The organism is Variovorax sp. AC103 (assembly GCF_979254005.1).
The window spans coordinates 1-54,703 of record NZ_CEEDFC010000001.1; the positions used below are offsets into that span (position 1 = coordinate 1).

58 protein-coding genes (1 of these 58 cut by a window edge) are annotated in these 54,703 nt (G+C 68.2%); 41 read left to right on the top strand and 17 right to left on the bottom strand.

The window, feature by feature from the left end:
• Positions 1-317: 317 nt before the first annotated feature.
• On the bottom strand, positions 318-1,217 hold the full coding sequence (locus tag AC0IYU_RS00005; RefSeq protein ID WP_435438214.1) for a transglutaminase family protein: 900 nt from the start codon (positions 1,215-1,217) through the stop codon (positions 318-320).
• Between the two features lie 120 nt (positions 1,218-1,337).
• On the opposite strand from AC0IYU_RS00005, the gene AC0IYU_RS00010 reads away from it, so the two are divergent.
• Entirely contained in the window at positions 1,338-1,667 is a 330-nt protein-coding gene (locus AC0IYU_RS00010; RefSeq protein WP_435483830.1) for an antibiotic biosynthesis monooxygenase family protein, read from the top strand.
• A gap of 14 nt (positions 1,668-1,681) precedes the next feature.
• Here the strand turns inward: AC0IYU_RS00010 and mnmC1 are convergent, their stop codons facing one another.
• A complete protein-coding gene (gene mnmC1, locus AC0IYU_RS00015; protein WP_472111572.1) occupies positions 1,682-3,430 on the bottom strand; it encodes an FAD-dependent 5-carboxymethylaminomethyl-2-thiouridine(34) oxidoreductase MnmC1 in 1,749 nt (582 codons plus the stop codon).
• Between the two features lie 14 nt (positions 3,431-3,444).
• Complete coding sequence (locus AC0IYU_RS00020) at positions 3,445-3,720, bottom strand: oxidative damage protection protein (protein ID WP_435483828.1); 276 nt, start codon at positions 3,718-3,720, stop codon at positions 3,445-3,447.
• A gap of 149 nt (positions 3,721-3,869) precedes the next feature.
• On the opposite strand from AC0IYU_RS00020, the gene AC0IYU_RS00025 reads away from it, so the two are divergent.
• From AC0IYU_RS00025 to AC0IYU_RS00100, 16 genes are all read left to right on the top strand, one after another.
• On the top strand, positions 3,870-4,919 hold the full coding sequence (locus AC0IYU_RS00025) for a sulfate ABC transporter substrate-binding protein (protein WP_472111573.1): 1,050 nt from the start codon (positions 3,870-3,872) through the stop codon (positions 4,917-4,919).
• Positions 4,920-4,926: 7 nt separating this feature from the next.
• A complete protein-coding gene (ssuE, locus tag AC0IYU_RS00030) occupies positions 4,927-5,511 on the top strand; it encodes an NADPH-dependent FMN reductase (RefSeq protein WP_472111575.1) in 585 nt (194 codons plus the stop codon).
• A gap of 182 nt (positions 5,512-5,693) precedes the next feature.
• Positions 5,694-5,831 (top strand): hypothetical protein, encoded by a 138-nt coding sequence (locus AC0IYU_RS00035; RefSeq protein ID WP_435438220.1) that lies wholly within the window; start codon positions 5,694-5,696, stop codon positions 5,829-5,831.
• Positions 5,832-5,857: 26 nt separating this feature from the next.
• Positions 5,858-6,814, top strand: a complete 957-nt coding sequence (locus tag AC0IYU_RS00040) for a sulfonate ABC transporter substrate-binding protein (protein WP_472111577.1) — start codon at positions 5,858-5,860, stop codon at positions 6,812-6,814.
• Positions 6,814-7,983 carry an FMNH2-dependent alkanesulfonate monooxygenase gene (gene ssuD, locus AC0IYU_RS00045; protein WP_472111579.1) on the top strand — a complete coding sequence of 390 codons (1,170 nt, stop codon included), beginning with the start codon at positions 6,814-6,816 and terminating at the stop codon, positions 7,981-7,983. The genes AC0IYU_RS00040 and ssuD overlap by 1 nt, the downstream gene beginning before the upstream one ends.
• Before the next feature lie 9 nt (positions 7,984-7,992).
• Entirely contained in the window at positions 7,993-8,847 is an 855-nt protein-coding gene (ssuC, locus tag AC0IYU_RS00050; protein ID WP_472111581.1) for an aliphatic sulfonate ABC transporter permease SsuC, read from the top strand.
• 10 nt (positions 8,848-8,857) lie between these two features.
• Positions 8,858-9,844 (top strand): aliphatic sulfonate ABC transporter substrate-binding protein, encoded by a 987-nt coding sequence (locus AC0IYU_RS00055; RefSeq protein WP_472111583.1) that lies wholly within the window; start codon positions 8,858-8,860, stop codon positions 9,842-9,844.
• Between the two features lie 4 nt (positions 9,845-9,848).
• Positions 9,849-10,679 (top strand): ATP-binding cassette domain-containing protein, encoded by an 831-nt coding sequence (locus tag AC0IYU_RS00060; protein ID WP_472111585.1) that lies wholly within the window; start codon positions 9,849-9,851, stop codon positions 10,677-10,679.
• A gap of 48 nt (positions 10,680-10,727) precedes the next feature.
• Positions 10,728-12,026 carry an O-acetylhomoserine aminocarboxypropyltransferase/cysteine synthase family protein gene (locus AC0IYU_RS00065; RefSeq protein WP_472111587.1) on the top strand — a complete coding sequence of 433 codons (1,299 nt, stop codon included), beginning with the start codon at positions 10,728-10,730 and terminating at the stop codon, positions 12,024-12,026.
• 16 nt (positions 12,027-12,042) lie between these two features.
• The gene (locus AC0IYU_RS00070; RefSeq protein ID WP_472111589.1) at positions 12,043-12,639 is read left to right on the top strand and encodes a malonic semialdehyde reductase; all 597 of its coding nucleotides are present in this window, start codon (positions 12,043-12,045) and stop codon (positions 12,637-12,639) included.
• A 69-nt stretch (positions 12,640-12,708) separates the two neighbouring features.
• Positions 12,709-12,924: a TOBE domain-containing protein gene (locus tag AC0IYU_RS00075; protein WP_007829250.1), complete on the top strand. Its 216-nt coding sequence runs from the start codon at positions 12,709-12,711 to the stop codon at positions 12,922-12,924.
• A gap of 201 nt (positions 12,925-13,125) precedes the next feature.
• Complete coding sequence (locus tag AC0IYU_RS00080; protein WP_435483819.1) at positions 13,126-13,608, top strand: rhodanese-like domain-containing protein; 483 nt, start codon at positions 13,126-13,128, stop codon at positions 13,606-13,608.
• Positions 13,609-13,640: 32 nt separating this feature from the next.
• Positions 13,641-14,555, top strand: coding sequence for a serine O-acetyltransferase EpsC (gene epsC / locus AC0IYU_RS00085; RefSeq protein WP_472111591.1), 915 nt, complete (start codon positions 13,641-13,643; stop codon positions 14,553-14,555).
• Positions 14,552-14,821 (top strand): helix-turn-helix domain-containing protein, encoded by a 270-nt coding sequence (locus AC0IYU_RS00090; RefSeq protein ID WP_435438230.1) that lies wholly within the window; start codon positions 14,552-14,554, stop codon positions 14,819-14,821. Before epsC ends, AC0IYU_RS00090 begins: the two co-directional genes overlap by 4 nt.
• Positions 14,822-14,881: 60 nt before the next feature.
• The gene (locus AC0IYU_RS00095) at positions 14,882-15,814 is read left to right on the top strand and encodes a family 2A encapsulin nanocompartment shell protein (protein WP_116907517.1); all 933 of its coding nucleotides are present in this window, start codon (positions 14,882-14,884) and stop codon (positions 15,812-15,814) included.
• Positions 15,815-15,880: 66 nt separating this feature from the next.
• The gene (locus tag AC0IYU_RS00100; protein WP_472112698.1) at positions 15,881-17,857 is read left to right on the top strand and encodes a family 2A encapsulin nanocompartment cargo protein cysteine desulfurase; all 1,977 of its coding nucleotides are present in this window, start codon (positions 15,881-15,883) and stop codon (positions 17,855-17,857) included.
• Here AC0IYU_RS00100 and AC0IYU_RS00105 read toward each other — a convergent pair.
• Both AC0IYU_RS00105 and AC0IYU_RS00110 read right to left on the bottom strand, forming a co-directional pair.
• Positions 17,854-18,837 (bottom strand): alpha/beta hydrolase family protein, encoded by a 984-nt coding sequence (locus tag AC0IYU_RS00105; RefSeq protein WP_472111593.1) that lies wholly within the window; start codon positions 18,835-18,837, stop codon positions 17,854-17,856. The genes AC0IYU_RS00100 and AC0IYU_RS00105 overlap by 4 nt on opposite strands.
• 30 nt (positions 18,838-18,867) lie before the next feature.
• Positions 18,868-19,704 carry an AraC family transcriptional regulator gene (locus tag AC0IYU_RS00110; protein ID WP_472111594.1) on the bottom strand — a complete coding sequence of 279 codons (837 nt, stop codon included), beginning with the start codon at positions 19,702-19,704 and terminating at the stop codon, positions 18,868-18,870.
• 111 nt (positions 19,705-19,815) lie between these two features.
• Here AC0IYU_RS00110 and AC0IYU_RS00115 point away from each other — a divergent pair, with 111 nt between their 5' ends.
• Positions 19,816-21,177 (top strand): NAD(P)/FAD-dependent oxidoreductase, encoded by a 1,362-nt coding sequence (locus AC0IYU_RS00115; RefSeq protein WP_472111596.1) that lies wholly within the window; start codon positions 19,816-19,818, stop codon positions 21,175-21,177.
• A gap of 28 nt (positions 21,178-21,205) precedes the next feature.
• On the opposite strand, the gene yjjJ is transcribed toward AC0IYU_RS00115, so the two are convergent.
• From yjjJ to AC0IYU_RS00140, 5 genes are all read right to left on the bottom strand, one after another.
• A complete protein-coding gene (gene yjjJ, locus AC0IYU_RS00120) occupies positions 21,206-22,528 on the bottom strand; it encodes a type II toxin-antitoxin system HipA family toxin YjjJ (RefSeq protein ID WP_472111598.1) in 1,323 nt (440 codons plus the stop codon).
• Positions 22,529-22,614: 86 nt separating this feature from the next.
• A complete protein-coding gene (locus AC0IYU_RS00125) occupies positions 22,615-23,289 on the bottom strand; it encodes an aspartate/glutamate racemase family protein (RefSeq protein WP_472111600.1) in 675 nt (224 codons plus the stop codon).
• Between the two features lie 5 nt (positions 23,290-23,294).
• Positions 23,295-24,227 (bottom strand): 2-dehydropantoate 2-reductase, encoded by a 933-nt coding sequence (gene panE / locus AC0IYU_RS00130; protein ID WP_472111602.1) that lies wholly within the window; start codon positions 24,225-24,227, stop codon positions 23,295-23,297.
• A gap of 66 nt (positions 24,228-24,293) precedes the next feature.
• The gene (gene solA, locus AC0IYU_RS00135; RefSeq protein ID WP_472111605.1) at positions 24,294-25,508 is read right to left on the bottom strand and encodes an N-methyl-L-tryptophan oxidase; all 1,215 of its coding nucleotides are present in this window, start codon (positions 25,506-25,508) and stop codon (positions 24,294-24,296) included.
• A gap of 13 nt (positions 25,509-25,521) precedes the next feature.
• Positions 25,522-26,490: an aliphatic sulfonate ABC transporter substrate-binding protein gene (locus AC0IYU_RS00140; RefSeq protein ID WP_472111606.1), complete on the bottom strand. Its 969-nt coding sequence runs from the start codon at positions 26,488-26,490 to the stop codon at positions 25,522-25,524.
• A gap of 223 nt (positions 26,491-26,713) precedes the next feature.
• Between AC0IYU_RS00140 and AC0IYU_RS00145 the strand changes: the two genes are divergently transcribed.
• Positions 26,714-27,268, top strand: a complete 555-nt coding sequence (locus tag AC0IYU_RS00145; protein ID WP_472111608.1) for an NADPH-dependent FMN reductase — start codon at positions 26,714-26,716, stop codon at positions 27,266-27,268.
• Between the two features lie 69 nt (positions 27,269-27,337).
• On the opposite strand, the gene AC0IYU_RS00150 is transcribed toward AC0IYU_RS00145, so the two are convergent.
• On the bottom strand, positions 27,338-27,985 hold the full coding sequence (locus tag AC0IYU_RS00150; RefSeq protein ID WP_435438245.1) for an FMN-dependent NADH-azoreductase: 648 nt from the start codon (positions 27,983-27,985) through the stop codon (positions 27,338-27,340).
• Between the two features lie 131 nt (positions 27,986-28,116).
• Here AC0IYU_RS00150 and AC0IYU_RS00155 point away from each other — a divergent pair, with 131 nt between their 5' ends.
• Positions 28,117-29,031, top strand: coding sequence for a LysR family transcriptional regulator (locus AC0IYU_RS00155; RefSeq protein WP_472111610.1), 915 nt, complete (start codon positions 28,117-28,119; stop codon positions 29,029-29,031).
• 10 nt (positions 29,032-29,041) lie between these two features.
• On the opposite strand, the gene AC0IYU_RS00160 is transcribed toward AC0IYU_RS00155, so the two are convergent.
• Positions 29,042-29,875 carry an SDR family oxidoreductase gene (locus tag AC0IYU_RS00160; protein ID WP_472111612.1) on the bottom strand — a complete coding sequence of 278 codons (834 nt, stop codon included), beginning with the start codon at positions 29,873-29,875 and terminating at the stop codon, positions 29,042-29,044.
• A 105-nt stretch (positions 29,876-29,980) separates the two neighbouring features.
• Here AC0IYU_RS00160 and AC0IYU_RS00165 point away from each other — a divergent pair, with 105 nt between their 5' ends.
• The 11 genes from AC0IYU_RS00165 (at position 29,981) to AC0IYU_RS00215 (ending at position 41,378) form a co-directional block, all read left to right on the top strand.
• The gene (locus AC0IYU_RS00165) at positions 29,981-30,886 is read left to right on the top strand and encodes a LysR family transcriptional regulator (protein ID WP_472111614.1); all 906 of its coding nucleotides are present in this window, start codon (positions 29,981-29,983) and stop codon (positions 30,884-30,886) included.
• Between the two features lie 117 nt (positions 30,887-31,003).
• Positions 31,004-31,645, top strand: a complete 642-nt coding sequence (locus AC0IYU_RS00170) for a peroxiredoxin (RefSeq protein WP_116907531.1) — start codon at positions 31,004-31,006, stop codon at positions 31,643-31,645.
• Between the two features lie 22 nt (positions 31,646-31,667).
• Entirely contained in the window at positions 31,668-32,243 is a 576-nt protein-coding gene (locus tag AC0IYU_RS00175) for an RBBP9/YdeN family alpha/beta hydrolase (protein ID WP_472111616.1), read from the top strand.
• Entirely contained in the window at positions 32,240-33,256 is a 1,017-nt protein-coding gene (locus AC0IYU_RS00180) for a sulfate ABC transporter substrate-binding protein (RefSeq protein WP_472111618.1), read from the top strand. Before AC0IYU_RS00175 ends, AC0IYU_RS00180 begins: the two co-directional genes overlap by 4 nt.
• Complete coding sequence (gene cysT, locus AC0IYU_RS00185; RefSeq protein ID WP_435483805.1) at positions 33,257-34,144, top strand: sulfate ABC transporter permease subunit CysT; 888 nt, start codon at positions 33,257-33,259, stop codon at positions 34,142-34,144.
• 1 nt (position 34,145) lies between these two features.
• Entirely contained in the window at positions 34,146-35,039 is an 894-nt protein-coding gene (gene cysW / locus AC0IYU_RS00190; RefSeq protein ID WP_435438252.1) for a sulfate ABC transporter permease subunit CysW, read from the top strand.
• 90 nt (positions 35,040-35,129) lie between these two features.
• Complete coding sequence (locus AC0IYU_RS00195; protein WP_472111621.1) at positions 35,130-36,227, top strand: sulfate/molybdate ABC transporter ATP-binding protein; 1,098 nt, start codon at positions 35,130-35,132, stop codon at positions 36,225-36,227.
• Positions 36,224-36,727 (top strand): disulfide bond formation protein B, encoded by a 504-nt coding sequence (locus AC0IYU_RS00200; protein ID WP_472111623.1) that lies wholly within the window; start codon positions 36,224-36,226, stop codon positions 36,725-36,727. The genes AC0IYU_RS00195 and AC0IYU_RS00200 overlap by 4 nt, the downstream gene beginning before the upstream one ends.
• 133 nt (positions 36,728-36,860) lie before the next feature.
• A complete protein-coding gene (gene macA / locus AC0IYU_RS00205; RefSeq protein ID WP_435483801.1) occupies positions 36,861-38,012 on the top strand; it encodes a macrolide transporter subunit MacA in 1,152 nt (383 codons plus the stop codon).
• On the top strand, positions 38,009-40,000 hold the full coding sequence (gene macB / locus AC0IYU_RS00210; RefSeq protein WP_472111625.1) for a macrolide ABC transporter ATP-binding protein/permease MacB: 1,992 nt from the start codon (positions 38,009-38,011) through the stop codon (positions 39,998-40,000). The genes macA and macB overlap by 4 nt, the downstream gene beginning before the upstream one ends.
• The gene (locus AC0IYU_RS00215) at positions 39,993-41,378 is read left to right on the top strand and encodes an efflux transporter outer membrane subunit (protein WP_472111627.1); all 1,386 of its coding nucleotides are present in this window, start codon (positions 39,993-39,995) and stop codon (positions 41,376-41,378) included. The genes macB and AC0IYU_RS00215 overlap by 8 nt, the downstream gene beginning before the upstream one ends.
• A gap of 28 nt (positions 41,379-41,406) precedes the next feature.
• Here the strand turns inward: AC0IYU_RS00215 and AC0IYU_RS00220 are convergent, their stop codons facing one another.
• From AC0IYU_RS00220 to AC0IYU_RS00235, 4 genes are read right to left on the bottom strand one after another with little or no spacing between them, the layout of a single operon-like run.
• Positions 41,407-42,183 carry a glycosyltransferase family 2 protein gene (locus tag AC0IYU_RS00220; RefSeq protein WP_435438258.1) on the bottom strand — a complete coding sequence of 259 codons (777 nt, stop codon included), beginning with the start codon at positions 42,181-42,183 and terminating at the stop codon, positions 41,407-41,409.
• A complete protein-coding gene (locus AC0IYU_RS00225) occupies positions 42,150-42,938 on the bottom strand; it encodes a lysophospholipid acyltransferase family protein (RefSeq protein WP_472111628.1) in 789 nt (262 codons plus the stop codon). The genes AC0IYU_RS00220 and AC0IYU_RS00225 overlap by 34 nt, the downstream gene beginning before the upstream one ends.
• 51 nt (positions 42,939-42,989) lie before the next feature.
• On the bottom strand, positions 42,990-44,021 hold the full coding sequence (locus tag AC0IYU_RS00230) for a chorismate transformation FkbO/Hyg5 family protein (protein WP_472112701.1): 1,032 nt from the start codon (positions 44,019-44,021) through the stop codon (positions 42,990-42,992).
• Between the two features lie 2 nt (positions 44,022-44,023).
• Positions 44,024-44,812 carry a class I SAM-dependent methyltransferase gene (locus AC0IYU_RS00235; RefSeq protein WP_435483797.1) on the bottom strand — a complete coding sequence of 263 codons (789 nt, stop codon included), beginning with the start codon at positions 44,810-44,812 and terminating at the stop codon, positions 44,024-44,026.
• A 116-nt stretch (positions 44,813-44,928) separates the two neighbouring features.
• Between AC0IYU_RS00235 and AC0IYU_RS00240 the strand changes: the two genes are divergently transcribed.
• From AC0IYU_RS00240 to rng, 9 genes are all read left to right on the top strand, one after another.
• A complete protein-coding gene (locus AC0IYU_RS00240; RefSeq protein ID WP_472111630.1) occupies positions 44,929-45,654 on the top strand; it encodes a YebC/PmpR family DNA-binding transcriptional regulator in 726 nt (241 codons plus the stop codon).
• Between the two features lie 63 nt (positions 45,655-45,717).
• Complete coding sequence (purD, locus tag AC0IYU_RS00245; RefSeq protein WP_472111632.1) at positions 45,718-47,016, top strand: phosphoribosylamine--glycine ligase; 1,299 nt, start codon at positions 45,718-45,720, stop codon at positions 47,014-47,016.
• Complete coding sequence (gene hemF / locus AC0IYU_RS00250) at positions 47,016-47,933, top strand: oxygen-dependent coproporphyrinogen oxidase (protein WP_472111634.1); 918 nt, start codon at positions 47,016-47,018, stop codon at positions 47,931-47,933. Before purD ends, hemF begins: the two co-directional genes overlap by 1 nt.
• Complete coding sequence (gene nadD, locus AC0IYU_RS00255; RefSeq protein ID WP_435483793.1) at positions 47,930-48,559, top strand: nicotinate (nicotinamide) nucleotide adenylyltransferase; 630 nt, start codon at positions 47,930-47,932, stop codon at positions 48,557-48,559. Before hemF ends, nadD begins: the two co-directional genes overlap by 4 nt.
• Positions 48,559-49,278 (top strand): ribosome silencing factor, encoded by a 720-nt coding sequence (gene rsfS / locus AC0IYU_RS00260; protein WP_472111637.1) that lies wholly within the window; start codon positions 48,559-48,561, stop codon positions 49,276-49,278. The genes nadD and rsfS overlap by 1 nt, the downstream gene beginning before the upstream one ends.
• Positions 49,275-49,742: a 23S rRNA (pseudouridine(1915)-N(3))-methyltransferase RlmH gene (gene rlmH / locus AC0IYU_RS00265; protein ID WP_435438267.1), complete on the top strand. Its 468-nt coding sequence runs from the start codon at positions 49,275-49,277 to the stop codon at positions 49,740-49,742. Before rsfS ends, rlmH begins: the two co-directional genes overlap by 4 nt.
• Positions 49,739-50,443, top strand: coding sequence for a phytanoyl-CoA dioxygenase family protein (locus tag AC0IYU_RS00270; RefSeq protein ID WP_472111640.1), 705 nt, complete (start codon positions 49,739-49,741; stop codon positions 50,441-50,443). Before rlmH ends, AC0IYU_RS00270 begins: the two co-directional genes overlap by 4 nt.
• A 3-nt stretch (positions 50,444-50,446) precedes the next feature.
• Positions 50,447-51,049: a Maf family protein gene (locus AC0IYU_RS00275; RefSeq protein ID WP_472111643.1), complete on the top strand. Its 603-nt coding sequence runs from the start codon at positions 50,447-50,449 to the stop codon at positions 51,047-51,049.
• Positions 51,050-51,056: 7 nt separating this feature from the next.
• A complete protein-coding gene (gene rng / locus AC0IYU_RS00280) occupies positions 51,057-52,583 on the top strand; it encodes a ribonuclease G (protein ID WP_435483789.1) in 1,527 nt (508 codons plus the stop codon).
• Positions 52,584-52,630: 47 nt separating this feature from the next.
• Here the strand turns inward: rng and msbA are convergent, their stop codons facing one another.
• Complete coding sequence (gene msbA, locus AC0IYU_RS00285) at positions 52,631-54,415, bottom strand: lipid A export permease/ATP-binding protein MsbA (RefSeq protein WP_435438271.1); 1,785 nt, start codon at positions 54,413-54,415, stop codon at positions 52,631-52,633.
• A 265-nt stretch (positions 54,416-54,680) separates the two neighbouring features.
• On the opposite strand from msbA, the gene tolB reads away from it, so the two are divergent.
• Positions 54,681-54,703: the beginning of a Tol-Pal system beta propeller repeat protein TolB gene (gene tolB / locus AC0IYU_RS00290; protein WP_435438272.1), read on the top strand. Its footprint extends 1,204 nt past the window's final position; the window shows 23 of its 1,227 coding nt (coding positions 1-23); it begins with the start codon at positions 54,681-54,683; its stop codon lies off the right edge, out of view.

Consider the following 54,703-nt stretch of genomic DNA (forward strand, 5'->3'; position numbering starts at 1 on the left):
GCGCTGGCGGGTTCGGGGCGGGTGCCGGGGCGGGTGGCACGGGCGTGAAGGCAAAGCCGCTGCCGCCGCCGCTGCCGCCGCCGCAGGATGCGACGACGAGGCTGGATGCCAGGGCAAGAAGTGTCAGGCGCGCTGAATGCATGGGTGTCTCTCTCCGTTCTTGTGGGTATTGGGAAGAAAAACCGGCGCAGCACCTCTCACCCGGCCGCGAAGAACGACCGTGCTATTTCGCTGAGCCGGCGGCGCAGCGTAGGGTGCCTGGGGTGTGCAGCGCTGCGGGGTTTCCCGCAGCGGCTATCGCCTGCGCGACAGGGGCGTCAGTTCTTGCGGCGCGTGACGACCACCGTGGCCTCGAGGCCTTCGTAGGCCTCGGCGTCGCCGTACCAGCTGCCCGAGATGGGCGCGGCCTGCGCCGGGTCGCGCGAGACGCCCACGCGAATGAGCTGCCCGCTGCCCATCAGGTTGTTGGTCGGGTCGAAGGCGAGCCAGCCGACGCCCGGCAGGTAGGCCTGCAGCCAGGCGTGCGTGGTGCCGGCACCGGTCATCGATTCGCCCTGGGCGTTGGCCGCGTTGTCGAGCGCGGCGTCGTAGATGTAGCCCGACACGAAGCGCGTGGCAATGCCCAGGCGGCGCGTGGCTTCCATCATCAGCAACGCGTAGTCGCGGCAGCTGCCGCTGCCCAGCGCGAGCGTTTCCAGCGGCGGCTGCGTGCCTTCCTCGTCGCGGGCCTTGTACTCGAGGCTCTGGCCGATGTGCGCGTTCATGCGCGTGAGCACCTCGCGCGTGCTGTTGGGCTTGTCGGTGTGCAGGAACTGGTGGGCCCAGCGAATGAGCGTGCCCTGGTTGTCGTCTTCGTGGTGCGGGCGCAGGTAGTGCTCCAGGTCGAGGCGCTCCTGCAGCGTGTAGGCGAAGGGCAGGAACTCGGCGGCCGGGTCGAGCGCCAGCTGGTCCTGCTGCGCCGGCACGTGCTCGATGGTGAACGAGCACACGATGCGCAGCTCGGTCGCCTCGCCCATGGGCTGCACCAGGGCGACGGAATTGGAGTGCGGGTCTTGAATGAGCCGGGTGAAGGCCTGCGGGCTCACCTGCAGGTCGGTGGCCAGCACACGCAGGTCGTGGCTGTCGCGCGGGCGGAACATCACGCGGTGCAAGCCGAAGGTGACGGGCTTGTTGTAGCGATAGACGGTGGTGTGCAGGATGTCGTACTGGGTGGCCATGCGGTGCATTCTGGGGCCTGCGCAAGGCAAGCGGTGGAATAGGGGCACGCATGCCGCACAATCGCCGCCCGCCCGGCAGTCCGGCCCGCTCGCCCTCATCCTTTCATTCGCAAGGGAACCATGTACTCCGCCACTTTCATCTTCGCCAAGAAGCAATTCGACGACGCATTCCACCGCCTGGACCAGACCATCGCCGAAGCCGCGAAATCGCTGCCCGGCTACCTGGGCGAGGAGACCTGGGAGAACGCGGACAACGGGCTGGTGTCGAACGTCTACTACTGGGAGTCGCTGGAAAGCCTGCAGGCGCTGATCCGGCATCCCGTGCACCAGCAGGCCAAGGCGGGGCAGGCGAACTGGCTCGATGGGTACAAGGTGGTGATTTCGCAGGTCGTGCGCACTTACGGGGACGAGCGGATCGATCACCTGCTGCCACCCGTGGTGGTGGCCTGAGTTCGGGAGGGCGCTCAGAGCCTTTGCGTGCCAAGCGCCTTGGCCAGAGCCGCCGGCAAAGCCAGCGGCTCTCCATGCCATTGCGCGGCCAGCAGTTCCGCGCACAGCGCGGCGAAGCTCAGGCCCCGCGAGCCCAGCGCGGTGCAGGCCCACAGGCCCGGGGCCTGCGCATCGATGGCACCCGCCAGCGGACGCCGGTCGCCCGAGGCGCACCGAATGCCGACCCAGGTGTCGACTTCGGCGTGCGCGAAGGCCGGCGCCAGCGCGCTGGCTGCCGCCGGATGCAGCCGCGCCAGGCGTTCGCGGTTGGCCTTGGCGTCCGCCGCGGTGGGGGCCAGGCTGGTGCTGTCGCGGTCGAAGGTCGCGCCTGCCAGCCAGATCGTGCCGCCGTCGCCATGCGGCACCTGCGCAACCAAATGGCCGTCGCCGTTGATGGGCGTGGCGGGCAGGGCCATGCCCTCGGCCATCGGGCCCCAGGCGACCTGGCCGCGCACCGGCTGAAGCGGAAGGCTGGGTGCGAATCGCCCCGACTCGAAACCGGCGCAGACGACCACGCGGTCCGCGTCGGCCAGCAACTCGCCGGATGAATCGAACAGCTGCCAGCCGCTCGCGTCGTGCGTCACGCTCGCCACGCGGCTTCCGCCACGAAACGCCACGCCGGGCTGACGCAGCCATTGCGCGATCAGCCGGTGCGGCCGCACCCAGGCCGCGCGCGCATGCCAGAGCGCGGCCGCATCGCCCGGCAGGCCTGCGGCCTCCAGCCGAGCGGCGTTTGCAGGCCACGATTCGTTGGGTCCGTCGGCGCTCCATCCGGGGGGCACGCGCACATCGCCGTCGGGCCGGCGCTCCAGCACCCCGGTGGCGCGCCAGTCTTGGCCTTCTTCCAGCAGCCGCGTGAGCTCGGCCCAGGTGGCGCGGATGCCGGCACGCGTCAGGCGCGACAGCAAGGCGTCGTCGGGCGACACGTGCGGCGCGAGCATGCCCACCGGCAACCCGGACGCGCCGGCGGCCGGCTGCGCCGCGGCGTCCAGCACCGTGACCTGCCAGCCGCGCCGCGCAAGGCTCGCCGCGACGGCGGCGCCCGCCAGCCCGGCGCCGATGACGGCACAGCGGCCCGGTGCGTCGATGCGCTGCGGCGCGGGCCCGCGCCGGCGCACCGTCCAGGCGGGGGCGAACACGCCGCGCAGGCCGCCGGGCGCCGGGGCGATCGTGAAGCCGGCCTGCGTGAGCGCGTCGCGCACGGGGTGTGCAGCGTTCCAGGTGGCGATGCCCGTGCCTTGCCGCGCAAAGCGCGAGACGGCCTTGAGCGTGTCGGCCGACCACACCGCCGGGTCGTGCGGCGCGCCGGCGCCGCCGAGGAAGATGCTGTCCGCCTCGAAGCGCTGCGCGCGCAGCATCGGCTGCACATCGCCGATGCACAGGGTCAGCAGCACGCGGCCGTCGTCGAACGCCAGCCGGTGGAAGCCGCTCAGCAGGCCGTGCCATTGCGCGGCCAGCTCGCTGGCAAGAGGTGCGAGCTCGGGGTGCGCGTGGGCGGCGCGCAGCAGCTCGTCAGGCGAGACCGGGCGCGCTTCTACACAGACAAAGTGCAGCATGCGTGGGCGCTCGGGGTCCGAGCGCCACGCGTGCCACGTTGTCAGGAAATTAAGGCCCGGCCCGAAGCCGGTTTCGAGAATCAGCCATTGCGGCTGTCCGGCCCACGCCTGGGGCAATCCGCAGCCTTCCAGGAACACAGGGCGCGCCTGCGCCGGTTCGGCGGCCACGGCGGGGAGGGTGCTCAGGCGGCCGGGGGCGGCACGTAGCCCTGGACGACGTCGGCGCCTTCGCCGAAGAAGTGCTTTTCCATCTGCCGCGCCAGGTACTGGCGGGCGCGCAGGTCGGCCAGGTTGAGCCGGTTTTCATTGACCAGCATCGTCTGCTGCTTGAGCCAGGCGGCCCAGGCCTCCTTGCTCACGCTTTCCCACAGGCGCTTGCCCAGATCGCCTGGGTAGGGCGGGAAGTCGAGCCCTTCGGCCTCTTTGCCGAGCTTGATGCACTGAACCATGCGTGCCATTTCGATTGCCTTTGAACGGGAAAAGTGGGGGGTAAGCGGGTGCTTAGTTGATTTAGCTATTTAGAACTGAGAACTTGGTCGTTCCAGTTTCTATATGCCTTATTGAGAATACACAGCTTCATCGATATGCCTTTTCAGAGCAAGACACCATGAGCATTCGCCGCGACTTTATCAAGCTTTCCCTGGGTGCCGGCGTGGCCGGTGCTTTGGCCCTGTCGGCGTTGCCGACGTTTGCCCAAGGCGCCGCGGCTGCCAAGGGCCCCGTGACGCTGCTGAACGTGTCGTACGACCCGACGCGCGAGCTGTATGTGGACTACAACCAGGCCTTCGCCAAGTACTGGAAGGGCAAGACCGGCCAGGAAGTGACCGTCAAGCAGTCGCACGGCGGCTCGGGCAAGCAGGCCCGCTCGATCATCGACGGCATCGACGCCGACGTGGCCACGCTGGCCCTCGGCGGTGACGTCGACGCGCTCGTCACGCACGGCGGCCTGGTCAAGGCCGACTGGCAAAAGCGCCTGCCGCACAACTCCGCTCCCTACACCTCGACCATCGTGTTCCTGGTGAAGAAGGGCAACCCCAAGGGCCTGAAGGACTGGGACGACCTCACCAAGGCCGGCGTGCAGGTGATTACCCCCAACCCCAAGACCTCGGGCGGCGCCCGCTGGAACTACCTGGCTGCCTGGGAATTCGCCAAGCGCAAGTACGGCAGCGACGCCAAGGCCAAGGAATACGTCGGCAACCTGTTCAAGAACGTGCCCGTGCTCGACACCGGCGCGCGCGGCTCGACGATCACCTTCGTGCAACGCGGCGTGGGCGACGTGCTGCTGGCCTGGGAAAACGAAGCCTTCCTGGCGCTGAAGGAATTCGGTCCCGAGAAGTTCGAGATCGTGGTGCCGTCCATCTCCATCCTGGCCGAGCCCAGCGTGGCGGTGGTCGACAAGGTCGTCGACAAGAAGGGCACGCGCGCCGTGGCCGAGGAATACCTCAAGTACCTGTACTCCGACGAAGGCCAGGACATCGCGGGCCGCAACTTCTACCGCCCGACGTCCGACAAGGCCAAGGCCAAGTACGACAAGCAGTTTCCCAAGCTGACGCTGGTGACCATCGACCAGGCCTTCGGCGGCTGGGCGAAGGCCGACAAGGAGCATTTCGCCGACGGCGGCTCCTTCGACCAGATCTACGCCCCCAAGCAGAAGTAAGCGCACCGTGTCCGTTCTCCTGATTGCCGGCAGCCCATCGGCACCTTCGCGTTCCACCGCCTTGCTCGAGGCGGTGGGCGAGCGGCTGGCGGCCCGCCACGCGCGCATCGAGCGCCTCTGGATCCGCGACCTGCCGGCGCAGGCGCTGCTGCTCGCCGACTGGAACCACCCGGCCATCGTGAACGCGATCGCCAAGGTGACCGAGGCCCGCGCGATCGTGGTGGCCACGCCGGTCTACAAGGCGGCGTACAGCGGCGTGCTGAAGGTCTTTCTCGACCTGCTCGCGCAGAACGCACTCAAGGGCAAGACGGTGCTGCCGCTGGCCACCGGCGGCAGCCCGCACCACATGCTGGCGCTCGACTACGCGCTGCGGCCCGTGCTGCAGTCGCTGTCGGCGCGCCACATCCTGCCGGGCGTGTACGCCAGCGATTCGCAGATCACGCTGACGCCCGAGAACGCCTACCAGGTGACCCCCGACCTGGCCGAGCGGTTGAACGAGGCCGTCGAGGTGCTCGCCACCGAAGGCCTGAAGCTGCCCGCCACGCACGGCTTCGAGTCGGTGCCGTTCTCGCGCGTGCGATGTAGCGTCTGACACGGGGCTCGCCCCCAGGCTGCGCACGCTTCGTGTGGTGCGCGCCAACCCCCTGCCGGGGGCAGCACCAGAGGCCCGGCAAAGCCGGTTCCCCGGTGTTTCACCCAAGATTTCCGAGTTGCCTTCAAGGCCGCTGCGGGAGTGCTTTTGCCTGAAGTTTCTGGAACCCGAGGAATCCACGCATGAACCCTGTCGCCACCGAAGACTCCGTGCTCGACACCGCACCGCGTTCCCACTGGCACGCGCTCGGCGATCTCGCCGTGAGTGTCGTCGTCGTCAGCGCCATTGCGCTGATCGTCAGTTTCATCGCCGCCGTCTGAGCGCGGCACACCCAACGAGCCTTGCCATGACATTGATTTCCGCACCTCGCCGACGCCTCATCCAGGGCGTTGCCGCCGCCATCGCGCTCCCGTCGTTCGCCGCCGTGGCCCAGGCCCCCGCACGGCAGTTCCGCATCGGCAACCAGAAGGGCACGCTCAACATCCTCAAGGGACGCGGCACGCTCGAGAAGCGGCTCGCGCCGTTGGGCGTCACGGTCAAGTGGACCGAGTTCACCGCCGGGCCGGTGCAGCTCGAAGCGCTGAACGTCGGCTCCATCGACTTCGGCGACGTGGGCGAAGCACCGCCCATCTTCGCGCAGGCCGCCGGCGCGCCGCTGGCCTACGTGGCGGCCACCCAGCACCGCCCGCGGACCGAGGCCGTGCTGGTGCCCAAGGGCTCCGCCGTCAAGACCGTGGCCGACCTCAAGGGCAAGAAGATCGCGCTCAACAAGGGCTCGAACGTGCATTACTTCATCGTCAAGCTGTTCGAGAAGCACGGCCTGGCGTACGCCGACCTCAACCTGGTCTACCTGCCGCCGGCCGACGCGCGCGCCGCCTTCGAGAAGGGCTCGGTCGACGGCTGGGTGATCTGGGATCCGTTCCTTGCCGCCGCCGAGAAAGCGCTGGATGCGCGCGTCGTGGCCGACGCCACGGGCGTGGTGGGCAACCGCGCCTATTACTTCTCGTCGCTCGACTACGTGGCGAAGAATGCCGACGTGCTCGCCATTGCCATCGACGAGCTCAACAAGGTGGATGCCTGGGGTTCCGCGAACAAGAACGACCTGGCCGCCGAACTGGCGGCGCTGTGGGGCCTGCCCAAGCCGGTGGCCGACGTCACCGTCGCCCGCACGGCCTACGGCATCACCCCGATCACCAAGGCCATCCTGGCCGAGCAGCAGCAGATTGCCGACACCTTCTTCGAACTGAAGCTGATCCCGAAGAAGATCAACGTGCTCGACGCCGCGGGCGCGGGGGTGGCGTGATGCAGATCTTCTGGTTTCTCCCCACCCACGGCGACAGCCGCTACCTGGGCACCAGCGAAGGCGCGCGCCCCATCGACCTGGCCTACCTGCAGCAGATTGCCGGCGCGGCCGACAACCTGGGCTACGAAGGCGTGCTCATTCCCACCGGCCGCTCGTGCGAAGACCCGTGGGTCATCGCGTCCAGCCTGATCGGCGCGACGAAGAAGCTCAAGTTCCTGGTGGCGGTGCGCCCCGGGCTGCACCAGCCCAGCCTGGCCGCGCGCATGGCCGCGACCTTCGACCGGCTCTCGGGCGGGCGCCTGCTGGTGAACCTCGTCACCGGCGGCGACCAGGCGGAGCTGGAAGGCGACGGCGTGTACCTGGACCATGCCTCGCGCTACGAGCAGTCGGCCGAGTTCATCCGCATCTGGCGCGAGATCATCGCGCGCAGCCACGACGGCCAGAGCTTCGACTACGACGGCAAGCACCTGAGCGTGAAGGGCGCCAAGCTGCTCTACCCGCCGGTGCAAAAACCCTATCCGCCCGTGTGGTTCGGCGGCTCGTCGGCCGCCGCGCACGACCTGGCCGCCGAACAGGTCGATGCCTACCTCACCTGGGGCGAGCCGCCCGCCGAAGTCGCCAGGAAGATCGCCGACGTGCGCGCGCGTGCCGAGCGCCACGGCCGCAAGGTGGAGTTCGGCATTCGCCTGCACGTGATCGTGCGCGAGACCGAAGATGCCGCATGGAAGGCCGCGGAAGAACTCATCAGCCGCGTGGACGACGACACCGTGATTCGCGCGCAGGCTGCCTTCGCGCGCATGGACTCCGAAGGCCAGCGCCGCATGGCCGCGCTGCATGCGGGCGGCGCCAAGCGCTCGCGCGCCGACCTGGAGATTTCGCCCAACCTGTGGGCCGGCGTGGGCCTGGTGCGCGGCGGTGCCGGCACCGCGCTCGTGGGCGATGCCAGGACCGTCGCGGCGCGCATCGAGGAGTACGCGGCGCTCGGCCTGGACAAGTTCATTCTCTCGGGCTACCCGCACCTCGAAGAGGCCTACCGCTTCGCCGAGCTGGTGTTCCCGCTGCTCTCCCGCAAGGCGAAGGCCCGGCTGGCGGGCGGCTCGCTCAGCGGGCCGTTCGGCGAAGTGGTCGCCAATCTCGATGCGCCTTCGCGCCTCGTCTCCCAAAGCTGAAGGACTCCCATGACCGAACAGGTTCAGGAACTGCCGACCGTCGCGCCCGCGGCGCCCATCGAGAGCGGAGGCAACGTGTTCAGGAATTTCGGCATCGGCGTGGTCCACCGGCTGGTGCCGTGGCTCGTGCCCGTCGGGCTCATCGTCTTCTGGCAGATCGCGTCGTCGCTGGGCTGGCTCAGCACCCGGGTGCTGCCGGCGCCGGTGGACGTGGTCAAGGCCGCATGGACGCTCACCGCCTCGGGCGAGCTGTGGACGCACGTGAAGGTCAGCGCGGGCCGTGCGTTGGCGGGCCTGGCCATCGGCGGCGGGGCAGGGCTTGCACTGGGCCTGCTCACGGGTTCGGTGAAGTTCGCCGAGACGCTGCTCGACTCCACCATCCAGATGGTGCGCAACATTCCCGCGCTGGCGCTGATTCCGCTGGTCATTCTGTGGTTCGGCATCGACGAGTCGGCCAAGCTGTTCCTGATCTCGGTGTCGGTGTTCTTTCCGATCTACCTCAACACCTTCCACGGCATCCGCAACGTCGACCCGCAGCTCATCGAGATGGGCCGCACCTACGGCCTCACGCGCTGGCAGCTGTACCGCGAGGTGATCCTGCCGGGTGCGCTGTCGTCCATCCTGGTGGGGCTGCGCTTCTCGCTGGGCCTGATGTGGGTCATCCTGATCGTGGCCGAGACCATCTCGGCGCAGGCCGGCATCGGCTACCTCACGATGAACGCGCGCGAGTTCCTGCAGACCGACATCGTGCTGGTGGGCATCCTGCTGTATGCGCTGCTCGGCAAGCTGGCCGACCTGTTCGCGCGCGGGCTGGAGCAATGGTGGCTGCGGTGGCATCCCGGCTACCAGAAGAAGGCGAAGTGAGGGCATGGACATGACGCGTTCCCCCATTTCCCGACGCACCGCCATCGCCACGCTGGGCACACTGGGCACACTGGGCACACTGGGCGCTACCGCGGCCTTCGCGCAGGGCGCCGCCGCGCGGCCCGCAACCGTGCGCATCGGTTACCAGAAGTCTTCCACGCTGATCGCCGTGCTGAAGGTGCAGGGCGCCCTCGAAAAGCAGCTCGCACCGCTCAACGTGAGCGTGAGCTGGCACGAGTTCACCAGCGGCCTGCCGCTGCTGGAGGCGCTGAACCTCGACAACCTGGACATCAGCGCCGACGTGGCCGACACAGTGCCCGTGTTCGCTCAGGCGGCCGGCGCCGACCTGACCTTCATCGCACAGGAAGCGCCATCGCCTGCCGCGCAAGCCATCGTGGTGCGCGAAGACTCGCCGCTGAAGACCGTGGCCGACCTCAAGGGCAGGAAGGTCGGTTTCGCCAAGGCGGCCGGCGCGCACTACCTGTTGATCGCCGCGCTGGAGAAGGCCGGCCTGTCGTTCAAGGACATCGCACCCGCCTACCTCACGCCGGCCGACGGCCGCGCCGCCTTCGAGAAGGGCGCCATCGACGCCTGGGTGGTGTGGGACCCGTTCCTGGCCGCAGCGCAGCGGCAGTCGAAGGTGCGCGTGCTGGCCGACGGCACGGGCATCGCGTCGTACCAGCGCTACTACCTCGCGAGCACCAAGTTCGCGAAAGCGCGACCCGACGTGCTGCGCGTGGTCTACGCCGAACTGGAGAAGACCGGCAAGTGGGTCAAGCAAAGCCCGAAGGAGGCCGCCGCGTTGCTGTCGCCCGTTTGGGGCCTGGACGCCGCCACCATCGAGCAGGCCAACGCCCGCCGCAGCTATGCGGTGCGGGCCGTGGTGCCCGAAGCCCTGACCGAACAGCAGCGCATCGCCGATGCCTTCTTCGCCGAGAAGCTGCTGCCCCGACCAATCGATGCGCTGAACGTGGCGCTGTTCAAGCCCGGAGCCTGAGACCATGAGTGCCGTACTGAAAGACATTCAACCCCAGGCCATCCCCGGCGGCGTGCGCCTGGAGGCCCGCGGCCTGCACAAGCGCTACGGCGCGCGCGAGGTGCTGCGCAACACGCGCCTGACCATCGAGCCGGGCCAGTTCATCGCCATCGTCGGGCGCAGCGGCTGCGGCAAGAGCACGCTGCTGCGGCTCATCGCGGGGCTCGAGGCGCCGAGCGACGGCGGCCTCTACACCGACGGGCGCGCCGTGCACGGCCTGCACGACGACACCCGCATCATGTTCCAGGAGGCGCGCCTGCTGCCCTGGCGCCGCGTGCTCGACAACGTGACCCTGGGCCTGCCCGACGACGCCAAGGCGCGCGGCAAGGAAGTGCTGGCGCAGGTCGGCCTGGCCGACCGCGAGAACGAATGGCCGGCGCGCCTGTCGGGCGGGCAACGCCAGCGCGTGGCCCTGGCGCGCGCGCTGGTGCACCACCCGCGGCTGCTGCTGCTGGACGAGCCGCTGGGCGCGCTGGACGCGCTCACGCGCATCGAGATGCACCGCCTCATCGAGAACCTGTGGCAGCGCCACCGCTTCACCGCGCTGCTGGTGACGCACGACGTGCAGGAAGCCGTGGCGCTGGCCGACCGCGTGATCCTGATCGAAGACGGGCGCATCGCGCTCGACGAGAACATCGCGCTGGCCCGCCCGCGCTCGCAGGGCGATCCGGCCTTCGCGGCCATTGAAAAACGAATCCTCGACAGGGTGCTGCAGAAGCCGGAAGACACCGCGCCAGAGAGCACCGACGCAAGCTGGCTCAACACCCCCGCGCACGCGCTGCGCTGGGCGATCTGAGCGTCTTCATCCCCCTTGTCCAATTCGCCAAACTGGAAAGGCAGCTGTATGTCGCAGAACTGGAAATTCGAAACCCTGTCGGTGCACGCCGGCTATTCGCCCGAACCCACCACGCGCGCCGTGGCCCCGCCGATCTACCAGACGGTGGCCTATGCCTTCGACAGCGCACAGCACGGCGCCGACCTGTTCGACCTGAAGGTGCCGGGCAACATCTACACCCGCATCAACAACCCCACGCAGGACGTGCTGGAGCAGCGCGTGGCCGCGCTCGAAGGCGGCATCGCGGCGCTGGCGCTGGCCTCGGGCCAGGCGGCGGTGACCTACGCGATCCAGACCATCGCCGAGGCCGGCGACAACATCATCAGCAGCACCGCGCTCTACGGCGGCACCTACAACCTGTTCGCGCACACGCTGCCGCAGTTCGGCATCACCACGCGCTTTGCCGACCACCGCGACCCGGGCAGTTTCGAGAAGCTGTTCGACGACAGGACCAAGGCGGTGTTCGTGGAGTCGCTGGGCAACCCCGCCGGCAACGTGACCGACATCGCCGCCATCGCCGAGATCGCGCACCGCCACGGCGTGCCGTTGATCGTCGACAACACCGTGCCTTCGCCGTACCTGAGCCGGCCCATCGAGCATGGCGCGGACATCGTCGTGCACTCGCTCACCAAGTATCTGGGCGGTCACGGCACGAGCATCGGCGGCGCCATCGTCGACTCGGGCAAGTTCCCTTGGGCCGAGCACAAGGCGCGCTTCAAGCGCCTGAACGAGCCCGACCCCAGCTACCACGGCGTGGTCTACACCGAGGCCCTGGGCCCGGCGGCATACATCGGCCGCGCGCGCGTGGTGCCGCTGCGCAACACGGGCGCGGCCATCTCGCCGTTCAACGCCTTCCTGATCCTGCAGGGCATCGAGACGCTCGCGCTGCGCATGGACCGCATCAGCAGCAACACGCTGGCCGTGGCGCAGCACCTGAAGAAGAGCAAGGCCGTCAAGTGGGTGAACTACGCCGCGCTCGAAGACCACCCCGACCACGCGCTCGCGCAGAAGTATTTCGGCGGCAAATCGAGCGGCGTGCTGACGTTCGGCATCGGTGCCGGCGCCGATCCTCGCGCCGGCGGGGCGAAGTTCCTCGATGCGCTGAAGCTCTTCACGCGCCTGGTGAACATCGGCGACGTGCGCTCGCTGGCCACGCACCCCGCGTCGACCACGCACCGCCAGCTGTCGCCCGACGAACTGGCCCGCGCCGGCGTGACCGAGGACACGGTGCGCCTGTCGGTCGGCATCGAGCACGTCGACGACCTGCTTGCCGACCTCGACCAGGCGCTTGCCGCAGCGTCGAACTGAGAGGCCCCACGACACCATGACCACACTGCAAGCCATTCCCGAAGCCGCGCTGGACCAGTTGTTCCGCAAGGCCCGCACCGTGCACGCGTTCAAGCCCGTGCCCGTGAGCGACGAACTCATCCACAAGTTGTACGACCTGCTCAAGTGGGGCCCGACCGCCTTCAACGCCCAGCCGGCGCGCTACGTGTTCGTGCGCAGCGAAGAGGCCAAGGCCAGGCTGAAGCCGGCCGTGTCGTCCGGCAACGCCGCGCAGACGCTGGCCGCTGGCGTCACGGTGATCGTGGCGCACGACATCCGCTTCTTCGAGCACCTGCCCGCGCAGTTCCCGGCGTACGACGCCAAGCCGATCTTCGAAAACAGCGCCGAGGCGGCGCAGGCCACGGCGTTTCGCAACAGCAGCCTGCAGGGCGCCTACCTGATCCTGGCGGCGCGTTCGCTGGGGCTGGACGCGGGGCCGCAGTCAGGCTTCAACGCCGAGCTGGTCGACAAGACCTTCTTCCCCGACGGGCGCTACCGCGCGAACTTCCTGGTCAACCTGGGCGTGGCCGACCACGCCGGCACCTTCGAGCGCGGGCCCCGCCTGGCGTTCGACGAGGTGGCCGAGATCGTCTGACGACCCCCTTCATTCCATTGCTTCGTGCTTTTCCTGAACGAATTTCCCCAACCTGAAAGAGAACCCATCATGTCCATCCAAGCCATCAACGTGCGCAACCAGTTCAAGGGCAAGGTCCGTGAAATCATCCGCGGCGACGTCGTCTCCGAAGTCGACGTCGAAACCGCCTGGGGCATCGTCACCTCCGTCATCACCACTCGCTCGGTCGACGAACTGCAGCTGAAGGTGGGCTCCGACGTGGTCGCCCTGGTGAAGTCGACCGAGGTGTCGATCGCCAAGCTCTGAGCCCGGCTCGGCGCGCCACCCGGTGCCTCTGCGGGCGCCGGGTTTTTTTATGCCCCGGCACCGCGTGGCCTCTTAGATAGACGGATTGGTTCTAAAGAATCGCTTTTTCAGTCGTTTGACCTTCGGCCTCAAGCTTCTACAGTGGTGGTCATCGCCATCAGGGCGGATGCAATCAACCCCCGCACCAAGGAGCCGAAGCCCATGCCAGTGGAATTTGAAGACGTCGTTGCGTTGCCGCCCGCCCTCGAACAGGCGAGGGGCCTTGCAACCGAAGCAGGATGGGCCTACGCCGGTGGCGTGACGCCGCCCGTGGCCTGGGAGCTGGTGAAGAGCGGGCAGGCCGTGCTGGTCGATGTGCGCTCGGGCGAGGAGCGCAAGTTCGTCGGCCATGTGCCCGAGAGCGTGCACGTGGCCTGGGCCACCGGCACGGCGCTCACGCGCAATCCCCGCTTCGTGCGCGAGCTCGAGGCCAAGCTGGCCAAGGACGGCGGCAAGGAGGCCGTGGCGCTGCTGCTGTGCCGCAGCGGCAAGCGTTCCGCGCTGGCGGCCGAGGCGGCTGCCAAGGCGGGTTTCACGCAGGTGTTCAATGTGCTCGAAGGTTTCGAAGGCGAGATCGATGCGAGCCAGCACCGCGGCGGCTCCGACGGCTGGCGCTTCCACGGCCTGCCGTGGGTGCAGGACTGACCCCACAGAACGTTCCGGGAGAACACAGACCCATGGCCCATTTCGAAGTGAGCGACATCGTTCGCGCGCTGCACGGCGTGCGCGACGAATGGCGCGATTCGCAGCGCCGCTCGCGCGAGCCCGGCGCGCGCGAGTTTCCGTCGCGCGACGCGCTCGCGCAGACCGTGGAGTCGCTGAAAGGCGCGCTCTTTCCGATGCGGCTCGGCCCGCCGGACCTGCGCCACGAGAGCGAGGACTTCTACGTCGGCCACACCCTCGATGCCGCGCTGCAGGCATTGCTGGCGCAGGCGCGGCTGGAGCTGAACTTCAACGCGCGCCACGAGCCGCGCCCCGCGAGCGACATCGACGACGCGGCCACCGAGGCCATCCGCGAGTTCGCGAATTCGCTGCCCGCGCTGCGCCGCCTGCTCGACAGCGACGTGCTCGCCGCCTACCAGGGCGACCCCGCCGCGCGCAGCGTCGACGAGGTGCTGCTGTGCTACCCCGGCGTGCTCGCGATGATCCACCACCGCCTGGCGCATGCGCTCTACAAGCTGGGCCTGCCGCTGCTGGCGCGCATCGTGGCCGAGCTGGCGCACGGGCAGACGGGCATCGACATCCACCCCGGCGCGCAGATCGATGCGGGCTTCTTCATCGACCACGGCACGGGGGTGGTGATCGGCGAGAGGGCGGTCATCGGCAAGCGCGTGCGGCTGTACCAGGCCGTCACGCTCGGCGCCAAGCGCTTTCCGACGGACACCGAAGGCAACCTGCAGAAGGGCCTGCCGCGGCACCCGGTGGTGGAGGACGACGTGGTCATCTATGCGGGCGCGACCATCCTCGGGCGCGTCACGCTCGGCAAGGGCGCGGTCATCGGCGGCAATGTGTGGATCACCGACGACGTGCCCCCGGGCGCGAGCGTCACGCAGGCAAGCCTGCAGAACGCACCGAAGGCGGTGCGCCTGTGAAGGCATTCGTCGAAGACTTCGGCGTCACGGTGCGCCAGCTGCGCGAAGGCAAGGGCTGGTCGCAGGAGGAGCTGGCGGAGCGTTCCGATCTGAACCGCTCGTACGTGGGGGAGATCGAGCGCGCCCGCGTCATTCCATCGATCGTCACCGCGCAGAAGCTGGCCACCGCACTGGGCATCAACATGGTCGGCCTGCTGATGCGCTGCGAGCAGCTGGAGCAGTCGCGCCTGGCGCGGCGGATCAACTTGGCGGCTATAGCCTGTTGAGGGGAAACCCTTGGCCGCCGGACACTGGCGGCCACTTTTTCCCAACAGGAGCCTTGATCCATGAGCGCAACAGTCGGTGGTACCACCGCCCTTGGCGACAACGCCGCACGCCAGCTGGCCAACGCCACCAAGACCGTTCCCCAGCTCGAGACGATCAGCCCGCGCTGGCTGACGCACCTGCTGCAATGGGTGCCGGTGGAGGCGGGCATCTACCGCGTCAACAAGGTCAAGAACCCCGAGTCGATCAAGGTCACCTGCACCTCGCGCGAAGAAGAAAACCAGCTGCCGCGCACCTTCGTCGACTACGAAGAAAACCCGCGCGAGCACTTCCTCAATGCCGTGAGCACCGTGCTCGACGTGCACACCCGCATCTCCGACCTCTACAGCAGCCCGCACGACCAGATCAAGGAGCAGCTGCGCCTGACGATCGAGACGATCAAGGAGAACCAGGAGAGCGAGCTCATCAACAACCCCGACTACGGCCTGCTGGCGCAGGTGACGGAAGAGCAGCGCATCTTTCCGCTGACCGGTGCGCCCACGCCCGACGACCTCGACGAGCTGCTCACCAAGGTGTGGAAGGAGCCCGCCTTCTTCCTCACGCACCCGCTGGCCATTGCCGCCTTCGGCCGTGAAGCCACGCGCCGCGGCACGCCGCCACCCACAGTGAGCCTGTTCGGCTCGCAGTTCATCACCTGGCGCGGCATTCCGCTGATCCCGTCGAACAAGGTGCCGGTGGCCGACGGCAAGAGCAAGATCCTGCTGCTGCGCGTGGGCGACAAGCGCCAGGGCGTGGTCGGCCTGTTCCAGCCCGGGCTGTCGGGTGAGCAAGGCCCGGGCCTGTCGGTGCGCTTCATGGGCATCAACAACCACGCGATCGCGTCGTACCTGATCTCGCTGTACTGCTCGCTGGCGGTGCTGACCACCGACGCGCTGGCCGTGCTCGACGACGTCGAGATCGGCAAGTACCACGACTACGCCGACACCTACAAGTAAGCCGCGGTGAGCAGCACACCATCGTTTCCAGGCGAGGCGCCGTTCGATCCGGCCGCGCTCGCGCGCATGGCCAACGCCATGTTCGCCTCACTGCCGGGCACGGCGCCGACCTCGTTCCCGGGGGCGGCACCGGCTTCGTTGCCGGGCGTCGCGAACGGCCTGGTGCCGGGCGCGCAGTTTCCCGCCAACGTCGCGCCGCCGGGCTCACCGCTGGTGAGTCCGGCCGGCTTCGGACCGAGCGTGCCGGGCACGCCGATTCCGCAAGGGCAGATCCCGGGCGCCAACGTGCTGCCCGCATCGCCCACGCAACTGCCTTCGCTCGCCAACCGCGCGCCGGCCCTGCTGCCGCACGCGGTGGCGGGCAACGGCGTGCCGGACACGGTGCTGTCGGTGGCGCCGGCGTTCGAGCCGCGCTCGGGCGGCACGGTGCTGGGTGTGCCGCAGCAGGTGAATGCGCCTGCTGTGCCCTCGGCGGGCGCTTCGCCGTTCTACTTCCTGAACAACAGCTTCGGGCACCCGTCGGCCGGCTCGGCCTCGCCCGTGCCCGCCGTGTTTGCGCCTGCGCAGGTCTTGCCCCCTCTCCCGCTTGCAGGAGAGGGCTGGGGTGAGGGTCCGCTGCCGAGCCAGGGTGCGGGGTCGTCCCTCACCCCAACCCTCGCCCCGGAGGGGCGAGGGAGCAGCAGCCAACCGCAGGCGAGCCAGCAGCCGCAGTTCTACTTCGTCGATGCGGTGCGTCTGCCCAACGGCTTCGTCACGCCGGCCAAACCCGACCCGCGCGGCCCCGACGCCGTGCCCCTCGCCGGCAGCGGCCAGCATCCGCCGTTCGACGTCAACGCCGTGCGCCGCGACTTCCCCGTCCTGCAGGAGCGTGTGAACGGCAGGCAGCTCGTGTGGTTCGACAACGCCGCCACCACGCACAAGCCGCAATCCGTCATCGACCGGATCTCGTATTTCTACGCGCACGAGAACTCGAACATCCACCGCGCGGCGCACGAGCTGGCCGCACGCGCCACCGACGCCTACGAAGGCGCGCGGGAGCGGGTGCGACAGTTCATCAACGCGCCCGAAGTCGAGGAGGTGATCTTCGTGCGCGGCACCACCGAGGCCATCAACCTCGTGGCCAAGAGCTGGGGCGCCCAGCACGTGGGCGAGGGCGACGAGATCATCGTGTCCAACCTGGAGCATCACGCCAACATCGTGCCGTGGCAGCAGCTTGCCGCGACCAAGGGCGCGAAGCTGCGCGTGATTCCGGTGGACGACTCGGGCCAGGTGCTGCTCGACGAATACCGCAAGCTGCTGAACGACCGCACGAAGATCGTCGCCGTCACGCAGGTCTCGAATGCACTGGGCACCGTGGTGCCGGTGAAGCAAATCGTCGAGCTCGCGCACCGTGCCGGCGCCAAGGCGCTGGTCGACGGCGCGCAATCGGTTTCGCACATGCGCGTGGACGTGCAGGACATCGGCGCCGATTTCTTCGTGTTCTCCGGCCACAAGGTGTTCGGCCCGACCGGCATCGGCGTGGTCTGGGGCAAGCGCGAGGTGCTCGAAGACATGCCTCCGTGGCAAGGCGGCGGCAACATGATTGCCGACGTCACGTTCGAGAAGACCGTGTTCCAGCCGATCCCGAACAAGTTCGAGGCCGGCACCGGCAACATCGCCGACGCGGTCGGCCTGGGCGCCGCCATCGACTACGTCAACAAGGTCGGCATCGAGAACATCGCGCGCTACGAGCATGACCTGCTGGTGTACGGCATGCGGCAGCTCGGCGCCGTTCCGGGCGTGCGGCTGATCGGCACCGCGGCCGACAAGGCCAGCGTGATGTCCTTCGTGCTCGACGGCTACACCACCGAAGAGGTGGGGCATGCGCTGAACGACGAAGGCATCGCGGTGCGCACGGGCCATCACTGCGCGCAGCCGATCCTGCGGCGCTTCGGCGTGGAGACGACGGTGCGCCCGTCGCTGGCGTTCTACAACACCTTCGACGAGGTCGACCGCCTGGTGGCCGTGGTGCGGCGCCTGGCAGGACAGCGGCGCGCAGGCTAGGGCTTGGGCGGTGGCCCGAGGTGCTGCCTGAAGAAGGCCAGCACCTCGGCATTGAGCGTGTCGTGAAAGGCCTCCCGGTCGAAGCCTCCCGCGTCGTTGCAGATCTCGGGAAACACCTTGGCCATGGCCCCGGAGCAGGGCGCCAGGAAGGCGAAATGCGCGGAGCCGGCGGGCACCCGGAAGTCGGGCGGCGACGGCAGGCCGCGCCGAACCTCCTCCACGCGCGCCGGCAGCACCCCGTCGCCACCCCGCTCCGAAGCCCAGAGCTGGACCGGGATCGTCACGTTCCTGAGCCCTTGCGCATCGAAGAAGCTCAGCGGGTCGGCGATCACCGCGGCCTTGATGCGATCGTCGCGCACCGGCGGCCCGGCCGGCAGGTCGTTGTTGCGGGACTGCACGCACATGGGCACCGTCGAGTCCTTCGCGCACCAGGTCAGCCCGGCGCGGAAATCCGGCGCTGCGCCCGCCAGCGCAAGGCCGGTGTAGCCGCCGCGCGAAAAACCGAAGAAACCGATCTGCGCGGGCGCGATACGGTCGGGCCACCGGCGCAGCATGTGGTCCACCAGCCGCTTCATGTCCATCGGCCGGCTGATGAAGACCGAGAGGTCCCGGTGCCGGCTCATGTCCTCGAAGTTGTCGCCCGAGTGGCTGATTGCGGCCACCACGAAACCGGCATCCGCCAGCGCGGCGGCCGTGTCGCGATGGCCCAGGAAGCTGCCGCCCGCGCCGTGCGACATCACGACCATCGGCCACTTTCCGCTTCGGATGGCGCAGTCCTTCGCGACCTGGAGCGTGATGAGCGGTCCGAGTGCAAGCGGGGCGGCGGAGGCGGCCTGTGCATCGCACGGGTACCAGATGGCGCCGCGCAGTGCGGGGCCCTGGGCGTCGGCCGGTACTTCGAGGAAGGTGAACCCGGCGGCCTGCGCGAGCGTGCTCGACAGGCAGAAGACGGCGGAAATGGCGATGGCGCGAAAAGACATGGATTTGCGGCTCGGTGAGGTGGCGAACGGTCAGCGGGCGGTGCGGATCGGGATCAGCAATTCGGTGCGCAAGTCGGCCTGCGAGGCCGTGCGCGGCGAGTTCAGGTAGTGCTCCAGCGTGGGCCGGTCGTCGGGCTCGTGGCCGCTTGCCGGCAGCCAGCGGGCATGCAGCGTGTTGATGGCCGCGTTGATGCGGCTGTACGGGCCGGACAGGCAATGCAGGGCGTAGCGGCCGGCCGGGAGTTCGAGCGTTTCGGTCTCACCGTCTTCAGGCCAGGGGTCGCGCGAGACCGCGCCGGCGTAGTACCTGAACCCGTCGGCATCTTCCGGATCGCCGAACGAGACGCCGAGCCACTGGGTCACGCTGGCGGCGCCCTCATGCAGGTGCAGGCGGCGTTGGGTGTGGGGAATGGTCGACGGCGGCCCGCGGTGGCGCAGCGCCTGCACCCGTTGCGCGGGGCGCTCGACGATCCGCACGGGCAGCGCGTCCGGAGCGTTTGCGCCAAGCATCGCCGCATGCATCTGCTGCTGGAACGCGCGCGGCGACTGCCCCGTGAACTGGCCGAAGGCACGCGTGAAGGCCTGCGGGCTGTCGTAGCCCACGGCCATGGCGACCTGCGTGACGCTCTGGTCGCCGGCCTCCAGCAGCCGGGTGGCCAGCGCCAGCCGCACGCGGCGCACGGTGGTTGCCACGGTTTCACCGGCGATGCTGCCGTAGACGCGGTGAAAGTGAAACGGCGAGAAATGCGCCATGCGCGCCAGGTCTGCTAGGCGGTGCTCGGCCATCGGGTCGGCCACGATGGCCGCGACGACGCGCGCCACGCGTTCCCTGTAGCTCTGTTCGGCGCGGCGCGGGTTCAAGGTCATGGCCGGAGTGTGCCGCCTGTCGGCGCAGCCAGCTTGGCCGGCCTTGCTGTTTTGCCTTGTCTCGACGGCAAGCTATGCTTGGCAATTGTTAACAACGATGCTTGCCACCGCATGTCCTTGCCTCAAGCCTCTTCTTCCTCCGCGCCCCGGGCGGCCGATGAATCCTGCGACGTGATGGTCGTCGGCGGCGGTCCAGCCGGCTCGACCATCGCCGCGCTGCTGGCCGAGCAGGGCCGCAAGGTGGTGCTGCTCGAAAAAGCGCATCACCCGCGCTTTCACATCGGCGAATCGCTGCTGCCTGGCAACGTGGAGCTGTTCGAGAAACTGGGCGTGCGCGACCAGGTCGAGAAGATCGGCATGCCCAAGTTCGGCATCGAGTTCGTCTCGCCCGAGCATGAGCACCGCAGCTACGTGGAGTTTGCCGAGGGCCTGGACAAGACGCTCGACTCCGCCTGGCAGGTGCGCCGCTCCGACCTGGACGAGATCCTGTTCCGCAACGCGGCCACGCGCGGCGCCCAGACCATCGAGGGCTGCAAGGTGCGCGACGTGGCCTTCGACGCCGATGGCGCCACCGTGCACGCCGAGATGGACGACGGCGCCAGGCGCAGCTGGCGCGCCCGCTTCGTGGTCGACGCCACGGGCCGCGACACGCTTCTGGCCAACAAATTCCGCTGCAAGGAAAAGAACCCCGACCACAACAGCACCGCGCTGTTCGGGCACTTCACGAATGCCGAGCGGCTCGAGGGCAAGAAAGAAGGGAACATCAGCATCTGCTGGTTCCCGCACGGCTGGTTCTGGTTCATTCCGCTGGCCGACGGCACGACCAGCATCGGCGCCGTCTGCTGGCCGTACTACCTGAAGACGCGCGACAAGCCGCTGAAGGAATTCTTCTACGACACCATCGCGCTGTGCCCGGTGCTGGTCGAACGCCTGAAGAACGCCACGCTGGTCGACGACGCGGTGCATGCCACCGGCAACTTCTCGTATTCGAGCACGCACGCCACGGGCGACCGCTACCTGATGCTGGGCGACGCCTTCACCTTCATCGACCCGATGTTCTCCTCGGGCGTGTACCTGGCCATGACCAGCGCCTTCGATGGCGCCAGGCTGGTGGCCACGGCGCTCGACCAGCCGGCCGAGCTGGCGCTGGCGCGCAAGGGCTTCGAGGCCATGACGCGCAAGGGTCCGCGCGAGTACTCGTGGCTCATCTACCGCGCGACCAACCCGACCATCCGCGACATGTTCATGTACCCGGGCAATCCGTTCCGCGTGAAGGAAGGCCTGATGTCGCTGCTGGCCGGCGACATCTACAACGGCAAGCCGATGTGGCGCGCGCTGGGCATGTTCAAGTTCCTGTACTACTTCATCTCGGTCACGCACATGCGGCGCACCTGGGCGGGGTGGAAGCGGCACCGCCTCAACATCCGGGACATGGGGATGTTGAAGGGGGAGACGGTGCTGAAGTCGGAGTAAGTGAAGTCGGAATAGTGCGACGTCTGGTTCAGCCGGCCGCCGCTTCGCCGGTGAAGAGCGCGTTCTTGCGTGCGACGGCGCGAAACGGCGCCGTGATGCGGCTGTCTGCCGCGACGGCCCGCCAGAACACCGCGGCCAACCGGCGCGCGCCGGGCCATTCCTCCAGTGTCTCGACGGTCGGTGCCGCGGCGCTCGCCGCCAGGTCGCGCGCTGGCAATTCGCCGTTGACGGCGGCATAGAGCGTCGGAAGCACGTCGTAGGCGGGAGACAGGCGCCAATTGCCGTTCTCGATGAGCAGCGAGATGTTGCCGTAGTGCCGGTCGGTGTTGCCGACGAGCCGTCCGAACGCCTCTAGAAAGCGCAGCCGCTGCGCGTCGTCCGCACGCATCAGTCCGCGCGACGCCATGCGGTTGGCCGTGGCGGCCCAGTTGTCGATCTTGCCGACGTGCTGCGCGTCGTAGGCCATCAGCGACACCATGCCGATGCGTCCCCTGGCGGTGCGGTCGAATCGCTCGACTTCCAGGAACACCCGGCCGGCTTCGATGAGCACGCGGGTGGTGGATGCGGCAACGCCGGCTTCTTGCAGCGTGCGCAATGCCAGGTGTTCGCACACGAGCAGGTCGCGAGCGCGCTTGTCCGCGGGCGAGTTGCCGGCGGGCGAGAACTTGACGATCACCTGCCGACCGTCGCGCACGGTGCAGAACTTGGGCTGTTCGCCGCCGGCCGACGAGCCCGGCAAGGTGCCCTGCATGGCGCTGTCCGCCATGGCGGGATAGTCGCCGGCGGTCACTTGCGCGGCCTGACGTGCGGCCAGCGACTGGAAGCGGTTGAACGACTCGGCGCCGACGACCAGGTTGCCCGGCAGGTCCTCGCCGCACAGGGCCAGCGCCTGCAGCACGTCGTCGTCGGTCCAATGCTCGGGGTTGGCGGGCAGGCCGAGTTCGGGGTGGCCGTGGGCGAAGGCACGGCCGATGAAGCCCTGCGGGCGCATGTCGGCAAGGAACCAGGGCAGTCCGTCGTGCAGCGCGCTGGCGCCTTCCTGCTCGTCCATCCAGCAGCGGCCACCTTGCAGCGGCACGATGCGGCCGAACGGCGCGGCGTTGCCGTTTTCGCCGACCTTGACGACGGGCACTTCGGTGCCGAGCCGTTCGACGTGCCGGGGTGCGACATACCTCTGCGAGCGCGCCGCGCCCACCTTCAGGATGTCCGCACTGCGCAGCAGCGGTGCCAGCGTTCGCGACACGGTCGGCTGGCTGACGCCCAGCCGGGCCTGCACGTCAGCGCCGGTGACGGCACCCTGCGACCGGATGAAGGCAAGGGCGGTCTCGGCCAGGGCGGGGGGCATTGCCATTGAATACCAAGGTGAATAGATAAATTATTCTATTCTTCATTGGTAAATTCACGAAATTGAATGAATTTGTGAATAGATAGTTGGCGTCATGTCTTGGCCATTTGCACCGCAAACCGCACCCCTGGCGCGGGGCTGCTGAGAACGTCGATGCCAAGGTCCGCCAGGGCTTCTTCAACAGGCGCCATCGAGGCCTGCGCGAGCACGACGACATCGGTCCCGTCGGCACTGTCGGCCTTCGCGCGAATCGCCCCGGCCAGTGCCTCGACGTAGCCGGTGATGTCGCCGGACTGGAAAAGCGACCACGCCCGCTCGACGAGCAGTTGGCTCGGCCGCACCACCACCCCCGCGTCCTGCGCCGCGGAAAGAACCAACGCCGTCGTCGGCGCCAGCGTGCTCTCCAGCGCCGCGACGATCAGCACGCGCGGCCCGGTGCGCACCGCGCGGTCGGCCATGGCGCGGTCGATGCGCAGGGCCTTGAACGCATCGCCCGTGGCGGTTCGTTCGGCGATGGCACCAATGGTCGAGCAGGTGCACACGACCACCGTGGCGCCGCTGGCGGCGGCCTCGTGCATGGCGTGGTGAACACGTGCAACCAGGCCCGCGTCGTCGACGCCGAGGACGCGCGCATCGGCGAGCAGGTCTTCGCGCACCGCATGCCGAACGCGCAGGTCGGGCGCGATCTCGCGCACCAGTCGCTCGAAGGTCGGCACATGCACCTGCGCCGTGTGAAGGAACGCCAGCGCATCTTCGGGGGGCGGCATGGCGTTCAGCCCGCCGTGCGCGCGCGTTGGGCCTCGTAGGCCTTCAGGTGGACGTACGCCGTGCGCAGCACCGAAGGCGTGGCCTGCTGGCCCGCGGCCGCGCGGCCGAGCAGGTCGCCCACGATGTGGTCGGCTTCCACTGCCGCGCCGCGCACGATGTCCTTGTACATCGACGCGGTCATCGGCGAGCCGGCCGCCGTCATGATGGCGCGGCCGCGCTGCACGGCCGCGGGGCGCGGCGCAAAGCCGTTGTGCGTGGCGATGGCGCAGCACTCGTCGAAGATCGCGAGCGCCACGTCCTGCCCGCCTGCCGCCACGATGTCGCCGATGGTCGCGCGCATCAGGCTCGTGAGGCCCGCCGCCGAGGCGATGAAGACCCACTTCTCCCACATGTCCTGAGAGATGTTCTCGCTGGCCGTGGCGTCGAACTTCGCGCCCGCGAACTGGGCCGCGATGGCGTCCACGCGCTCGGAGCGCCCGCCGGCGCGCTCGCCGTAGCTCAGGCCGTGCATGTCGTTCAGGTGCAGCACGCGGCCTTCGTCGTCGAGCGTGGCCGAAATCATGCAAAGGCCGCCCAGCACACGCTGCGCACCGAAGCGCTCGGCCAGCCGGTCGATGTGCTTCATGCCGTTGAGCAGCGGCAGGATCACGGTGTCGGGCCCGACGGCGGGCGCGAACGAGTCCATGGTCGAGTCCAGGTCGTAGGCCTTGCTGCCGACCACGACCACGTCGTAGGGGCCGTCGATGCCGTCGGCCAGCACATGCTTCGGGGCGGGAAGCAGCAGGTTACCAAACGGGCTTTGCACCACCAGCCCGGTCGTCGCGAGCTGCGCCGCGCGGCGCGGGCGCAGGAGGAAGGTGACGTCGCGGCCCGCCTCCAGCAGACGACCGCCGAAATAACCACCGAGTGCACCGGCACCCACCACCAGAAATCTCATTGCGCTGTGCTCCTGAGTCAGAGAAAAGATCGTGGGCGATGATGCCCCCGATCGCTAGGCGCTGCTTCAGGCGGCCGATTTCTCCAGCAGCCGCCGGCGGGCAAAGGGCGACAGGTCGAGCGCGCTCGGCCGGCCCAGCACATGGTCGGCAATGGCGTCGCCCAGCCCGGCCGAATGCTTGAAGCCGTGGCCTGAGCAGGCCGAGGCGATGAGCACGCCGGGCAGGCCGTCGAGCGCGTCGATGACGAAGCGGCGGTCGGGCGTCACGGTGTACATGCAGGCACGCGCTTTCAGCGCCCGCCCGCCGATCTGCGGAAAGCGGCCCGCCACGCGCTCGCGGTACATGGCGGCGCTTTCTTCGGGGCTGACCGTGCGCTCGATGGTGTCGGGCGTGGTGGCGTCCACGTACTGCTCGGTCGCGACCTTGAGCGCGGGCTGCGCCGGGTCGGACGACGGAAAACCGTACATGTAGTCTTCCTGCCCGTCGCCGAACATCCAGATGAAGATGGGGAAGCGCCCGGGCGCGAAGTCGGCGGCGGCGCTGCCGGTGTCGAACCAGTGCATCACCTGGCGGTGCACGGAGAAGTCGGCTTGCCAGTCGGCGCGCGCCTGCTTGCCGAGGAACTCGGGCAGCCAGGCACCGGCCGACACCACCACGCGGTCGGCGGTGAAGCTGGCGGTGTCGGTGCGCACAAGCACGGTGTCCCCGTTGCCGACGGGCTCGACCGCCTGCACGCGTTCGCCGGTGCGTGTTTGCGCGCCCGACGCGCGGGCCGCGGCCAGTTGCGCGCCGATGGCGTCCTCGGGCCGGACGAAGCCGGCGTCGTGCTCGTGGTAGCCGATCTCGTCGCCCTGCAGATGGAACTGCGGAAAGCGCGCGCGGATACCGGCGGCATCGAGCACCTCATGCGCAATGCCGAAGTGCTCCGCGCTGGCGATGGTGCGGCGCACGAAGTCGGGCTTGCCGTGGTGTTCGGCCACGCGGCCTTCGGGCGCGAGGATGAGCCCGCCCGTGGTGGTCATCAGCGGCTTGCCGGTGCGTGCCTCGAGCTCGCGCCAGATGGCGTGCGAGCGCTGCACGAAGGGCACGTACTCGTCGCCTTCGCCCACGGCCAGGCGCGTGATGCGCGAGTCGCCGTGCGAGGAACCGAGGTCGTGCGGTGGCGCGAACTGGTCGATGCCCAGCACGCGCGCGCCGCGCTGCGAGAGTTGGTAGAGCGTGGCGGCCCCGAGGGCGCCGAGGCCGACGACGATGACGTCGTAGTGGGTGGACAAGGTCACGTGGGAACTGGCGTCAGACGAGGTTCAGGTCGAGGAAGGCGTCCTTCACCTCGATGGGCTTGGGAATGAGCTTGAGTTGCGCAAACACATCGGCCAGGCCTTGTTGTTCCTGTGCGATGGCCGGCGTGAGCGCGACCACGCCATATTGCCGCCGTTCGGTGGCCAGCGCCAGCACCTTGGGCTCGACCTTCAACTGCGGCGCCAGCGTGGCGACCACGTCGGCCGGGTGCGCCTGTGCCCATTCGTTGGCCTTGCGCAGTTCGGCGAACACGGTGCGCAGCACGTCGGTGTTGGCGCGTGCGAAGCCGGGTTGCGCGAAGTGGTAGGTGCGGTTGCCGCTCAGGCCGGTGCCGTCGAACAGCACGCGCGAATCGGTCGCCAGTTGCGCGGCGGCAAGAAACGGGTCCCACAGGCCGATGGCCGCGACGCTGCCCGACTGGTAGGCCGCGATGGTGTCGGAGGCCGTGAGGATGTACACCGGCTCGATGTCGTCATAGCGCAGGCCCGCCGCCTCGAGCGCGCGGATCAGCACGTACTGCGTGTTGTAGCCGCGGCCGGTGACGACCTTTTTTCCCTTCAGGTCGCGCACGCTGCGAATGGGCGAGTCGCGCGGCACCAGGAAGCCGACGCCGCCGGGGTAGGGGCTTTCCGCGGCCAGGTACACCAGGCCCTTGCCGCTGGCCTGCTGGAACACGCCGATGCCGTCCGAGGCGTGGCCGAAGTCGATGGCGCCGGCAGACAGTGCCTCCGACAGCTGGCTGCCGCCGAGGAACTCGGCCCACTCGACCTTCACGCCGCTGGGAGCCAGGGCTTTCTCGAGCTGGCCCGTGCCCTTCAGGATGTTGAGCGTGTTGAACTTCTGGTAGCCGATGCGAAGTGTCTTGGTGCGCGATTGGGCAAACAGCGGTGCGGCGGCTGCGGTGAAAGCGGCGGCAGTGCCGGCGTGGAGCAGGGTGCGGCGAGAGAGAGAAGGGGTGTGCATGGCGTGAGCAAAAGTCCGCGACTGTAGGAGCCACGGCCGTTCATCGCCACGAAGCTTTTGTCATTTGCTCATGCGCAATGCGGCGGTGCAATTGCGGGCCGAATTGCTTAGGGGAGGGCGCAGTCCGGTACAAAAAGCAGCAAGAACCTTTCAGCAAAAGGTCTTGAGCGGTTCGCATAATCGCGTTCGTCATTCCTACCCTTTCACTCAAGGAGCTTCACCCATGGCCCAGACCCGCATCGCCGTTCTCGTCGGCAGCCTGCGCAAGGATTCGTACAACCAGAAGCTGGCGCTCGCGCTGGCGCACCTGGCACCCTCGGACTTCACCTTCGAGCACCTGCGCATCGACGACCTGCCGCTGTACAACCAGGACGAAGACGGCAATCAGGCCCCCGCCGTGAAGCGCCTGAAGACCGAGATCGCGGCAGCCCAGGGCCTGCTGTTCGTCACGCCCGAATACAACCGCTCCATTCCCGGCGTGCTGAAGAACGCCATCGACCACGCCTCGCGTCCGTACGGTCAGAGCGCCTGGGGCGGCAAGCCGGCGGGTGTGCTCGGCGTGTCGGTGGGCGCCATCGGCACCGCGCTGGCGCAGCAGCACCTGCGCAACATCCTGGCCTACCTCGACGTGCCCACCATGGGCGCGCCCGAGGTGTTCCTGCAGGCCAAGGACGACCTGTTCGACGACAAGGGCCACATCGGCAATGAAGGTTCGAAGAAGTTCCTGCAGGGGTGGATGGACAAGTATGTGGCCTGGGTCAAGACGCATTCGGCCTGAGTCCCTTCCTTGCCGCGCACGACAAAAAGCCGCCCGGATGGGCGGCTTTTTTCATGGCGCAGCGCGGGTTCAGGCCACTTGCGCAACGTTCTTCTGGTTGGCGGCTTCGGCCGTCGCTGCCAGGATGTCGGCGCGCGCAGCGGCAAATGCGTTGGCCTTGGGCTCGTCGCCCATCGCCACGCCCTCGGCGCGCACGATGCGCACGTCGGTGATGCCGAAGAAGCCGAAGACCACCTTCAGGTAGCTCTCTTGATGCTCGGCGCCCTGGCCCCAATCGCTGGTCGAGTACACACCGCCGCGGCTCGAAGCCACGATCACCGTCTTGCCGCCGGCCAGGCCCACGGGGCCCGTTTCGGTGTACTTGAAGGTGCGGCCCACTTGGCCCAGGCGGTCGATCCAGGCCTTGAGCTGGGTCGGGATCGAGAAGTTGTAGAGCGGGGCGCCGACGACGACCACGTCAGCGGCCAGGAACTGGCTCACCAGCTTTTCGGACAGCGCGTTTTCGCGCTGCTGGGCTTCGGTCGGCTCGGCTTGCGGGCCGGTCTTGATGGCGAGGGCGTCGGCGCTGAAATGCGCCGGTGCGTCCACGGCAAGGTCGAGGTACTCGACCGTGGTGTCGGGGTGCGCGGCCTTCCAGGCGGCCACGATCTCGGCTGTCAGGACGCGGGAGGTCGAATAGGCACCGAGGATGCTGGAGTCGATGTGGAGCAGCTTCATGATCAATCACTTTCTGTGTTGGCTGTCGGCGCTCAATTGGCCGGCGGATGTGGGAATTCTATTTTTGGATCGAGTGGGCGATAAGTAGCCAAAAATCGCACTCATCGTTCTGTTTGCGGGACAATGGCGCCATGCAAGACCTCAACGACATGGTTTTCTTCGCCGAAGTGGCCGAGCGCGGCGGCTTTGCGGCCGCGAGCCGGGCGCTGGGCATTCCCAAGTCGCGCCTGTCGCGCCGCGTGGCCGACCTGGAAGAGCGCCTGGGCGTGCAACTGATGCAACGCAGCACCCGCCGCCTGTCGCTCACGCCGGCCGGGGAGATCTATCTGCGCCACGCCGCCGCCATGCGCGATGCGGCGCAGGCCGCGGCCGAGGCGGTGGCGCAGGTGCAAACGGAGCCCAGCGGGCTGGTGCGCCTCAGCGTGCCGGTCACCATGTCGCACAGCGGGCTGGCGCAGCTGATGCCGGTGTTCATGGCGCTCTACCCGGCGGTGCGCATCGACATGCGGGTGATCAACCGGCCGGTCGACCTGATCGAGGAGGGCATCGACATCGCCCTGCGCGTGCGCTTTGCCATCGAGGACAGCGCCTTGCTGGTGGCCAAGACCTTCGGCACCAGCCGCGGCGTGCTGGTGGCGCCGCCGGACTTGCTGGCGAGCGTCGGCCCGATCGATTCGCCGGCCGACCTGGCCAAGCTGCCCACGGCGGCCATGTCGGCCAACGGCGAGGGGCGCTCCGAGTGGCGGCTCGAAGGGCCCGAGGGGCAGACCTACGTGCACGCGCACACGCCGCGCTACGTGGCGGACGACCTGGTCACGCTGAAGTACGGCACGCTGGGCGGCGTGGGGGCCACCATGCTGCCCGACTACATGTGCAGGGCCGAGGTCGAGGCCGGCCAGCTGGTGCGCCTGCTGCCGGGCTGGGGCCCGACGCCGGTGGTCGCGCACATGGTGTTTCCGGCGCGGCGCGCGCTGGTGCCGGCGGTGCGCCGGCTGATCGACTTCCTGGTCGAGCACCTGCAGAACGAAGAACTGCGGATGTACTAGCCGCAGCCCGCTACCCGTCGATGTCGGTGGCGAAGGTCGTGGCCTTGTGCGCTTCCAGCACGGCGAGCCGCTCGCGCAGCGCATTGCCGATCGACGCATAGGTGCTGCTGCCGAGCGCGAGCCGCCGGGGTGCGGGGTATTGGTCCACCGAGTCGGCCATGGCCCTTGCCATCTTGGCCGCGTCGCCCGTCACGGCGAAGTCGCCACTGGTGAGCGCGCGCCGGATGGCGCCGGCCGGTGTGCCGTCGTAGACCGCCATCGGCGCGGGGCTGACCAGCCCGCCGCCGAAGTTCGTCTTGGTGGGGCCGGGCTCCACCAGCGTGAACGCAATGCCGAAGGGCGCCACTTCCTGCGCGACCGACTCCACGAACCCTTCGATGCCCCACTTGCTCGCGTGGTACAGGCTGAAGTTCGGATACGCCAACTGCCCGCCTTCGGACGAGACCTGCAGGACACGGCCACCGCCCTGGGCGCGCAGATGAGGCAGCGCAGCGCGAATGACCTGGATCGCGCCGACGAGGTTGGTGTCGATCTGGTGGCGGATCTGCGCGTCGCTGACTTCCTCGGCCGCGCCGAACAGGCCGTAGCCTGCGTTGCTGACGACCACGTCGATGCGGCCCATCGCGGCGAAGGCCGCGTCGACCACGCTGCGCACGGCGGTGGTGTCGGTCACGTCGAGCACGGACACGCGCAGTCGCTCGCCGTGCTGCGCCTGGAGTTCGCGCAGCGCGTCGGGCTGGCGCACGGTGGCGGTCACGCTGTCGCCGCGCGCCAGCAGGGTTTGGGTGAGTTCACGGCCAATGCCGCTGGAGGTGCCGGTAATGAGCCAGTTTTTCGTTGCCATTCAGGGTCCTTTCGAATGAGTGAAACCCATCGTAGGCCGCATGATTGAGAACATAAATGACGTAGCGGTGCATCTGTCTTGCACCTCAGGTTGATAATCCGCCGCATGATCATCGACCCCCTCGACGGTGTCGCCGTCTTCCTTGCCGTGGCCGAACACCGCAGCTTCACCACCGCCGCGCTGGCCCTGGGCGTGACGCCGACGGCCGTGAGCAAGGCGGTCCGCGCGCTGGAAGCCCGCCAGGGCGTGATGCTGTTCCAGCGCACCACCCGGCGGGTGGCGCTGACGGAGGCAGGCCAGGCCGTCTTCCTGCGTCTGCGGCCCGCAGTGAGCGAAATTTCGGATGCCTTCGCGGCGCTCGGCGGCTTTCGCAACCGGCCCATGGGCACGCTGCGGATCACCGCGCCGCGCGGCGCGGTCGAGCCGATCCTCAGCGCGCTGGTGCCGGCGTTTCGCCGCGCCTACCCCGAGGTCGCACTGGAGATTTCGCTCGACGAGGCGATCGTCGACCTCGTCGGCGCGGGCTTCGAAGCCGGCATCCGGCTGGGCGAGGCGGTCGAAAAGGACATGGTGGCGCTGCGGCTCACGCCGGAAATCGCGTGGTGTGTGGTGGGTGCCCCGCGCTATTTCGAAGGCCGCGAGCGGCCGAAGGTGCCGCAAGACCTGGTGCGCCACGAGGCCTTGCACTACCGCTTTGCCGGCTCCGGCGCGCTGCACCGCTGGAGCTTCCGGAGCGGCAAGCGCGACTTTCTGGTGGAAACGAAAGGCGGACTGGTCGTGAACGACCGGCAGATGCTCGTCGACTGCGCCGTGCAGGGTCTGGGCCTGGCCTTCGTCTCCGTGCAGGAGGCACGGCAGGCGGTGGCGCAGGGGCGGCTGGAGGCCTTTTTGCAGCCTTACATTCCGGTCGATTCGGGCCTGTACCTGTACTTTCCTGAGCGGTCGCAGTCGCAATTGAAGCTGCGGGTGTTCATCGACATGGCCCGAAAGCTGGCCGCGCTGCCGGGCTGATGGGGCGCCGACGGGCGCCCTTATGCGGAAAACGTCATATCCAAACAAGCAGATATTCGTTTGGCATTGAAGCGATGGTTCGCACAATCCGAAGCTCACATCCTTCCAGGAGCGACCATGGCAACTCTGCGACTCGGCGACACCGCCCCCAATTTCACCCAGGATTCCAGCGAAGGCCCCCTCGACTTCTACCAGTGGGCCGGCGATTCGTGGGTGGTGTTCTTCTCGCACCCGGCCGATTTCACCCCCGTGTGCACCACCGAGCTCGGCAAGACCGCGGCGCTGTCGGGCGAATTCGCCAAGCGCGGCGTGAAGCCCATTGCGCTGAGCGTGGACCCGGCCACCAAGCACAAGGAATGGATCTCGGACATCAACGAGACGCAGAACACCACGGTCAACTTTCCCATCATTGCGGACGCAGACCGCAAGGTGGCCGACCTGTACGACCTGATCCACCCGAACGCCTCGGCCACGGCCACCGTTCGCAGCGTGTTCATCATCGACCCGAAGAAGGTGATCCGCACGACCATCACCTACCCCGCGTCGACCGGGCGCAACTTCGACGAGATCATTCGCGTGATCGACTCGCTGCAGCTCACCGACAGCCACAAGGTGGCCACGCCCGTGAACTGGAAGGACGGCGACGACGTGGTCATCGTGCCGAGCATCCAGGACCCGGCCGAGCTCGCCGAGCGCTTCCCCAAGGGCTTCAAGGCTGTGAAGCCTTACCTGCGCATCACGCCGCAGCCGAACAAGTAAGCGACGCAGGCGGCAATCGCAGATGCAGACGCGAGTCGTCATAGTGCCCGGTTGGCGCGACTCCGGGCCCGGCCACTGGCAGAGCCTGTGGGAAGCGCGCATTCCGGGCGCCGCGCGGGTGGTGCAGGACGACTGGGCCTCGCCCAAGCGTGACGCCTGGGTGTCGGCGCTGGCCAAGCTGGTGCTGGAGACGCCCGGGCCGGTGGTAATTGCCGCCCACAGCCTGGGCTGCATCGCCACCGCGCACCTGCCGGCGGCCGCGGCGGCCCGCATCCAGGGCGCGTTGCTGGTGGCGCCGGCCGACCCCGAACGCCGCGCGGTGCTGTCCGACTTCGCGCCCGTGCCGTATGCCGCGCTGCCGTACCGCAGCATCGTGGTGGCCAGCAGCAACGACCCGTTTTGCCCCATTCGCCTGGCGGGTGCCTATTCGCGCGCCTGGGGCAGCGAGTTCGTGCGCATGCAGAATGCGGGCCATATCAACGTCGATTCGGGGCACGGGGACTGGCCGCTCGGCCTGGCTCTGCTCCAATCCTTGACCGACGAGCCCGCCGCCTGGTCGGCGGGCCGTGAATTTTCAGAAACCTTGGCAATCACATGACTTCCAGAATCAAGACCTTCGTCGCCGTGCTCGCGCTGGCGTCCTCCGCACTTGCAGGCAGCACCGCCTTTGCCCAAGGCACGGGGCTGCTCAACGCCTCGTACGACGTGGCCCGCGAGTTCTACAAGGACTACAACGCGGCCTTCGTGGCGCACTACAAGAAGGCCACCGGGAAGGACGTCAAGATCGACCAGTCGCACGGCGGCTCCAGCGCCCAGGCGCGTGCGGTGGCCGACGGCCTCGACGCCGACGTGGTGACCATGAACACCTCCACCGACATCGACTTCCTGGCCGGCACCGGCGTGGTCGCCAAGGACTGGAACAAGAAATTCCCCGACAACGCATCGCCGACCACGTCGACCATGCTGTTCCTGGTGCGCAACGGCAACCCCAAGGGCATCAAGGACTGGGACGACCTGATCAAGCCCGGCGTGCAGGTCGTGATCGTCAACCCCAAGACCGGCGGCAACGGGCGCTACGCCTACCTCGCGGCCTGGGGCTACATCAAGAAGAAGGGCGGCACCGACGCGCAGGCGGCGGAGTTCGTCGGCAAGCTGTTCAAGAACGTGCCGGTGCTGGCACGCGGCGGCCGCGATGCGACCACCGCCTTCCTGCAACGCAACATCGGCGATGCGCTGATCACCTTCGAGTCGGAAGTGGTGTCGATCGACCGCGAATTCGGCACCGGCAAGGTCGACTCGGTGTACCCGTCGATCAGCATCGTGGCCGAGAACCCGGTGGCCGTGGTCGAACGCACCGTCAACAAGAAGGGCACCGGCGAGCTGGCCAAGGCCTACCTCGACTGGCTGTACTCCGAAGAAGCGCAGGAAATCGCGGCCAAGCATGCGCTGCGTCCGCGCTCGCAGGCCGTGCTCAAGAAGTACGCCGCCACGTTCAAGCCGCTGCAGCTGTTCACGGTGCAGGAACTGTTCGGCAGCCTGGGTGAAGCGCAGAAGGTGCACTTCAACGACGGCGGCCAGTTCGACAAGCTCTACACGCCCGGCGCGAAGTAAATGAGCGGCGCTGTCCCATCGGCGCTCCCGTCCGCGGGAGCGCCTTTTTCGCGTGCCAACCGGGCAGGGGGCGCCAAGCGCGTTCTGCCCGGTTTCCACATCACGCTCGGCTTCTCGATTCTCTATCTCAGCCTGATCGTGCTGATCCCGCTGTCGGCGCTGGTCTTCAGGACCTTCACGCTGACCTGGGACCAGTTCTGGGTGGCCGTGACCGCGCCGCGCGTGATGGCCTCGTACCGGCTGACCTTCGGCGCGTCGCTGATCGCGGCGATCGTCAACACCGTGTTCGGCCTGCTGGTGGCCTGGGTGCTGGTGCGCTACAAGTTCCCGGGCAAGCGCATCGTCGACGCGCTGGTCGACCTGCCGTTCGCACTGCCGACGGCCGTGGCCGGCATCTCGCTGACCGCGCTGCTCGCGGGCAACGGCTGGATCGGGCAGCTGCTGGAGCCGCACGGCATCAAGCTCGCGTTCACGCCGGCGGGCATCGTGATTGCGCTGATCTTCATCGGGCTGCCGTTCGTGGTGCGCACGGTGCAGCCGGTGCTCGAGGACACCGAGAAAGAGCTGGAAGAGGCCGCAACGTCGCTGGGCGCCACGCGGTTGCAGACTTTCACCAAGGTGATCTTCCCGGCCATTGCGCCGGCGCTGTTCACGGGCTTTGCCATGGCCTTCGCACGCGCCATCGGCGAGTATGGCTCGGTGATCTTCATTGCCGGCAACATGCCCATGATTTCGGAGATCACGCCGCTCATCATCATCGGCAAGCTGGAGCAGTACGACTACGCGGGTGCCACGGCCGTCGCGCTGGTGATGCTGGTCATTTCCTTCGTGCTGCTGCTGGTCATCAACGGCCTGCAGGCATGGCAGCGTCGCCGGGCAGGAGGCTGAGATGAGTGCACCTTCCAAAGTCGTTCGCCGCGCACAGGCCGGCACCACCGAGGCGCCGTGGGTGCGCTGGCTGCTCATCGGCCTGGCGCTCGCGTTCATGTTCCTGTTTCTCGTGCTGCCGCTGGCCGCCGTGGCGACCGAGGCCTTGCGAAAGGGCGTGGGCGCCTACCTCGAGGCGCTGAAGGAGCCCGACGCCTGGAGCGCCATCCGCCTCACGCTCATCACGGCGGCCATCACGGTGCCGCTCAACCTCGTGTTCGGCGTGGCGGCGGCCTGGGCCGTGGCCAAGTTCGAGTTCCGCGGCAAGGCGCTCCTCACCACGCTGATCGACCTGCCGTTCGCGGTGTCGCCGGTGGTGGCGGGCCTGATCTATGTGCTGGTGTTCGGTGCACAGGGCTGGATCGGCCCCTGGCTCGCCGAGCACGACATCAAGATCATCTTCGCCGTACCCGGCATCGTGCTGGCCACCGTGTTCGTGACCTTTCCCTTCATTGCGCGCGAACTCATTCCGCTGATGCAGGCCCAGGGCACCGACGAGGAGCAGGCCGCCATCGTGCTGGGTGCGACCGGCTGGCAGACCTTCTGGCGCGTGACGCTGCCCAACATCAAGTGGGGCCTGCTGTACGGCGTGATCCTGTGCAATGCGCGCGCCATGGGCGAATTCGGCGCGGTGTCGGTGGTGTCGGGGCACATTCGCGGCCAGACCAACACCATGCCGCTGCATGTGGAAGTGCTCTACAACGAATACCAGTCGGTGGCCGCCTTCGCCGTGGCTTCGCTGCTGGCCATCCTGGCGCTGGTCACGCTGGTGATCAAGTCGGTCATCGAGTGGCGGCACGAGCGCGAGATGAAGGCGATTGCCGAGATGCCGCCGGAGCGGCCCACGGCGGCTTGAAAAGTTCGGGGGTGAAAGGAGAACCCTCACCCCGGCCCTCTCCCCCAGGGGAGAGGGAGTAACCAGACGAAGACACAGGCAGAGATCCCCATGAGCATCGAAATCCGCAACATCAGCAAGCAGTTCGGCGACTTCCGCGCGCTGCGCAACGTGAACCTCGACGTGGAATCGGGCGAACTGGTCGCGCTGCTCGGCCCCTCGGGCTGCGGCAAGACCACGCTGCTGCGCATCATCGCGGGGCTGGAGACGGCCGACGCCGGCAGCATTCTTTTCTCGGGCGAAGACACCACCGACGTGCACGTGCGCGAGCGGCAGGTGGGCTTCGTGTTCCAGCACTACGCGCTGTTCCGCCACATGACCGTGTTCGAGAACGTCGCCTTCGGCCTGCGCGTGAAGCCGCGCAAGGACCGCCCGAGCGACGCGCAGATCAAGGCCAAGGTGACCGACCTGCTCAAGCTGGTGCAGCTCGACTGGCTGGCCGACCGCTACCCGTCGCAGCTGTCCGGCGGGCAGCGCCAGCGCATCGCGCTGGCCCGCGCCCTGGCCGTGGAGCCCAAGGTGCTGCTGCTGGACGAGCCCTTCGGCGCGCTCGACGCCAAGGTGCGCAAGGAACTGCGCCGCTGGCTGCGCCGGCTGCACGACGAGCTGCACGTCACCTCGATCTTCGTCACCCACGACCAGGAAGAGGCGCTCGAGGTGGCCGACCGCGTGGTGGTCATCAACAAGGGGCAGATCGAACAGGTCGGCTCGCCGCAGGAAGTGTGGGACCAGCCCGCCAGCCCGTTCGTGTACGGGTTCCTGGGCGACGTGAACCTGTTCCACGGCCGGGCCGACCACGGCGCGGTGCAGCTCGACGGCATGCGCCTGGATTCGCCCGAGCACAGCGGCGCGCGAGACGCCAAGGCGCGGGCCTATGTGCGCCCGCATGACATCGACGTGACACCCTACGTGGCCGGCGCCTCCGGCATCGTCGCCACGCTGTCGCGCGCCATCGTCGTCGGACCGACCGCGCGGCTGGAACTTGAGCCCACCGAAACGAATCCAGATAATCCGGGCTCCGGAACCATCATCGAGGCGCAACTCCCTGCGCAACAGTTCCGTGAACTGGGCTTGAAGGAAGGCGACACCGTCGTCGCCAATCCACGCAAGGCCAGGGTGTTCGTAGAAGAAGATTGGGTGTCTCCTTGATCGATTGGTACTTCGGCGCGCCGCGCCGCGCGCTCGGGCTCATCTGCCTGGCCTGCGTTCTCATGCTGGCCTTCGGGCTCTACCTGCAGCACGTGGTCGGGCTCGAGCCTTGCCCCATGTGCATCGTGCAGCGGTATGCGCTGGTGCTGGTGGCGCTGTTCACCGGGCTGGCCGCCATCTTCCGCACCCGTGCGCTGCAGGTGACAGGCGGGGTGCTGGCACTGGTGTCGGCCATCGGCGGTGCCTACACGGCCGCCTCGCAGAGCTGGCTGCAGTGGTACCCGCCCGAGGTCGTGTCCTGCGGGCGCGACCTGTACGGAATGATCGAGACCTTTCCGCTGAAGCGCGCGCTGCCGATGATCTTCCGCGGCGGCGGCGACTGCTCCAAGGTCGACTGGACGCTGTTCGGCCTGACGCTGGCGAACTGGTCGTTCGTGGCGTTCGTGGTGCTGTCGCTGCTGCTGCTCACGCTGCTCGTGCGCTCGCGCCGCGCACGCTGAAAAAAGCGCCGCGTCGGGGCAGTAATGCCCAGATGCCGGCCCCGGCTTTAGCGGGCCTTCAGCAACCACCGCTAGGATGAAGCCGCTGCCGCACGCCGTGCGCGCCAGCGGCGTCCCACTTCATCCTCATTGCATGCAAAACACCCCCAAGCGGCGCTCGCGCAAGCTCGTCTACGGCATCCTCGCCGTGGTGGTCCTGGGCCTGCTGTCCCTTTTCTGGCTCAGCCCGCCCAAGAAGACCGAATACCTCACCGCCACCGTGGCGCGCACCGACCTTGAAAACGCGGTGCTCGCCACCGGCGTGCTGCAGGCGCTCAAGCAGGTGGAGGTGGGCGCGCAGGTCAGCGGCCAGCTCAAGTCGCTGAAAGTGGTGCTGGGGCAGACGGTGAAGAAGGGCGACTGGCTCGCCGAGATCGACCCGGTCATCTCGCAGAACACCCTCGCGCAGGAGCAGGCCAAGCTGGAGAACCTGCAGGCGCAGAAGCTCGCGAAGGAAGTGCGCGTGCGGCAGGCGCAGCTCACCTGGACCCGGCAGCAGGACATGCTCGCGCAGGATGCGGCCGCCAGGCAGGACATGGAAAGCGCCGACGCCGAGCTGCGCGCGCTGCGTGCCGATGCCGTGTCGCTCGAGGCGCAGATCCGCCAGCAGAAGCTGGCCGTGGCCTCGGCGCAGACCAACCTGTCGTACACGCGCATCGTCGCGCCCATCGACGGCGACGTGGTGTCCATCAGCACGCTCGAAGGCCAGACCGTGGTGGCCGCCTTCCAGGTGCCCACGCTCATGAAGCTGGCCGACCTGTCGACCATGACCGTGAAGGCGCAGGTGTCCGAGGCCGACGTGGTGCGCGTGAAGCCCGGCCAGCCGGTGTACTTCACCATCCTGGGCGACCCCGACAAGCGTTACCACGGCACGCTGCGCGCGGTGCAGCCCTCGCCCGAGAAGATCAACAACGCGGTGTTCTTCAATGCGCTGTTCGACGTGCCCAACCCCGATCGCACCCTGCGCGTGGACATGACGGCGCAGGTCGCCATCCTGCTGGGCGAGGCGAAACAGGCGCTGACCGTGCCGCTCACGGCGCTGGGCGCCCGCGACAAGGACGGCCGCCAGGAAGTGCGCGTGCTCAAGGCCGACCAGAGCGTGGAAAAGCGCCAGGTGCGCGTGGGCATCAGCAACAACTTCCAGGCGCAGGTGCTCGAAGGGCTGAAGGAGGGCGACAACGTCATCACGGGCGACCCCTCTGCGCTGTTGGACGGCGGCGACGGCGGCCGGGGCAAGCGCCCATGACGCAGGCGAAGGCGCCGCTGCTCACCCTGCGCGGCATCGGCCGCAGCTTTCCCTCGGGCGAGCAGGAGGTGCAGGTGCTGAAGGACGTCGACCTCGACATCGGTCACGGCGAGATGCTGGCCATCGTCGGCGCCTCGGGCTCGGGCAAGTCGACGCTGATGAACATCCTCGGCTGCCTCGACCGGCCGAGCACGGGCACCTACACCGTGTCGGGCCAGGACGTGGGCACGCTCGACAGCGACGCGCTGGCCGAGCTGCGGCGCGAGCACTTCGGCTTCATCTTCCAGCGCTACCACCTGATGCAGCACCTGACGGCCGCCGGCAACGTCGAGGTGCCGGCCGTGTACGCCGGCACCGACACCCAGGCGCGCGACACGCGGGCGCGCCAGCTGCTCGCCCGGTTGGGCCTGGCAGACCGCACCGAGCACCGGCCCAGCCAGCTCTCGGGTGGCCAGCAGCAGCGCGTGAGCATTGCGCGCGCACTGATGAACGGCGGCGAGGTGATCCTGGCCGACGAGCCCACCGGCGCGCTCGACCGCAAGAGCGGGCAGGAGGTGATCGGCATCCTGCGCGAGCTGCATGCGCAGGGCCACACGATCATCATCGTGACCCACGACATGCAGGTGGCGAGCTGCACCGAACGCATCATCGAGATCTCGGACGGCGTGATCGTGGGCGACCGGCCCAATGTGCCAACGGTGGCGGCGCCCGCGCAAGACGTGCAGGCCGACGCCTCCGTGCGCGAAGCGATGACCCGGCCCAGGCTGGGCATCGCGCGCTTCAGCACCGGCTGGGCCCGCTTCGCCGAGGCCTTTCGCATGGCCTGGCGCTCGATGATGGCGCACCGCATGCGCACGGCGCTCACCATGCTGGGCATCGTCATCGGCATCACCTCGGTGGTGTCCATCGTGGCGATCGGGGAGGGCGCCAAGCGCTTCGTGCTCTCGGACATCCGGGCCATCGGCACCAACACGCTGGACGTGTACCCGGGCCGCGACTTCGGCGACGACAAGGCGCAGAGCATCCGCACGCTGACGCCGGCCGACCTCGATGCGATTGCGGCGCAACCCTATGTGCACAGCGTGACGCCCGCGACCTCGCGCAGCCTGCGCCTGCGCTACCGCAGCGTGGACATCAACGGCACGGTGAATGGCGTGAGCGACAGCTTCTTCCGCGTGCGCGACATGCAGATGGCCGACGGCGCGGCCTTCACCGCCAGCGACGTGCGCCACCAGTCGCAGGTGGTGGTGATCGACCAGAACACGCGGCGCAAGCTCTTTCCCGACGGGGGCGATGCGGTCGGAAAAATCATCCTGGTGGGCAACCTGCCGTGCACGGTGATCGGCGTGTCGCAGGAGAAGAAGACGGTGTTCGGCGAGAACAAGTCGCTCAACATCTGGCTGCCCTACAGCACCGGCGCGAGCCGGCTGTTCGGCCAGCAGCACTTCGACAACATCACCGTGCGCATCCGCGACGACCAGCCGACCAAGGCGGCGGAAGACAGCATCGTCAAGCTGCTGACGCTGCGCCACGGCGCCAAGGACTTCTTCACCTTCAACATGGACAGCATCGTGAAGACCGCCGAGCGCACGAGCCAGTCGCTCACGCTGCTGCTGTCGCTGATTGCGGTGATCTCGCTGGTGGTGGGCGGCATCGGCGTGATGAACATCATGCTGGTGTCGGTGACCGAGCGCACCCGCGAGATCGGCATTCGCATGGCCGTGGGTGCGCGCCAGAGCGACGTGCTGCAGCAGTTCCTGACCGAGGCCGTGCTGGTGTGCCTGGTGGGCGGGCTGATCGGCGTGTCGCTGTCGTACGGCATCAGTTTTCTGTTCTCGATTTTCGTCAAGCAATGGCAAATGATCTTTTCACTGGGCGCGGTGGTGTCGGCCTTTCTGTGCGCGTCGCTGATCGGCGTGCTGTTTGGCTACCTGCCGGCGCGCAATGCCGCGCGCCTGGACCCGATCGAGGCGCTGGCGCGTGAGTAGCGCGCGCCTTCTGTCCGCGGTGGCCGCCGCCGTGCTGGTGCTCGGCGGGTGCACGCTATTCAAGCCCGAGCAGCGCGCGCAGCCGCCGCTGGAAGTTCCGCAGGGCTGGCAGCAGTCGGACGGCGCGGGCAGTGCCGCCGCCATGTTGTCGGCCAGCTGGTGGACGGCGTTCAACGACCCGCAGCTCGACGGCCTGATCGACAGCGCGCTGCGCACCAGCAACGACCTGGCCGCCGCAGGCATTCGCGTGCAGCGCGCGCAGCTGCAGGCGGGCCTTGCGGACACGAACCTCACGCCCGGCGTGGTGGCGCAGGCCGGCACGAGCCGCGCCTATGACCTGAAGCGCGGCGGTGCGAGCGTGGCCACATCGAGCGTTCAGGCCACCTTGAGCTACGAGCTCGACCTGTGGAGCCGACTTGCCGCACAGCGCAGTGCCGCCGAATGGGCGCTGAAGGCCACCGAGTCCGACCGGCAAGCCACGGCGCTGGCACTGGTCGGCACCACGGCGGGGCTCTACTGGCAGACCGGCTACCTCAACCAGCGCATCGCGTTGAGCGAAGCGGGCATCGAAGACGGCCGCCGCATCCTGGCGCTGGTGCGCGTGAAATACGCGGCGGGCGCGGTGTCGGGGCTGGACGTGGCGCAGGCCGGGCAGAACCTGGCAACGCAGGAGGCCGCGCACACCCAGCTGTTGCAGCAGCGCGTGGAGGCGCGCAACGCGCTGGCCATTCTGTTCGACCAGCCGCCGCAGCCGTTGGCCGTCGAGCCGCCGCAGCTGCCGGACATTGCACTGCCCGTCATCGACGCCGGTGTGCCGGCGAACCTGCTGGGCCGGCGGCCCGACCTTCGTGCGGCCGAACAGCGGCTGCGTGCGGCGCTGGCGAACGTCGATGCCACGCGCACCGGTTTCTACCCCGCGCTGAGCCTGACAGGGTCGCTGGGCACGTCGAGTGCCGCGCTGGGGGACCTGCTGAAGAACCCCGTGGCCACGCTGGGCGCCGGGCTGGCGTTGCCTTTCCTGCAATGGAACACCGCACGGCTGAGCGTGGGCGTGTCGCAGACGCAGTACGAAGAGGCGGTGCTGGGCTTCAGGCAGTCGCTGTACACGGCGCTGTCGGAGGTGGAGAACGCGTTGTCTTCGCGCACGCAGTTGCGCGACGAGAGCGAGAAGCTCGCGCTGGCGCTGCAGGAGGCGCAGCGGGCGGAGCGGTTGTCCGAGGTGCGCTACCGCGCAGGAGCGACTGCGTTGCAGCCGGTGCTCGATGCGAAGGATCGGCGGCGTACGGCGCAGGTGTCGCTGGCGTTGAACCGGTTGAACCAGCTCAATGCGACGATGACGCTTTACAAGGCGTTGGGTGGGGCGGCCGTGGCGTTGTAGGCCGGCGGCCTCGGCGGCCCGGTGAACGTCAATCCTGGAACGGCGCCTTTTTGGCGAGCTTGCGAACCACCAACCCAGGCAGCCGCAGGACGAATTCGACCATCAGCCGCGCATGCATCCAGGTCAGCAGCACGTTGTCCCGTCCATAGCGAAAGTGCGACACGCCGCCTTCCTCCGCCGTCAGGTACTTCACCGGCGCATCGATGTTCACCGGCTTCACCCCGCGCCAGGCCAGCCGCACGACCGCTTCGGTGTCGAAGTCGAAGCGCCGCATCCAGGGCTGGCGCGCCATGACGGCGATCAGGTCCGGCACCGGATACACGCGAAAGCCGTAGAGCGAATCGCCGACGCCGGCGAACAGGGTCTCCAGCTGCGTCCATCCGTTCGACACGCGCCGCCCGCGCACGCGCAGCAGCGGCGCGCTGGCGTCGAACACCGGGCGGCCCAGCACCATCGTCTCGGGGCGGGCCAGCGAGGCCTTCATGAACGCGGGGATCAGGTCGGCCGGGTGCTGCCCGTCGGAGTCCATCGTCAGCGCATGCGTGAAGCCCGCGTCCTGCGCGGCGCGCAGCCCGTGCAGCACCGCCGAGCCCTTGCCCTGGTTCTGCGGCAGCAGCCACACGCGCAAGCCCGGGTCGCTGGCGGCCATCTGCTGCAGCCGCTCGCCCGTGCCGTCGTCGCTGCCATCGATCACCACCCAGACGGGGCTCCATTGCGCGCGCGCCGCGGCAACGGTCGAGAACAGGCGTTCGCCCGTGTTGTAGCTGGGAATCAGGACAAGGTGGGTGCGCGAGGCGTCTGGCATTCGGGGGACGCGTCGGTGGCGCGCTGTTCCAGGTTTTGGCGAAAGTAGTGTTCCAGCTCGGCTTGCAGCACGTCGCTGTCCTGCGTCGGCGCGAAGCGCTTGCCGAGCCGCAGCGTGAAAACGATCGGCAGCGGCGGCACGCGCCACAGCGGCCAGCCCTTGCCGAGGTAAGGCGAGTCGGTGTCGATGAACACCGTTTGGATGGGCGCCTGCGCCAGCTTGGCGATCAGCGTGGTGCCGGCACGAAAGGGATTCAACGGTGGCGTCACGGTGCGCGTGGCCTCGGGAAAGATCACCAGCTGCCCGCCGTTGCGCAGGTCGTTCACCGCCAGGCGCACCATCGTGCGGGCCGACTTGTTGCTGATGTAGCGCGCCAGCCTGGCGCCCGCGCCCAGGAAGATGTTGCCCATCAGGTCTGCCTTCATGATGCAGGCGCTGCGGGGCAGGCGCGCCACCAGCAGCATCGCGTCGAGCATGGTCGGGTGGTTGGCCACGAAGATCACGCCGGGCTCCTTGCGCATCGGGTCCAGGCACGCCGCGTCGATGCGCATCATGCCGGTCGCCGAGGCCAGCCACCAGAACATCCGGTAGGCGAAGGCGATTGTCGTGCGGCCGAGCACGCGTGCGGGCGCAGCGGGCATCACCGGGTAGATCAGCATGGCCACCACGTTCCAGGCCAGCGAGATCAGGCCCAGGAACAGCAGCAGCGCGTAGAGCATCAACGCGAGCGGAATGGAGGTGAGGAATCGCAACACGCGAATCATTGAATCAGGCAATCGGACGGCGAGCGGTCGGACAAAGGCCGGTCAGGCACGCAGTTGCCCGGCCGCAACGGTGTGGGCCTCGATCTCGACCAGCAGGTCGCTGCGGCAGATGTCCGCTTCGAGGTACACCGCATGGCGCGCCATCGGCGCGTCCGCGCCGAGCGTGCCTTCGAGAATGCTGCGCACCGCCTCGGTGTCCGACGGATGGCGCACGTAGACCACGCAGTCGAGTTCGGCGAGCGAGAACTTCGCCGTGCCGCGCGCGTTGGCGGCGGCTACCACCGCCTGCAGGTTGCGCAGCGTTTCGCGCGTCTGCTCCAGCACGTCGCCGTGGTGCACGGTTTCGTGGCCGACGATGCTCGCCGTGCCCGAGATGAAGAGCGCGATGTGGCCGTCGCCGATGTCCGACAGCGCCGCGCGCGAGAACGTGGGCGAGCGCGGGCCGTAGGTTTCGGGGTAGCGGTAGGCCGAGACCTGCCGGGGGTTCTCGACCGGCAGCGGCGCGTGCTGGCCGGCCAGGAAGCGGATCGACAGGGCGCCCTGGTGGATGCCCAGCGCACAGGCGGCGGGTGCGCCTTCGAAGGCGGCACGGCCGGCCTCGAGGAATGCTTCCTGGCGGCCCTGGTTGAACTGGCGGTAGCGTTCCAGCCCGCCGCCGTCGGCGTTGATCTGGGGCAGGTAGTTCCAGATGCGCAGCAGGTGCGGCGCGCCGGCCTGGTCGAGCGTCTTGAACAGGTCGCGGTAGGCGCGGTGCGCAAGCTCGGCCAGGCCCTGTTGTTCGGTGGCCTCGTCGAGATCGATGGCGCCGAGCAGCCAGTGGCCGTCGGTGCGCCAGCGTGCGATGCCGGTGGTGCCCGACTCGATGTGCGGGCCGCTCACGTGCCACACGTCGGCCATGGCACCTTGCGGCGACAGCACGCGCGCGTTGACGGTCGGCATCCATGCCACGCCGTGCGGCGTTCCGTAGCCAAGCGCCGCGAAGGGCGCCTTGCCGCGGGTTGCCAGCGCCAGGCTGTCCGGCAACGAAAGGCGCTCGACGCGCAGATGGGAAGAGGTGTCGTCCTGAGCTCGCACTGTCAACTGGCCTCGCCGGTGTGTTCTGGTTTGACGGCGGTATAGGCGGAGAAGACGCCGAGGCTGGCATGTCGCTGCACGTCGCGAAAGCCCGCGGCGGCCAGCGCCTGCATCACCCGTTCGGGCGGAATGCAGGCCTCGATCGTGTCCCAGTAATAGCGCCACAGTTCGGAGGTGTTGCGCTGGCGGCCCACCACGCGGGCGATCAGCGGCACCACGGCACGCATGTAGCCCTTGAGCAGCGCCGTTGCGACGCGGCCTTCGGGCTTGGTGATCTCGAGCACCGCCACGCGTCCGCCCGGACGCAGCACGCGGTGGAACTCGCTGAAGGCCGCGGCCACGTCGCTGATGTGGCGCATGGCGTAGCCCATGCTCACGAAGTCGCAGCTGGCGTCCGGCCGGGGCAGCGCCTCGGCCACGCCGCGCACCAGCTCGACGCCGGGCAGCTTGACCTGGCCCATCATCCCGGGGCTGGGGTCCACGCCCACGAGGTGGCCGGTGGAGCCGATGAGCTTGAGCGCCTCGCGGGCGACGAGCCCGGTGCCGATGCCCACGTCGAGCACCTCGGCGCCCGCGGCGAGGCCGGCCTGGCGCAGCGCCGCGCGGCGGTACGAGGGGCCGGTGCCGAAGGCCAGCACGCTCTCGATGCGGTCGTAGTCCGCGGCGGTGCTGTCGAAGATGCGCAACAGGAACGCCTGATGCTCCGCCTCGGTCTTGTAGTACAGCGGCAAGGGAGCGTGGGGTGGCAGGGGGGCGGGATTTCCCTGCTCAACGGAAGGCGATGGCGTCATCGAACGATTATCACCAAAAGCCCCGGCCTGAAATCCGGGGGGCGCCGGGCGCTGGGTGCGCCGGACAGTAAACTCGCAGCTTGCTTTGAAAACACAAGACAGCGAGATAGAAAGCCATGGCCGGACACAGCAAATGGGCAAATATTCAGCACCGGAAGGGCCGCCAGGACGAGAAGCGCGGCAAGCTCTGGACCCGTGCCATCCGCGAGATCACGGTGGCCGCCCGTGCCGGTGGCGCTGACCTGAGCGCCAACCCCCGGCTGCGGCTGGCGGTGGAAAAAGCCAAGGCCGTCAACCTGCCGATCGACACCGTCAAGCGCAACATCGACAAGGCCACGGGCAATCTCGAAGGCGTCAATTACGAAGAAATTCGTTACGAAGGGTATGGCATCGGTGGCGCGGCGATCATCGTCGACACCATGACCGACAACCGCGTGCGCACCGTGGCCGAAGTGCGCCACGCCTTCTCCAAGCATGGCGGCAACATGGGCACCGAAGGCTCGGTGGCCTTCCAGTTCAAGCACTGCGGCCAGATCATCTTCGCCCCCGGCACCGATGAAGACAAGGTCATGGAAGTGGCGCTCGAAGCTGGCGCCGAGGACGTCGTCACCGACGACGACGGCGCCATCGAGGTGATCACCGCCGTGGCCGACTTCGAAGCCGTCAAGAACGCGCTGGAGGCCGCCGGCCTGAAGCCCGACGCGGCCGAAGTCACCATGCGCGCGGAAAACACCGTGGACGTGACCGGCGAGGACGCCGCAAGAATGCAGAAGTTGCTCGACGTGCTCGAGGACCTGGACGACGTGCAGGACGTTTTTCACAACGCCTCGCTGTCCGAGTGATGCGCGACGAGCAGTGCGCGAATGAATGTTTGTTGAATCACAGCGAGAAATGAAGGCCCGCGAATGAAGGTACTGGTAATTGGGGGAGGGGGCCGTGAACACGCTCTGGCGTGGCGCCTGGCGCAGGCTGCGCGGGTGAGCCGCGTGTACGTGGCGCCCGGCAACGGCGGCACCGCGAGCGACGAGCGCTACGACTGCATCGACATCACCGAACCCGCCGCGTTGCGCGAATGGGCCATCAAGGAAAAGATTTCGCTGACCGTGGTCGGCCCCGAGGCGCCGCTGGCAGCGGGCGTGGTGGACGAGTTCCGCGCGCACGGCCTGCGCATCTTCGGCCCGACCCAGGCGGCCGCTCAGCTCGAGAGCTCCAAGGCGTTCTCCAAGGCCTTCATGAAGCGCCACAAGATCCCGACCGCCGAGTACGAGGCGTTCACCGACGCCGCTGCCGCGCACGCCTACATCGACGCCAAGGGCGCGCCCATCGTGGTCAAGGCCGACGGCCTGGCCGCAGGCAAGGGCGTGGTGGTGGCCATGACGGCGCAAGAGGCGCACGAGGCCGTCGACTTCATGCTGGTCGACAACAAGTTCGGCGTGTCGCACAACGAAGGCGGCGCGCGCGTCGTCATCGAAGAGTTCCTGCAGGGCGAGGAAGCCAGCTTCATCGTGCTGTGCGACGGCAAGAACGTCACCGCGCTCGCCACCAGCCAGGACCACAAGCGCCTGCTCGATGGCGACGAAGGCCCCAACACCGGCGGCATGGGCGCTTATTCGCCCGCGCCCGTGGTCACGGCCGAGGTGCATGCGCGCGCGATGCGCGAGATCATCCTGCCGACCATCCGCGGCATGGAAAAGGACGGCATTCCGTACACGGGCTTCCTGTACGCCGGCCTGATGATCGACCCCGCCGGCCACCCGAAGACGCTCGAATTCAACTGCCGCATGGGCGACCCCGAGACGCAGCCGATCATGATGCGCCTGAAGTCCGACCTGTTCGAAGTGTTCTGGCACGCCACCGACGGCACGCTCGACCAGGTCGAACTGCAGTGGGACCGGCGCGTGGCGCTGGGCGTGGTGATGGCCGCGCACGGCTACCCGCTGTCGCCGCGCAAGGGCGACCGCATCACCGGCATTCCGGCCGAGGCACCCGACGCCGTGGTGTTCCATGCCGGCACCACGCTGGACAACGGCGAACTCAAGACCAGCGGCGGCCGCGTGCTCTGCGTGACCGTGCTGGCCGACAGCGTGAAGCAGGCGCAGCAGCGGGTCTACGAGGTGGCGGCGCGTGTCAACTTCGACGGTGCGCAGTACCGCAAGGACATCGGGTTCCTCGCCTTGCAGGCGCGCACGGCCCCCGGCGCCTGATGCAGCACACCGATCCGTCGGCCGTCGGCGACTACCTGCGCGGACTGCAGCAGTCGATCATCGCGGCCGTCGAGCAGGCCGACGGCGGCACCTGCGTTCGCGATGCCTGGCACAAGGCGCCGGGCGAGCCGCTGCAGGGCCAGGGCCTGACCTGCATCCTCGAAGGCGGCGAGCTGTTCGAGCGCGCGGGCTGCGGGTTCTCGCAGGTGCGCGGCCCCAGGCTGCCGCCGTCCGCCACGCAGAACCGGCCCGAGCTGTCGGGCGCGCCCTTCGAGGCGATGGGTGTGTCGCTGGTGTTCCACCCGCGCAACCCCTACGTGCCGATCGTTCACATGAACGTGCGCATGCTGGCGGCCCTGCCCGAAGGCGGCGAGCCGGTCTGCTGGTTCGGCGGCGGCATGGATCTCACGCCCTGCTACGGTTTCGAAGAAGACGCGGTGCATTTCCACACCCTCTGCCGCGATGCGCTCGCGCCCTTCGGTGACGACAAATACCCGCGCTTCAAGACATGGTGTGACGAGTATTTCTTTCTGAAGCACCGCGGCGAGCAACGCGGTGTAGGCGGCATCTTCTTCGACGATTTCTCCGAAGGCGGCTTCGAGAACGGCTTCGCGATGATCCGCTCGGTGGGTGACGGTTTCCTGCCGGCCTACATGCCCGTCGTCGAGCGCCGGCGCCACATGGCGTACACGGAGCGGGAGCGCAACTTCCAGCTCTACCGTCGCGGTCGGTACGTCGAGTTCAATCTGGTGTGGGACCGCGGCACGCACTTCGGTCTTCAGTCGGGTGGGCGCACCGAATCGATTCTTCTGTCGATGCCGCCGCTGGCCAGCTGGGCCTACCAGCAGCAGCCCGAGCCGGGCAGCGCGGAAGCCGCGCTGTACAGCGACTTCATCGTGCGGCGCGACTGGTTGTGAGCCCTTCCGGCAAGGCACCGCGCATCGGCGTTTTCGGTGGCGCGTTCGACCCTCCGCACAACGCCCATGTGGCGTTGGCCGAAGCCGCACTGGCCCAGCTCGACCTGGCCGAACTGCACGTCATTCCCACGGGGCAGGCCTGGCACAAGAGCCGGCCGCTCACGCCGAAGCAAGACCGCCTTGCGATGGCGCGGCTGGCGTTCTCGGCACTGAAGGGCACCGTGGTCGTCGACAGCCGCGAAGTGTTGCGCGATGGCCCCACCTACACGCTCGACACCCTGCACGAACTCCAGCAGGAACAGCCCGGCGCGCAGCTGGTTCTGATCATGGGCGCCGACCAGGCCACCGCGTTGCCGACCTGGCACGGCTGGCAGGATATACTCCGCACTGCTATCGTTTCTGTAGCGTATCGCGCACTATCGACGGGCGACACTGCTCGTTTTGATCCGAAAATGCTTCCTGGCCTCCCGGCTGGCGCGCGTTTCGAGGCGCTCGAATTGCCACTCATGGACACCAGCGCCACCGAAATCCGGCGGCGCGCGGCACTGGGCGTGGACATTTCCTCGCTGGTTCCGCCCACCGTTGCACGCTATATTGACCAACACCACCTCTACCGCTCTGCCTGATGACCACTGAAGCCGCCGCCAAGAAAGACACCCAGAAACTCCAGCGAGCCATCATCGATGGTCTCGAAGACGTCAAGGCGCAGGACATCCAGGTATTCGACACAGAACATCTGTCGCCGCTGTTCGAGCGCGTGATCGTGGCGTCGGGCACCTCCAACCGCCAGACCAAGGCGCTGGCCGCCAGCGTGCGCGACGCGGTGCGCGAAGCCGGTTTCGGCAAGCCGCGCATCGAGGGCGAGGAAAACGGCGAGTGGATCATCGTGGACTGCGGCGCCGCCGTGGCGCACATCATGCAGCCCGCCATCCGTCAGTACTACCACCTGGAAGAGATCTGGGGCGACAAGCCGGTGCGCGCCAAGCTCGGCGGTGCGAAGCCCGCCGCATCGGCCAGCGCGGCGGTGCCGGAAGAGCCCACCGGCAAGAAGAAGCCAGCCGTGAAGGAACCCAGCCTTCGCCGCGCCAGCGCTGCGAAGACCGCGATCCGCGCAGCCGAGCAGGAAGCCAAGGCCGCGAAGGCACCGGCCCGCAAGCCCGCATACAAGACTGCCGCAAAGACTGCGGCAAAGAAGGCGCCTGCCCGCAAGACCGGCACCACCGCGCGCGTGCCGGTCAAGGTGGTGGGCAAGCCTGCCGCCAAGAAAACCGCTGCAAAGCCGGCTGCGAAGACCGCGGCCGCCAAGAAGGCGCCTGCCAAGAAGGCACCCGCCCGCCGCGCATGAAGCTGCTGGTGGTCGCCGTCGGGCAGCGCATGCCCGATTGGGCGCAGACCGCCTGGGACGACTACGCCAAGCGCTTCCCGCCCGAGCTCAAGCTCGAGCTGCGCGCCGTCAAGACCGAGCCGCGCGGCTCCAAGACACTGGAAACCTTGTACGCCGCCGAGCGCGAGCGCATCGAGGGCGCCATTGCCCGCGGCATGCGCATCGTCGCGCTCGACGAACGCGGCACGGCGCTGACCACCAAGGCGCTGGCGACGCGGCTGCAGACCTGGCAAGGCGAGGGCGACGACGTCGCCCTGGTCATTGGCGGCCCCGATGGGCTCGACCCCGCGTTCAAGGCCGCGGCCCACGAACGCATCCGCCTGTCGGACCTGACGCTGCCGCACGCGATGGCGCGAGTGCTGCTGGTCGAGCAGCTGTACCGGGCATGGTCGGTCAACGCAGGTCATCCCTACCACCGCGAATGACGGGCGCCAACGGGCAGGCTGCGTTGCTCGAAGAGAAGGGGCATGCGCTTGTGCCGGCGCTGTTGCCCCCCGATCTGCTGAACGACACTGCGCGGTCCCTCGACCAATGGCTGGGCCAGGCGGCCGGCAGCCGCAATCTGCTCACTCAGCCGCAGTGCCGCGACATGGCGGTTCAGGTGAAGGCAATGCTGGTCGCCAAGGGCCTGCTCGATGCTTCCTCGGTTGCGGTGCAGTGCACGCTGTTCGACAAGACGCCCGGGAGGAACTGGCTGGTCGCGTTGCACCAGGACACCTCGATTCCCGCCTCGGGCGCCGGCCTCGCGAGCGTCCTGAAGGAAGGCGAGCCCTATGTGCAGCCGCCCGTCGAGGTGCTGCAATCGCTGCTCGCCGTGCGCGTGCACCTCGACGATTGCGGTGCCGATGCAGGCCCCTTGCGCGTGGTGCCCGGCAGCCATCGCGCCGGACGGCTGGGCGATGCGCAAGCGCAGGCCCTGCGCGCCGAGCACGGCGAAGCCATCTGCACCGCCGCGCGCGGCGACGCCTTGCTGATGCGCCCGCTGCTGCTGCATGCCTCGTCCCGCGCCAGCTCGCCGGCGCGGCGCCGCGTGCTTCACTTTCTTTTCGGACCTGATCGCCTGCCACATGGCCTGGTCTGGAACCGCACCGTCGCCGGCACCCAGCCGACGCATCAGGAGAACTGAACCTTGTCGGAATTCATCTACCTCGCCTCGCAGAGCCCGCGCCGGGCCCAATTGCTCGGACAACTCGGCATTCGCCACGAGCTGCTGCTGGCCGATACCAGCGAAGACGCCGAGTCGCTCGAAGCGGTGCTGCCCAACGAGGCGCCCGCCACCTATGTGCAGCGTGTGACCGCGCTCAAGCTCGACGCGGCCGTGGCGCGCCTGCACCGCCGGGGCCTGGCCGAGGCGCCGGTGCTCTGCGCCGACACCACGGTGGCGCTGGGCCGCACCATCCTCGGCAAGCCCGAGGACGAGAAGGACGCGGCGCGCATGCTGCGGCTGCTTTCAGGCGCCACGCATCGCGTGCTGACCGCAGTGGCGTTGCAGCACGGCACGCGCCGCCACGCGGCGCTCAGCGTCTCGCGCGTGCGCTTCGCGAAGATCACCGACGCGCAGATCGCGCGCTACGCGCAAAGCGGCGAGCCGTCGGGCAAGGCCGGCGGCTATGCCATCCAGGGGGCGGCGGCCGCGTTCATCGAGCACATCAGCGGGTCCTATTCGGGCATCATGGGCCTCCCCATGTTCGAGACCGCAGAGCTGCTTCGAAGCGCCGGTTTCAATACTTAAGAATTCCATGCAAGACATCCTGATCAACTGGTCCCCGCAGGAGACCCGTGTGGCGCTGGTCGAGCACGGCGCGGTGCAAGAGCTGCACGTCGAGCGCACGCTGGAGCGCGGACTGGTCGGCAACGTCTACCTGGGCAAGGTGTCGCGCGTGCTGCCGGGCATGCAGTCGGCCTTCATCGACATCGGGCTGGAGCGCACCGCGTTCCTGCACGTGGCCGACATCGTGGCGCCGTTCACGCCGGGCTCGCGCCCCAGCGCGCCCGCACCGGAGCGCGACCACCGCAACGGCGGCCCGATGGTGCCGATCGAGAAGCAGGTGTTCGAAGGCCAGTCGCTGCTGGTGCAGGTCATCAAGGACCCCATCGGCACCAAGGGCGCGCGGCTGTCCACGCAGATCAGCATCGCCGGGCGGCTGCTCGTGTTCCTTCCGCAGGACAACCACATCGGCGTGTCGCAGAAGATTCCGCCGGACCAGCGCGAGTCGCTGCGCAAGCGCATGCTCGCGCTGATCGAGGCGGCTGCCGCGGCCGACAGCGGCGGCGTGGTGCCGGTGAACACCGGCGGCTTCATCCTGCGCACCAACGGCGAGGAGTCCAGCGACGCCGAGCTGGCCGAAGACATCGACTACCTGCGCAAGACCTGGTCGCGCATCCGCGACGCCTCGATGCGGATGCCCGCGATGTCGCTGCTGCACCAGGACCTGAGCCTGCTGCAGCGCGTGCTGCGCGACATGACCAGCGAAGACACGCAGACCATCCGCATCGACTCGCGCGAACAGTTCGAGGTGCTGCTGAAGTTCGGGCTCGAATTCATGCCCAAGGCGGCCGGCAAGCTGCAGCATTACAAGGGCGAGCGCCCGATCTTCGACCTGTATTCGGTCGACGAGGAAATTGCCAAGGCGCTGGGCCGGCGGGTGGAGCTCAAGTCGGGCGGTTACCTCGTGGTCGACCAGACAGAAGCGCTGACCACGGTCGACGTGAACACCGGCGGCTTCGTGGGTGCGCGCAATTTCGACGACACCATCTTCAAGACCAACCTCGAAGCAGCGCAGGCCATTGCGCGGCAGCTGCGGCTGCGCAACCTGGGCGGCATCATCATCGTCGACTTCATCGACATGGCCCGCGACGACCACCGCGAACAGGTGCTGGCAGAGTTCCGCAAGCAACTGGCGCGCGACCGCGTGAAGACCACCGCGGGCGGCTTCTCGCAGCTCGGGCTGGTCGAGATGACACGCAAGCGCACGCGCGAATCGCTGGCGCACATGCTGTGCGAGCCCTGCGTGGCCTGCGGCGGCCAGGGCATCGTGAAGACCGCGCGCAGCGTGGCCTACGACGTCATGCGCGAGATCCTGCGCGAAGCGCGGCAGTTCACGCCGCGCGAGTTCCGCATCGTGTCGTCGCCGCAGGTGATCGAGCTGTTCCTGGACGAGGAGAGCCAGCACCTGGCGGGGCTGAGCGACTTCATCGGCAAGCCGATTTCGCTGCAGTCGGAGCCTGCGATCGGGCAGGGGCAGTACGACATCGTGCTGCTTTGAGCGCCGGTCAAGGCGCGATCAAGGGGCTCTGAGGCGCGCAGCGCGCCTCAGAGCGTCGGGTCCTGCCCTGGCTTGGCGCTGCGCACCGCCAGCGTCTGCAGACGCGCGTAGAGCCCGTCCAGCGCCATCAGCTGTTCATGGCTGCCTTGCTCCGCGATGCGGCCTTGCTCCATCACGATGATGCGGTCGGCGTGCTGGATGGTCGACAGGCGGTGGGCGACGATCAGCGTGGTGCGGTTCTGCATCAGGCGCTGCAGGGCGTCCTGCACCAGCCGCTCCGATTCGGTGTCGAGCGCCGACGTGGCCTCGTCGAGCAGCAGCACGGGGGCGTTCTTGTAGAGCGCGCGCGCAATGGCCAGGCGCTGGCGCTGTCCACCCGAGAGTTGTGTAGCGTTGTGGCCCAGCACGGTGTCTATGCCTTGCGGCAGGCCTTGCACGTGCGAACTCAGGTTGGCGGCTGCTATGCATTCCAGCACGCGCTCGCGGTCGATCTGCGAGCCCAGCGCCACGTTGGCAGCGAGCGTTTCGTTGAGCATCACCACGTCCTGGCTCACCATGGCGAACTGCGCGCGAAGGCTCTTGAGCGACCATTCGCTGGTGTCGTGCCCGTCGAGCAGCACCTGGCCGCCGCTGGGCTGCACGAAGCGCGGCAGCAGGTTGACCAGCGTGGTCTTGCCCGAGCCCGAGGGGCCGACGAAAGCCACGACCTGGCCGGGTTCGATGACGAGGCTCACGCCGTCGAGCGCGCGCTGTTCGTCGGCGCCGCGGTAGCTGACCTGCACATTGCGCAGTTCGATGCGGCCGTCGGCATGCGCCAGCGAGAAGCTGCCTTGCGACTCGGGCGCCACTTCGTCGATCAGCACCAGCCCGCGCTCCAGGGCGGCCAGGCCGCGCGTGATGGGGGCGGCCATGTCGGCCAGGCGGCGGATCGGCGCAATCAGCATCAGCATGGCCGTGATGTAGGCGACGAAACCGCCCACGGTGAGGCCCTGTTCGCCGCTCTGCCAGAGCGCGATCATCACCACGACCGACAGCGCCAGCGACGCCATCATCTGCGTGAGCGGGGTGGTGGCGGCCTGTGCGATGGTCGACTTCACGGCCAGGCGGTTCAGCCTCTGGCTCAGCTGCTCGAAGCGCTCGCCCTGCGCCGCCTCGGCACCGTGCAGGCGCACCACACGGTGCGCCAGCACGTTTTCCTCGACCACGTAGGCGAGTTCGTCGGTGGCTTGCTGGCCCTGCTGCGTGAGGCGGTACAGGCGCTTGGAGAACACCTTCATGATCCAGGAGATGCTGGGCACCAGGAAGGCCACGATCAGCGTGAGCTTCCAGTTCAGGTAGACGAGGTAGGCGAGCAGGGCGATCAGCGTGAAGCCGTCGCGCGTGAGGCCGAGCAGCGCCTGCACCAGCAGCATGGCGCCGGTCTGCACCTCGTAGACCACCGTGTTCGACAGCGCACTGGCCGACTGGCGCGTGAACAGCGCCAGCTCGGCGCCCATCAGCCGCTCGAACAGCACGCGCCGCAACCGCTGCATGCCTTCATTGGCAATGCGCGACAGGGCATATTGGGAGATGAACTGGGCGATGCCGCGCACCGCGAACAGCAGCAGCACGGCGGCCGGCACGATCCACAGCGCGAGCTGCCCGCGGTTGAAGCCGCGGTCGAGCAACGGCTTGAGCAGGGCGGCCATCAGGGGTTCGGTGATGGCGGCCATGAGGGCGCCGATCAGGCCCGTGGCCCACCATTGGCGCGAGCCGCCGAACCAGGTCATGAGTCGCGCCAGCCGGCGCATCAGGGGGGGGCGCGCGTTCTCGCTGCCGGGGGAAGGTTGCATGGCGGCGGATTCTACGGGGGCCCTTTCTAGGCGGGCTGGCGCGGGTGCATTGAGTCGGCCGTGTAGGACCGCGTCGCCTGATACACGTTTTGTGACGGCGCCTGCGGGCCAGTGTGTAACATGTGGCCCGTCACGCCGGTAGGAAACTTTTTCGCCGGAAACCTCTCCGAACCGCATGAACAAGCCGTTGCCAACTCCAATTCCAACTCCTTCTTCATCGTTATTTGCACGCCGCTCGCTCATAGCGGCCCTTGCAGCCACCCCCATGCTTCCTGCACTGGCCCAGTT

Excerpts from the sequence above, each read along its gene's own strand:
- yjjJ (WP_472111598.1), bottom strand. The coding sequence starts at position 22,528 with ATGGCAATGCCCCCCGCCCTGGCCGAGACCGCCCTTGCCTTCATCCGG.
- AC0IYU_RS00180 (WP_472111618.1), top strand. The coding sequence starts at position 32,240 with ATGACTTCCAGAATCAAGACCTTCGTCGCCGTGCTCGCGCTGGCGTCC.
- AC0IYU_RS00040 (WP_472111577.1), top strand. The coding sequence starts at position 5,858 with ATGACATTGATTTCCGCACCTCGCCGACGCCTCATCCAGGGCGTTGCC.
- AC0IYU_RS00110 (WP_472111594.1), bottom strand. The coding sequence starts at position 19,704 with ATGACCTTGAACCCGCGCCGCGCCGAACAGAGCTACAGGGAACGCGTG.
- epsC (WP_472111591.1), top strand. The coding sequence starts at position 13,641 with ATGGCCCATTTCGAAGTGAGCGACATCGTTCGCGCGCTGCACGGCGTG.
- rlmH (WP_435438267.1), top strand. The coding sequence starts at position 49,275 with ATGAAGCTGCTGGTGGTCGCCGTCGGGCAGCGCATGCCCGATTGGGCG.
- AC0IYU_RS00080 (WP_435483819.1), top strand. The coding sequence starts at position 13,126 with ATGCCAGTGGAATTTGAAGACGTCGTTGCGTTGCCGCCCGCCCTCGAA.
- AC0IYU_RS00240 (WP_472111630.1), top strand. The coding sequence starts at position 44,929 with ATGGCCGGACACAGCAAATGGGCAAATATTCAGCACCGGAAGGGCCGC.
- AC0IYU_RS00235 (WP_435483797.1), bottom strand. The coding sequence starts at position 44,812 with ATGACGCCATCGCCTTCCGTTGAGCAGGGAAATCCCGCCCCCCTGCCA.
- cysT (WP_435483805.1), top strand. The coding sequence starts at position 33,257 with ATGAGCGGCGCTGTCCCATCGGCGCTCCCGTCCGCGGGAGCGCCTTTT.
- AC0IYU_RS00075 (WP_007829250.1), top strand. The coding sequence starts at position 12,709 with ATGTCCATCCAAGCCATCAACGTGCGCAACCAGTTCAAGGGCAAGGTC.
- AC0IYU_RS00065 (WP_472111587.1), top strand. The coding sequence starts at position 10,728 with ATGTCGCAGAACTGGAAATTCGAAACCCTGTCGGTGCACGCCGGCTAT.
- rng (WP_435483789.1), top strand. The coding sequence starts at position 51,057 with ATGCAAGACATCCTGATCAACTGGTCCCCGCAGGAGACCCGTGTGGCG.
- AC0IYU_RS00010 (WP_435483830.1), top strand. The coding sequence starts at position 1,338 with ATGTACTCCGCCACTTTCATCTTCGCCAAGAAGCAATTCGACGACGCA.
- AC0IYU_RS00060 (WP_472111585.1), top strand. The coding sequence starts at position 9,849 with ATGAGTGCCGTACTGAAAGACATTCAACCCCAGGCCATCCCCGGCGGC.
- AC0IYU_RS00125 (WP_472111600.1), bottom strand. The coding sequence starts at position 23,289 with ATGCCGCCCCCCGAAGATGCGCTGGCGTTCCTTCACACGGCGCAGGTG.
- AC0IYU_RS00155 (WP_472111610.1), top strand. The coding sequence starts at position 28,117 with ATGCAAGACCTCAACGACATGGTTTTCTTCGCCGAAGTGGCCGAGCGC.
- AC0IYU_RS00220 (WP_435438258.1), bottom strand. The coding sequence starts at position 42,183 with ATGCCAGACGCCTCGCGCACCCACCTTGTCCTGATTCCCAGCTACAAC.
- AC0IYU_RS00160 (WP_472111612.1), bottom strand. The coding sequence starts at position 29,875 with ATGGCAACGAAAAACTGGCTCATTACCGGCACCTCCAGCGGCATTGGC.
- AC0IYU_RS00170 (WP_116907531.1), top strand. The coding sequence starts at position 31,004 with ATGGCAACTCTGCGACTCGGCGACACCGCCCCCAATTTCACCCAGGAT.
- purD (WP_472111632.1), top strand. The coding sequence starts at position 45,718 with ATGAAGGTACTGGTAATTGGGGGAGGGGGCCGTGAACACGCTCTGGCG.
- AC0IYU_RS00025 (WP_472111573.1), top strand. The coding sequence starts at position 3,870 with ATGAGCATTCGCCGCGACTTTATCAAGCTTTCCCTGGGTGCCGGCGTG.
- AC0IYU_RS00270 (WP_472111640.1), top strand. The coding sequence starts at position 49,739 with ATGACGGGCGCCAACGGGCAGGCTGCGTTGCTCGAAGAGAAGGGGCAT.
- ssuC (WP_472111581.1), top strand. The coding sequence starts at position 7,993 with ATGACCGAACAGGTTCAGGAACTGCCGACCGTCGCGCCCGCGGCGCCC.
- AC0IYU_RS00095 (WP_116907517.1), top strand. The coding sequence starts at position 14,882 with ATGAGCGCAACAGTCGGTGGTACCACCGCCCTTGGCGACAACGCCGCA.
- AC0IYU_RS00100 (WP_472112698.1), top strand. The coding sequence starts at position 15,881 with ATGGCCAACGCCATGTTCGCCTCACTGCCGGGCACGGCGCCGACCTCG.
- AC0IYU_RS00055 (WP_472111583.1), top strand. The coding sequence starts at position 8,858 with ATGACGCGTTCCCCCATTTCCCGACGCACCGCCATCGCCACGCTGGGC.
- AC0IYU_RS00105 (WP_472111593.1), bottom strand. The coding sequence starts at position 18,837 with ATGTCTTTTCGCGCCATCGCCATTTCCGCCGTCTTCTGCCTGTCGAGC.
- macA (WP_435483801.1), top strand. The coding sequence starts at position 36,861 with ATGCAAAACACCCCCAAGCGGCGCTCGCGCAAGCTCGTCTACGGCATC.
- AC0IYU_RS00115 (WP_472111596.1), top strand. The coding sequence starts at position 19,816 with ATGTCCTTGCCTCAAGCCTCTTCTTCCTCCGCGCCCCGGGCGGCCGAT.
- panE (WP_472111602.1), bottom strand. The coding sequence starts at position 24,227 with ATGAGATTTCTGGTGGTGGGTGCCGGTGCACTCGGTGGTTATTTCGGC.
- AC0IYU_RS00175 (WP_472111616.1), top strand. The coding sequence starts at position 31,668 with ATGCAGACGCGAGTCGTCATAGTGCCCGGTTGGCGCGACTCCGGGCCC.
- AC0IYU_RS00070 (WP_472111589.1), top strand. The coding sequence starts at position 12,043 with ATGACCACACTGCAAGCCATTCCCGAAGCCGCGCTGGACCAGTTGTTC.
- ssuD (WP_472111579.1), top strand. The coding sequence starts at position 6,814 with ATGCAGATCTTCTGGTTTCTCCCCACCCACGGCGACAGCCGCTACCTG.
- msbA (WP_435438271.1), bottom strand. The coding sequence starts at position 54,415 with ATGCAACCTTCCCCCGGCAGCGAGAACGCGCGCCCCCCCCTGATGCGC.
- macB (WP_472111625.1), top strand. The coding sequence starts at position 38,009 with ATGACGCAGGCGAAGGCGCCGCTGCTCACCCTGCGCGGCATCGGCCGC.
- AC0IYU_RS00195 (WP_472111621.1), top strand. The coding sequence starts at position 35,130 with ATGAGCATCGAAATCCGCAACATCAGCAAGCAGTTCGGCGACTTCCGC.
- hemF (WP_472111634.1), top strand. The coding sequence starts at position 47,016 with ATGCAGCACACCGATCCGTCGGCCGTCGGCGACTACCTGCGCGGACTG.
- AC0IYU_RS00020 (WP_435483828.1), bottom strand. The coding sequence starts at position 3,720 with ATGGCACGCATGGTTCAGTGCATCAAGCTCGGCAAAGAGGCCGAAGGG.
- AC0IYU_RS00150 (WP_435438245.1), bottom strand. The coding sequence starts at position 27,985 with ATGAAGCTGCTCCACATCGACTCCAGCATCCTCGGTGCCTATTCGACC.
- rsfS (WP_472111637.1), top strand. The coding sequence starts at position 48,559 with ATGACCACTGAAGCCGCCGCCAAGAAAGACACCCAGAAACTCCAGCGA.
- AC0IYU_RS00005 (WP_435438214.1), bottom strand. The coding sequence starts at position 1,217 with ATGGCCACCCAGTACGACATCCTGCACACCACCGTCTATCGCTACAAC.
- AC0IYU_RS00165 (WP_472111614.1), top strand. The coding sequence starts at position 29,981 with ATGATCATCGACCCCCTCGACGGTGTCGCCGTCTTCCTTGCCGTGGCC.
- AC0IYU_RS00145 (WP_472111608.1), top strand. The coding sequence starts at position 26,714 with ATGGCCCAGACCCGCATCGCCGTTCTCGTCGGCAGCCTGCGCAAGGAT.
- AC0IYU_RS00035 (WP_435438220.1), top strand. The coding sequence starts at position 5,694 with ATGAACCCTGTCGCCACCGAAGACTCCGTGCTCGACACCGCACCGCGT.
- cysW (WP_435438252.1), top strand. The coding sequence starts at position 34,146 with ATGAGTGCACCTTCCAAAGTCGTTCGCCGCGCACAGGCCGGCACCACC.
- AC0IYU_RS00140 (WP_472111606.1), bottom strand. The coding sequence starts at position 26,490 with ATGCACACCCCTTCTCTCTCTCGCCGCACCCTGCTCCACGCCGGCACT.